Annotated in this window: 41 protein-coding genes, 1 other RNA gene and 2 pseudogenes; 32 read left to right on the forward strand and 12 right to left on the reverse strand. The window is 63.2% G+C overall.

Features of this window, described 5'->3' with window-relative positions; all coding sequences use genetic code 11:
• The coding region (locus tag C795_RS15445; protein WP_017793055.1) for a DUF2568 domain-containing protein at positions 1–252 on the reverse strand (252 nt) is incomplete at its 3' end.
• 131 nt (positions 253–383) lie between these two features.
• Here C795_RS15445 and C795_RS0107070 point away from each other — a divergent pair.
• The 7 genes from C795_RS0107070 to C795_RS15455 all read left to right on the forward strand — a co-directional run bounded on the left by C795_RS0107070 (position 384) and on the right by C795_RS15455 (position 9,755).
• The gene (locus tag C795_RS0107070) at positions 384–1,625 is read left to right on the forward strand and encodes an amidohydrolase family protein (protein WP_017793056.1); all 1,242 of its coding nucleotides are present in this window, start codon (positions 384–386) and stop codon (positions 1,623–1,625) included.
• The gene (locus C795_RS0107075) at positions 1,622–3,187 is read left to right on the forward strand and encodes an ABC transporter substrate-binding protein (protein WP_017793057.1); all 1,566 of its coding nucleotides are present in this window, start codon (positions 1,622–1,624) and stop codon (positions 3,185–3,187) included. Before C795_RS0107070 ends, C795_RS0107075 begins: the two co-directional genes overlap by 4 nt.
• A gap of 114 nt (positions 3,188–3,301) precedes the next feature.
• Entirely contained in the window at positions 3,302–4,321 is a 1,020-nt protein-coding gene (locus C795_RS0107080; RefSeq protein ID WP_017793058.1) for an ABC transporter permease, read from the forward strand.
• The gene (locus C795_RS0107085; RefSeq protein ID WP_083879158.1) at positions 4,318–6,810 is read left to right on the forward strand and encodes an ABC transporter ATP-binding protein/permease; all 2,493 of its coding nucleotides are present in this window, start codon (positions 4,318–4,320) and stop codon (positions 6,808–6,810) included. The genes C795_RS0107080 and C795_RS0107085 overlap by 4 nt, the downstream gene beginning before the upstream one ends.
• A gap of 111 nt (positions 6,811–6,921) precedes the next feature.
• On the forward strand, positions 6,922–7,536 hold the full coding sequence (locus tag C795_RS15450; protein ID WP_017793060.1) for a hypothetical protein: 615 nt from the start codon (positions 6,922–6,924) through the stop codon (positions 7,534–7,536).
• A gap of 75 nt (positions 7,537–7,611) precedes the next feature.
• Complete coding sequence (locus C795_RS0107095; RefSeq protein ID WP_017793061.1) at positions 7,612–9,174, forward strand: SPFH domain-containing protein; 1,563 nt, start codon at positions 7,612–7,614, stop codon at positions 9,172–9,174.
• A gap of 5 nt (positions 9,175–9,179) precedes the next feature.
• On the forward strand, positions 9,180–9,755 hold the full coding sequence (locus C795_RS15455) for a PH domain-containing protein (RefSeq protein ID WP_051053773.1): 576 nt from the start codon (positions 9,180–9,182) through the stop codon (positions 9,753–9,755).
• A 154-nt stretch (positions 9,756–9,909) separates the two neighbouring features.
• Here C795_RS15455 and C795_RS0107110 read toward each other — a convergent pair whose 3' ends face one another.
• Positions 9,910–10,431, reverse strand: a complete 522-nt coding sequence (locus tag C795_RS0107110; protein WP_083879164.1) for a YqaJ viral recombinase family protein — start codon at positions 10,429–10,431, stop codon at positions 9,910–9,912.
• 185 nt (positions 10,432–10,616) lie between these two features.
• On the opposite strand from C795_RS0107110, the gene C795_RS0107115 reads away from it, so the two are divergent.
• The 7 genes from C795_RS0107115 to ffs all read left to right on the forward strand — a co-directional run bounded on the left by C795_RS0107115 (position 10,617) and on the right by ffs (position 17,546).
• A complete protein-coding gene (locus C795_RS0107115) occupies positions 10,617–11,339 on the forward strand; it encodes a response regulator transcription factor (protein WP_026139512.1) in 723 nt (240 codons plus the stop codon).
• Positions 11,340–11,612: 273 nt separating this feature from the next.
• Positions 11,613–12,122: a 50S ribosomal protein L10 gene (gene rplJ, locus C795_RS0107120; RefSeq protein WP_017793066.1), complete on the forward strand. Its 510-nt coding sequence runs from the start codon at positions 11,613–11,615 to the stop codon at positions 12,120–12,122.
• Positions 12,123–12,202: 80 nt separating this feature from the next.
• Positions 12,203–12,580, forward strand: coding sequence for a 50S ribosomal protein L7/L12 (rplL, locus tag C795_RS0107125; protein WP_017793067.1), 378 nt, complete (start codon positions 12,203–12,205; stop codon positions 12,578–12,580).
• A 164-nt stretch (positions 12,581–12,744) separates the two neighbouring features.
• A complete protein-coding gene (locus C795_RS0107130; RefSeq protein WP_017793068.1) occupies positions 12,745–14,481 on the forward strand; it encodes an ABC transporter ATP-binding protein in 1,737 nt (578 codons plus the stop codon).
• Positions 14,481–16,463, forward strand: a complete 1,983-nt coding sequence (locus C795_RS0107135) for an ABC transporter ATP-binding protein (RefSeq protein ID WP_017793069.1) — start codon at positions 14,481–14,483, stop codon at positions 16,461–16,463. Before C795_RS0107130 ends, C795_RS0107135 begins: the two co-directional genes overlap by 1 nt.
• A gap of 68 nt (positions 16,464–16,531) precedes the next feature.
• Positions 16,532–17,428 carry a hypothetical protein gene (locus C795_RS0107140; protein ID WP_017793070.1) on the forward strand — a complete coding sequence of 299 codons (897 nt, stop codon included), beginning with the start codon at positions 16,532–16,534 and terminating at the stop codon, positions 17,426–17,428.
• 21 nt (positions 17,429–17,449) lie between these two features.
• An RNA gene (ffs, locus tag C795_RS16870) (signal recognition particle sRNA small type) lies at positions 17,450–17,546 on the forward strand.
• An 82-nt stretch (positions 17,547–17,628) separates the two neighbouring features.
• Here ffs and C795_RS17540 read toward each other — a convergent pair.
• Positions 17,629–17,970 (reverse strand): annotated as a pseudogene (locus C795_RS17540) (transposase); the annotation flags it as partial.
• Positions 17,971–18,481: 511 nt separating this feature from the next.
• Here C795_RS17540 and C795_RS0107150 point away from each other — a divergent pair.
• From C795_RS0107150 to C795_RS0107170, 5 genes are all read left to right on the forward strand, one after another.
• Complete coding sequence (locus C795_RS0107150) at positions 18,482–19,951, forward strand: phytoene desaturase family protein (RefSeq protein WP_017793072.1); 1,470 nt, start codon at positions 18,482–18,484, stop codon at positions 19,949–19,951.
• 190 nt (positions 19,952–20,141) lie between these two features.
• Positions 20,142–23,243, forward strand: coding sequence for a DNA polymerase III subunit gamma and tau (locus C795_RS0107155; protein WP_026139513.1), 3,102 nt, complete (start codon positions 20,142–20,144; stop codon positions 23,241–23,243).
• Between the two features lie 39 nt (positions 23,244–23,282).
• Entirely contained in the window at positions 23,283–23,879 is a 597-nt protein-coding gene (recR, locus tag C795_RS0107160; RefSeq protein WP_026139514.1) for a recombination mediator RecR, read from the forward strand.
• Between the two features lie 111 nt (positions 23,880–23,990).
• Positions 23,991–25,268, forward strand: coding sequence for an aspartate kinase (locus tag C795_RS0107165; RefSeq protein WP_017793075.1), 1,278 nt, complete (start codon positions 23,991–23,993; stop codon positions 25,266–25,268).
• A 93-nt stretch (positions 25,269–25,361) separates the two neighbouring features.
• Positions 25,362–26,423 (forward strand): aspartate-semialdehyde dehydrogenase, encoded by a 1,062-nt coding sequence (locus C795_RS0107170; protein ID WP_017793076.1) that lies wholly within the window; start codon positions 25,362–25,364, stop codon positions 26,421–26,423.
• Positions 26,424–26,509: 86 nt separating this feature from the next.
• On the opposite strand, the gene C795_RS0107175 is transcribed toward C795_RS0107170, so the two are convergent.
• Together C795_RS0107175 and C795_RS0107180 are read right to left on the reverse strand one after the other, a co-directional pair.
• Complete coding sequence (locus C795_RS0107175; RefSeq protein WP_017793077.1) at positions 26,510–27,436, reverse strand: metallophosphoesterase; 927 nt, start codon at positions 27,434–27,436, stop codon at positions 26,510–26,512.
• A 3-nt stretch (positions 27,437–27,439) separates the two neighbouring features.
• Complete coding sequence (locus C795_RS0107180; RefSeq protein WP_083879159.1) at positions 27,440–30,070, reverse strand: transglycosylase domain-containing protein; 2,631 nt, start codon at positions 30,068–30,070, stop codon at positions 27,440–27,442.
• Positions 30,071–30,183: 113 nt separating this feature from the next.
• On the opposite strand from C795_RS0107180, the gene C795_RS17200 reads away from it, so the two are divergent.
• On the forward strand, positions 30,184–30,351 hold the full coding sequence (locus C795_RS17200) for a DUF4177 domain-containing protein (protein ID WP_017793079.1): 168 nt from the start codon (positions 30,184–30,186) through the stop codon (positions 30,349–30,351).
• 1 nt (position 30,352) lies between these two features.
• Positions 30,353–30,829, forward strand: a complete 477-nt coding sequence (locus C795_RS0107190; RefSeq protein WP_017793080.1) for a RidA family protein — start codon at positions 30,353–30,355, stop codon at positions 30,827–30,829.
• Between the two features lie 71 nt (positions 30,830–30,900).
• Here C795_RS0107190 and acs read toward each other — a convergent pair whose 3' ends face one another.
• Complete coding sequence (acs, locus tag C795_RS0107195; RefSeq protein ID WP_083879160.1) at positions 30,901–32,883, reverse strand: acetate--CoA ligase; 1,983 nt, start codon at positions 32,881–32,883, stop codon at positions 30,901–30,903.
• A 200-nt stretch (positions 32,884–33,083) separates the two neighbouring features.
• Here acs and C795_RS15465 point away from each other — a divergent pair, with 200 nt between their 5' ends.
• The 3 genes from C795_RS15465 (at position 33,084) to C795_RS0107210 (ending at position 35,564) form a co-directional block, all read left to right on the forward strand.
• The gene (locus C795_RS15465; RefSeq protein WP_017793082.1) at positions 33,084–34,115 is read left to right on the forward strand and encodes a CpaF family protein; all 1,032 of its coding nucleotides are present in this window, start codon (positions 33,084–33,086) and stop codon (positions 34,113–34,115) included.
• Entirely contained in the window at positions 34,115–35,077 is a 963-nt protein-coding gene (locus C795_RS0107205) for a type II secretion system F family protein (protein WP_017793083.1), read from the forward strand. The genes C795_RS15465 and C795_RS0107205 overlap by 1 nt, the downstream gene beginning before the upstream one ends.
• 157 nt (positions 35,078–35,234) lie before the next feature.
• Positions 35,235–35,564, forward strand: a complete 330-nt coding sequence (locus C795_RS0107210) for a hypothetical protein (protein WP_017793084.1) — start codon at positions 35,235–35,237, stop codon at positions 35,562–35,564.
• 434 nt (positions 35,565–35,998) lie between these two features.
• Here C795_RS0107210 and C795_RS16875 read toward each other — a convergent pair whose 3' ends face one another.
• The 5 genes from C795_RS16875 to C795_RS0107240 all read right to left on the reverse strand — a co-directional run bounded on the left by C795_RS16875 (position 35,999) and on the right by C795_RS0107240 (position 41,707).
• Positions 35,999–37,855 (reverse strand): recombinase family protein, encoded by a 1,857-nt coding sequence (locus C795_RS16875; protein ID WP_083879161.1) that lies wholly within the window; start codon positions 37,853–37,855, stop codon positions 35,999–36,001.
• Positions 37,852–38,034, reverse strand: a complete 183-nt coding sequence (locus C795_RS0107220; RefSeq protein ID WP_017793086.1) for a hypothetical protein — start codon at positions 38,032–38,034, stop codon at positions 37,852–37,854. Before C795_RS0107220 ends, C795_RS16875 begins: the two co-directional genes overlap by 4 nt.
• A 409-nt stretch (positions 38,035–38,443) precedes the next feature.
• Complete coding sequence (locus C795_RS0107225) at positions 38,444–39,829, reverse strand: DNA primase family protein (protein ID WP_017793087.1); 1,386 nt, start codon at positions 39,827–39,829, stop codon at positions 38,444–38,446.
• Positions 39,820–40,632: a bifunctional DNA primase/polymerase gene (locus C795_RS17840; RefSeq protein WP_083879163.1), complete on the reverse strand. Its 813-nt coding sequence runs from the start codon at positions 40,630–40,632 to the stop codon at positions 39,820–39,822. Before C795_RS17840 ends, C795_RS0107225 begins: the two co-directional genes overlap by 10 nt.
• A 514-nt stretch (positions 40,633–41,146) precedes the next feature.
• A complete protein-coding gene (locus C795_RS0107240; RefSeq protein ID WP_017793090.1) occupies positions 41,147–41,707 on the reverse strand; it encodes a hypothetical protein in 561 nt (186 codons plus the stop codon).
• A gap of 135 nt (positions 41,708–41,842) precedes the next feature.
• On the opposite strand from C795_RS0107240, the gene C795_RS17845 reads away from it, so the two are divergent.
• Positions 41,843–42,022, forward strand: coding sequence for a helix-turn-helix transcriptional regulator (locus tag C795_RS17845; protein WP_051053775.1), 180 nt, complete (start codon positions 41,843–41,845; stop codon positions 42,020–42,022).
• 741 nt (positions 42,023–42,763) lie between these two features.
• Here C795_RS17845 and C795_RS0107250 read toward each other — a convergent pair.
• Positions 42,764–44,146 (reverse strand): ATP-binding protein, encoded by a 1,383-nt coding sequence (locus tag C795_RS0107250; protein WP_017793092.1) that lies wholly within the window; start codon positions 44,144–44,146, stop codon positions 42,764–42,766.
• 657 nt (positions 44,147–44,803) lie between these two features.
• Between C795_RS0107250 and C795_RS16885 the strand changes: the two genes are divergently transcribed.
• The 7 genes and pseudogenes from C795_RS16885 to C795_RS16890 all read left to right on the forward strand — a co-directional run.
• Positions 44,804–44,911 (forward strand): DUF4244 domain-containing protein, encoded by a 108-nt coding sequence (locus tag C795_RS16885; protein WP_017793094.1) that lies wholly within the window; start codon positions 44,804–44,806, stop codon positions 44,909–44,911.
• Positions 44,912–44,939: 28 nt separating this feature from the next.
• Positions 44,940–45,320: a TadE/TadG family type IV pilus assembly protein gene (locus C795_RS0107265; RefSeq protein WP_017793095.1), complete on the forward strand. Its 381-nt coding sequence runs from the start codon at positions 44,940–44,942 to the stop codon at positions 45,318–45,320.
• A 14-nt stretch (positions 45,321–45,334) separates the two neighbouring features.
• Complete coding sequence (locus tag C795_RS0107270; protein ID WP_017793096.1) at positions 45,335–46,111, forward strand: Rv3654c family TadE-like protein; 777 nt, start codon at positions 45,335–45,337, stop codon at positions 46,109–46,111.
• A 184-nt stretch (positions 46,112–46,295) separates the two neighbouring features.
• On the forward strand, positions 46,296–49,091 hold the full coding sequence (gene topA / locus C795_RS0107275) for a type I DNA topoisomerase (RefSeq protein WP_017793097.1): 2,796 nt from the start codon (positions 46,296–46,298) through the stop codon (positions 49,089–49,091).
• A 20-nt stretch (positions 49,092–49,111) separates the two neighbouring features.
• Positions 49,112–49,747, forward strand: a complete 636-nt coding sequence (tmk, locus tag C795_RS0107280; protein WP_017793098.1) for a dTMP kinase — start codon at positions 49,112–49,114, stop codon at positions 49,745–49,747.
• A gap of 69 nt (positions 49,748–49,816) precedes the next feature.
• Positions 49,817–50,878, forward strand: a complete 1,062-nt coding sequence (locus C795_RS0107285) for an AI-2E family transporter (protein WP_017793099.1) — start codon at positions 49,817–49,819, stop codon at positions 50,876–50,878.
• Between the two features lie 188 nt (positions 50,879–51,066).
• Positions 51,067–51,816, forward strand: a pseudogene (locus C795_RS16890) (IS3 family transposase); the annotation flags it as partial.

A 51,816-nucleotide genomic window follows, 5' to 3' on the forward strand; every position in this document is an offset into this window, starting at 1 on the left:
CAGCAGCAGCTCCACGAGCGCCTGACCGAATCGGTCGGTACGCAGCATCGGCTTGGGGGACAGGAAGAGCGCCCAGATCACGACAGTGAGTACGAGGAAGCCGATGCCGCTAATGATGCCGGGGAAGGGCAGCGGCCACGAAACGAAGCCCCACACGGTGATGATGGCGACGGTTGCGAGATGAAACAGTGCGCGCACGACCTGCAAGATGGCGGTCGAACGGGGGGCCTGGGGCTCTGTGGTGCTTGTCACAGAGGTCAAGTGTACCCGGCTCCTCTTGGTGAACCCTGGCTCACGTGGTTCACTGCACCAGCAGCAGCGTGGTCCATGTGCCTTGCCCGAGATATTGTGAAGTTATGAACCATGAGGGGCCAGTTTCTGGCGTGCGCAACGTTCGTGTCTGGGAGGACGCGACGGTGACTGATGCGCCGGGATTCTCGGCCCCCACCCGCGTCGGCTGGGATGGTGGTCGCTTTCGAGATCCGTTGGCTTCCCCGGGTGCGCATGCGCCTGATCGCGCACTCGCGCAGCACGGCGGCAACGACGAAGCAGAGCTCGACGGATCCGGGCTGTGGCTCATCCCCGGCCTCGTGGACGCTCACCTGCACGCCGGGTGGCAGGCCTTTAATGAGCACGACCGCGATCGACTGACGCCAACGCGTACCCGCGAACTCGTCGCCCAGGGGCTGCACCGCACGCTCGCATCGGGCTTCACGAGCGCCCGCGACGCTGGCGGACTCACGTTGGAGGCTATGGCCCGGATCGCAGAAGTCGAGCGGCCACGGCTCCAGGCCTCCGTCGCGCTCATCGACCGGGCCACGGTCGAGCGTGTGGGCGGACTCGAGCGAGCCGTCACCGCGGTGCTAGATCGCGGCGCGAAGTGGGTCAAGCTGGTTGCGACAGCGGGGGTCGCATCGCCGGCGGGATCGGGGCTCGAGCCCCTCTTCACGGCCGCCGAGGTGCGTCTCGCCGCCGAACTCGCGGCCGGCGCTGGCGCCGGACTGATGGTGCACGCGTGGGGTGGCACGGCCATCGACCACGCCATCGAGGTTGCAGACGCATTTGTGTCGGGTGGCGAGGCCGCTCCCATCAGCTTCGAGCACGGCATCCTTCTCACCGCCGATCAGGCGGCTCGTGCGGCCAAGGCCGGGCTCACCTATGTGCCGACGCTGCGGATCTACACTCTCGTCCAGGCGATGATTGCGGGCGGCGAACTGCCCGCGAGCTTCGAGCCCCGCGTGCGAGAAGCCGTGCACGCGCACCCGAACGCGGTGCGCATCGCCCGCGACGCCGGGCTCGCCATCGCGCTCGGCACCGACTATGGCACCCCCTCCCAACACGGCACGGGGCGGCTTGAGTTCGACGCAATCGTCGAGTCGGGCCTGACGCCGACCGAAGCTCTGGTGGCAGCCACCCGCGGCGGTGCCGCACTCATGGCGAGTGTCGATCCGGATCAAAACCCGGCCCTCGCGGGCCGCATCGCCCCAGGGGCCCCGGCCGACGCCGTGCTACTCAACCGGGATCCGCGCGAACCCGGGGCGCTCTCTGCCCCCGGTGCCGTGGCGGCCGTCATTCTTGCCGGGCGCGTGGTTGCGCCGGCATTCTTCGAAAGGAACCCATCATGAAGATCTCAGCACGCGCGCCGCGGCTCGCGGTTGTGGCGCTGGCCGCGGCCCTCGCGTTCACCGGTTGCGCACAGGCCCCGGCCGCTGAAACGGGCGGCGGGAGCGGCGAGCCGGTCGCGGGTGGCACGCTCACCTTCGGGCGCGCGGCCTCAGTGACGGACCTCGACCTGCACCAGCAGATCACGGCCAACAACGCATTCGCGATCGACAAGATCTTCGAGCCGCTCGTGAGCTTTGACGAGGCGGGCAAGATCATCCCATGGCTTGCCGAGTACGAGGTCTCTGACGACGGGCTGAGCTACGTGTTCACGCTGCACGAGGGACTGAAGTTCTCTGACGGCACCGATGTGACGCCCGCCGACGTCGTCTTCTCACTGGAGCGACACCTCAACATGGAGGGTTCGCCGCTACCGATCGAGGCGCCGGTCTCTGCGATCGAGGCGACAGGCGACCGAGAGGTCACGATCACACTGGACTCGCCCTACACGCCGTTCCTGGCCGAGCTGGCGGGATTCTCGAACGGTGTGCTGCCCGCTGATTTCGGCGGCGCGACCGAAGAGGAGTTCTTCAAGAACCCGGTCGCCACGGGACCGTGGGTGGTAGACGCGTGGGACCCGAACGGTGACCTGTCGTTCGTGAAGAACGAGCACTACTGGCAGGACGGAAAGCCGTACCTCGACGAGCTCGTCTACAAGTTCGTGGCCGACCCCACCCAGCTGCAGCAGCAGCTCGTCGCCGGGCAGGTTGACGCGGTCGAGCAGGTGCCCGCGGCAAACTCGGCCGAGGTATCGAGCAATGCCGCACTGCAGCTGATCGAGGCGCCTGGCTGGTCGGCTGACCAGGTGTTCTTCAACACCCTGAACGAGCACTTCGCCGATGAGCACGTGCGCCGGGCCATTGCGCACGCCATCGACCGGGACGGCATCGCGCAGGCCACGAGCTTCGGCACAGCCGAGGCCGCGAACGCGCTCGTTCCGCCAGCGATCGAGTACTCGGCCCAGGACGAAGGGTTCGCGCTGGACTACGACGTCGACGCGGCCAAGGCCGAGATCGCGAAGTCGGGGTTTGCCGACGGCTTCAAGGCGACGCTCGCGATTCGCAACGACCGGCCCGAGTTCGGGCAGATCGCGCAGATCGTGCAGGAGCAGCTCGGTGAGATCGGCATCACCGTCGGGATCGAATCGCTCGACTACGCGGTTTTCAAGGAGCGTGTCTACGGCAACCTCGACTACGACTTCATGATCAACAACGGCCAGGCCGACGCCCCCGATCCGAACGGCATCATCTCGTTCCAGACGGATGTCACCGGGTTCTCGAAGTCGTACTGGACGAGCTTCTCGGACGCCGAGGTGAACAAACTCGTCGAGCAGGGGCGCGTCACCCCCGACGGACCCGAGCGTGAGCAGGTGTACTTCGACATTCAGCAGTTGCTGGCCGAGAAGGCGCCGTTCATTCCGCTGCAGTTCCCCGCGAACCTGCAGGGCACGTCGGCCGCAGTCCAGGGCTACAGTCTGCTGCCCAACGGCTCGGTGCGTTTCCAGGACGCTTGGATCCAGCAGTAGCGGTAGCGGTGGATAAGGCAGAGCCGACGCGGCGGGGGTTCACGTGAAAACTCTCGGGGCTGTGCCCCGCCGCACCCCTCACTAGGAAGCTTGATAAGTAGTAGTTTGTACGGGATGAGTGAGCAGCGGGATTTGAGGCACGTTGGGGGCGGCAACTCTGACTCCCGCACAGTGCGCGCCCTCACAACGGTCGGCCGTGCCGCCGGGCGCACTCTCGCGAACATCGTCCCGGTCATGGCTGGTGTTGTCGTCGCAGTATTCTTCCTTCTGCGGCTCGTGCCGGGCGATCCGGCATCGATGATTCTTGGCGACCGTGCGACGCCAGCACAGCTCGAGAAGCTGCGCGCGGAGATGGGGCTCGACCTGCCGCTCATTGAGCAGTTCGGCAACTTCGTCATCGGCATCGTGACGCGCTTTGACACCGGCAACTCCCTGATCACCGGGGTTTCGACCCGCGAGGTGATCCTCGACAAGGCACCCATCAGCCTCGGAATCGTCGGGCTCGCCGTGCTGTTTGCCGTGGCGATGACGGTACCGCTCGCCCTTGCCGCGGCCCGCAACAAGGGCGGCGTCGCCGACCAACTCGTGCGCATCATTCCCACAGTCGGCATGGGCATGCCGATGTTCTGGATAGGGCTGCTGCTGATCATCGTGTTCGCGGTGCAGCTGGGCTGGTTTCCGGTCGGGGGAGTGGCGACCGGGCCGATCGGTACCCTGTGGAGCCTCGTGCTCCCCGCCCTTGCGGTCGCGATATCGCTGGTGCCGCCGCTCGTGCGGTCGCTGCGGGCTCAGCTGCTCGAGGTGGTAGACGCAGACTTCGTCACGACGCTGCGGGCCGCGGGCGTCCCTGAACGCAAGATTCTCACCCGACACATTCTGCGGGGTGCGGCATTGCCGACGCTTGCCCTGTTTGGGGTCAACGTCGCCTACCTGATCGGCGGCACCCTGGTGGTCGAGAAGGTATTCGGGATCGGTGGGGTGGGAACCTTGCTGTTTCAGTCGATTGGGAGCCGTGATTTTCCTGTCGTGCAGGGCATCGCGCTGTACTGCGCCATCGCCGTGGTGCTCATCACGCTGCTGGTCGATGCGCTCGCGGTCTGGATTGACCCGAGACTGCGCAGGGGACGGCCATGACCGAACAACCTACTCGTAACGTTCGCGCCCAAACTTTCTGGGGTCGGGCGAGGCGATCCGGCACCCTAGTTTCTGGTGTGTTGCTACTTGCGATCATAGTGGCCGCGGCGATTGCTGCCCCCTGGATCGCGCCGCACTCTCCGACCGCGCAGAATCTCACCGGTGGCCTCCTGCCGCCCTCACCCGAGCACTGGTTCGGCACCGACCAGCTTGGCCGCGATGTGTTCTCCCGGGTTCTCTTTGCGGCGCGCACTGACCTCTCGCTGGCGTTTGCCGCAGCCATTATCCCGTTCGTGATCGGCGTTACTGCGGGCCTGGTGTCGGGCTACTTCGGGCGCCAAACCGATTGGGTAATCTCGCGCGTGGTCGATACGGTCATCGCATTTCCGTTCTACGTCATCGTGATCGCGATTGCGTTCGCATTGGGGGCCGGGCCAGCGGGCATTGTCGTCGCCTTCGCGCTCGTTGGCTGGGTGGGCTACGCCCGTGTGATCCGGGTGCTCACGGCATCTATGCGCGAAGAGGAATGGGTTCGCGCTGCGCGCGGCGCGGGTCTCTCCCATGCGCACGTGCTGGCCCGCCACGTACTACCCAACGTGCTGCCGCAGGCCGTGGTGCTGTTCATGAATGAAGTGCTGCTCATCATGGTCGCGATAGTGACCCTCGGCTACCTGGGCCTCGGCATCCAGCCGCCCACGCCGGACTGGGGAACGATGATCGCCGAAGCCCAGCCGTTTGTCACGACGAAGTGGTGGCTTGCGGCGCTGCCGGGGCTTGCCGTGGTGGTGACCGGAATTGGGCTGTCGCTTACGGCCGACGGTCTCGGTGATGCGCTGCGCGTCCGGGATGCGGCTGGTGGACGCGGTTCCCGCGTCGTCAATAGATCTCCTGCCCCGGCGATACCGGGGGTCGCGCTCGCGCGGGGAGCGCTGCGAGTGGCGGACCTCACGATCCGCCCGAGCGATAACAGCTCATCGATCGGTCTCGTACGCGGCATCTCGTTCGCGGCCGTGCCGGGCGAGGCGCTCGGCATCGTGGGCGAGTCGGGATCTGGCAAAAGCCTCACACTACGCGCCCTGCTCGGGTCAATGCCCGCAGGCGTATACGTTTCGCACGGCTCCGCCGAGACCGGCGGACGCGTCGGCATGGTGTTCCAGGATCCGCTGACCGCGCTCGACCCACTGACCCGAGTGGGCACGCAACTCGGCGAAGCGGTCGCCGCTGCCGCAGGCTCCGAGGGATCGGCTACTGGTCGCGATCGGAAGCACGAACGCACAGCCAGAGTGCGCGAACTTCTTGCACTCGTGCAGCTGCCGGGTGACCGGATCGCCCGGGCCTATCCACACGAGCTCTCGGGTGGGCAACGGCAGCGCGTGGTGATCGCGATGGCCCTCGCATCGAACCCCGACGTGCTGCTGTGTGACGAGCCCACGACCGCGCTCGATGTGACCGTGCAACGCGAGGTTCTCGAACTCCTGCGAGACCTGCGTCGCACCCGCGGGCTCACGCTCGTGTTCGTTAGCCACGACCTAGCGGTGGTCTCCACAATGTGCGAGCGCATCCTCGTCATGCGTGGCGGGATGCTCGTGGAACAGGGCAGCACTGACGATGTGCTGCACATTCCCAAAGATGCATATACTCGCATGTTGCTCGACGCGGTGCCGCAACTGCCTCCGCTCGCGTCCGACACCTCAGCTGTGCCCAGCAGCTACGCCAGTGTCGTTCCAGTTCCGGTTCCTGCGCTCGAGGCACGCAGGTTGGACCTGTCCTACGGCACGGGTGCGCTCACCGTCGAAGGTGTCGAGTTTGCGATCGCGCCCGGCGGCTCGCTCGGGATAGTGGGGGAGTCCGGTTCGGGCAAGACCACCCTGGCCAGAGCGCTCGTCGGCCAGCTCCCGCTCACGGGCGGTGATCTGTTGTTGGACGGGGTTCGGCTCCCGGTCCAGCGCCCGCGCGAGTTATTGCGCGACATCCAGCTGGTCCCACAGGACCCGGCTTCAGCATTGAACCCGCGGATGCGCATCGGAGATGCCCTCGGTGAGGTGTTGCGCCTTGCTGAGTACTCCCAGCGCGATGCCCGTGAGACGGTAGCCACCAGCGTCCGCGCGTCGCTCGCGCGCGTGCGGCTCGATCCGGATCTCGCCTCCCGCTATCCCCACGAACTCTCGGGTGGCCAGCGGCAGCGGGTCGCCATCGCCCGGGCGCTTGCGACGAACCCGCGCGTGCTCGTCGCCGACGAGCCGACGAGCGCACTCGACGTGTCCGTGCAGACCGATATCGTGGCGCTGCTGCAGGAACTGCGCGCCGAGCTCAGGCTCACCCTCATCTTCGTGTCTCACGATCTCGCGGTCGTGCACGAGCTGTGCGACACCGTGCTGGTCATGCGCGGAGGCCGAGTCGAAGAACAGGCGGGCCCCGAGTTCTTCAGCCACCCGCGATCGGCGTACGGTCGCGCGCTTCTGGACGCGGTGCCGCGGCTCGAACGCTAACCGTGCTCGCTCGCACCATCTCACCCGCTCCCGGGTAGGTGCGGCAGCAATTGGCCTGCGCTGCGTGGCCACGCATTGATACGCTGTAGCGACACCTCGCTAGGAGATTCCATGGACGGCATAATGAATTGGATCGAGCGTCTCACCGACGGCTCGATGTTTGCTGGTGGCATTTTCTTGATCATCGGCGTCGTCGGCGCGGTGCTGCTGCTGATTTCCCTACTGCTCGATGGCGTGTTCGATGCCCTCGACTTCGGTGACGGCCCACTCAGCCTGACCTCGATTGCCGCCTTCACCGCGATCTTCGGCTTCACCGCCTTCGCGAGCGTCGGTGCGGGCGTTGCCACGCCGATTGCTGCGCTCCTTGGTGCACTGGCCGGTGTCGTGGGCGGCGCCGCTGCCTGGTGGCTTTCGCGGCTCATTCGGGGTGCTGAGTCGACCACCGCCGTGAGCGGCGATGAGCTGGTCGGGGCTATCGCCGCAGTGGTGCTGGCGATCCCGGCGACAGGACTTGGCGAGGTTGCGCTCACCCGTCACGGTGAACGTGTCTCGCTCGCGGCGTCGGCTGACTTTGCCATTGCACGAGGCGCCTCCGTGCGCATTGTGCAGGTCATTACGTCGACGTCGGTGCGGGTCGAGCCCGAACATGCCGACCGGGGCGGGCTCGGAACGGCAGGCGATCCGAAGCCTTCCTCCGGTGAACCCGGCACCCCAGACGGCGTGTGACCTCGCGCATCACTTGTAGGACCCCCGAACCCCCAATCTTTTTCCACGACAGCACACATTGAAACGGAGCATCTATTGTTTCTCGCAAGCCCGGCGATAGTCGGTATTTTTGGCGCGGTGATCGCGCTCGTGCTCGTTGCACTGGTCATCATCAAGCGCTACCGCATCGCGAAGCCTGATGAGGCGATCATCGTTACCGGTGGCAAGGGCAAGGAAGTTGTCGACGCCGCAGGTAACCGCAGCCGCGACCTCTCGGGCCAAAAGGTCGTGACCGGCGGCGGCGTCTTCGTGGTGCCGTTTGTGCAGAAGTCGTTCTCGATCTCGCTGCGTTCGCGCCGGCTCTCGATTACCACCGAGGCGCAGACCACCGACGGCATCACGATGCAGGCGCAGGCCGTTGCGGTCGTGAAGGTCGGAGGGTCTCAGGAGATGATCCGGGCCGCGGCCCAGCGATTCCTCTCGAACTCAGACGAGATTGACGAGTCGACGCAAGAGGTGCTCTCGGGCTCGCTGCGTTCGATCATCGGTGGTCTGACGGTTCTCCAGATCATTCGCGACCGCGCCGTCGTTGCGCAGAGCGTGCTTGAGGCGGCAGAAGAGGCGCTCACCAAGCAGGGCCTCGTCGTTGACACGCTGCAGATCCAGGAGATCCGCGATGGCGCCGACTACATCACCAACATCGGTCGTCCCGAGGCTGCGAAGGTGCGTCAGCAGGCAGACATCGCCGAGACAAACGCCTACCAGGCGTCACAGGAAGCGAAGATCGCCGCCGAGCGCGTGCTGCTCGACCGCAACCGCGAGCTCAAGCTGCGCCAGGCCGAGATTCAGGTCGAGACCGACAAGGCTAACGCGCAGGCGTTGGCCGCCGAGCCGCTCGAGCAGGCCATCCAACAGCAGGCCATTGTTGAGCAGCAGCAGATGACCGCCCAGAAAGAGGTCGCGCTCAAGACACAGCAGCTGAACGCTGACGTGCGCGCGGTCGCCGAGGCCGAGGCTTACAAGGTAGAGGCGCTCGCCAAGGCAGACGCAGCCGCAGCAGTTTCGACCGCCGACGGTCGCGCGCAGGCCATCGAGCGCGAGGGTCTCGCCAACCGCGCCGCCCGTATCGCCGCTTCTGAGGCGCTCGAGGCCGAGGGCCGGGCTGAGGCCGCGGCGCTCGAGGCACGCGGTACTGCCGAGGCCGCCGCCATTGACGCCCGCGCCCGCGCACTCGAGACCCAGTCGCAGGCTGTGCTCGCGCAGGAGCTCATCCACCTGCTGCCCTCGATCGCATCCGAGTACGCACGTGCGATCGGCTCGATCGACAACATGACCGTCGTGTCGGCCGACGGCGCCTCAAAGGTCGCCGGCGATGCGATGGGCAACATCAAGGGCCTGCTCGAGATGGCCAAGGACACGGTCGGCATCGACCTCGTCGGCATGCTCAACGGCGTGGCGGGCGGCGCTGCGGCTGGTGCCGCAGCCGGTCGTGCATCACGTGGCGATGCGGTCATCGTCGCGACGCCCGCTGCTGGGGCGCACGCCGAAGCTGCTGATGAGCCTGCTGGCTTCGGTGCCGGATCGGTGGCTTCGCCCGCTGCTTCGCCCGCTGCTGAGTCGCGTGCTGCGGAGACACCCAGCGCCGATCAAGCAGAATAAGGGGTATGGCACAGCGCAGACACCTTTCGGTGACGGCGGAGGTCGAGTCGGTACTCGGCCCTCCGCCGGCGCAGCTGTCTGAACCCGAGGTGATTGTGCTGCGCATTCGCCCTCACGCGCGCCGGTTGCTACTGCCCATCTTCGCGTCTTGCGCGGTTGCCGCCGCGGCCGGGTTCTGGGTGGGTGCGCTCCCTGCTGACTGGATGAACGTGCTTGCTGGGGTAGGCGCGCTCGTCTTGGCGGCGGTCGTCGGGCTGCTGCCGCTGCTCTCGTGGCTGACGCAGCGCACCGTCATCACCTCTCGTCGCGTAATTGTGCGTCGAGGGCTGTTTGTGCGGCACCGATCAGAAGTGCAGCTGAGCCGGGTGCGCGAAGTGCGCATGCGACGCAAACTGTTGCAGCGGCTCTGGGGTGCGAGCGACATAGCACTTATGTTCGGTGCAGAGGACGTGACCCTGCACGACGTGCCAGGAGCCGAAGTTGTCGCCGAAGCACTGCACGATCTCATGGAGCGCAACTATGCGCATGCAACCCGGTCACAGGGCTTTTTCTCACCTACGCCACAGGATTTGGGATCATAAACCAAGCATTGAAGGATATCGAGGCGACGGACACGCTTGCGAATGGTGAAGGCGTCAATAAGGACCTGACGTGTGTCTTCCTCAATGGTCTCGTGTTGATGCTCGCTATGTGACTACGTAACGACAGACATCTGTTCGGCCACGGTCGCCACGTCTATGTGGTGCGCTGGATGAGCACGTCGATGAGCTGCCCGGCCATCTTGACGAGCCGCTCAATTTCGTGTTCGTCGCGATCCACCCAGCGGCACTCGGGGTCGCCTACTGGCACGAAATTTTCGTGGCGTTCCCACACCATGAGGGTGCGCTCGGCACCCAGCACATACTGTTGCCACCACACCTGGCGCAGGTAATTGCGCGGGATCGTGCGCCACTCCTTGTTGGTGGTCTTGATCTCCGCGAGCTCAATGGTGCCGTCCTCGCGCTGCACCACTCCGTCGGGCGTCGCGAGATGTCTCAGATCGAGCTCCGCATGAAACAGTGCCTGGCTCGGTTGAATGCCGTAGCCCTGTCGCACCCAGGCCGCAATTTCGGGCTCCCTCGCCCGGCCATGATCGGTGAAGGCGTTGCCCGAAAAATTGGTGCCAAAGAGCTTCGCCTGGGCTGCTGTCTCAATCGACCGGGGGGTCGAGAGCTTGGCTACGTCGGTCGCAGTGATTCCGCGAGAGCGAGCATGCATCCACGCATTGTGATCGGTGCCGTCGGTGACAATTCGATGGCTGAGTGCTGGGGCATTGTGAAACACCCCTCAAGTCTCGCACGAGCTGGCTTGGAGGCGGGCAACCCGAAAACATGGCCAGTGACACTTTTGGAGAATGTATAGGAGTTCAGCTCATCCACAGTCGATAGGAGGATTCTGTAAGGATGAATTCCAATACACTGACACGCATCGATGGAGGGAAAGTTCGCGCCCTGGTGGTTGATGACGAAGAATCGATCACCCAACTGGTTTCCATGGCCCTCCGCTATGAAGGGTGGGAGGTACAGACAGCCTCCACCGGGCAAGAAGCGCTCGAAAAGATGCGCTCGTTTGAACCCGACGTCGCCGTACTGGACATCATGCTCCCAGATTTCGACGGGATGCAGCTGCTGTCCCGGATTCGCTCCGACGGTGACATGTGCCCGGTGCTGTTTCTGACCGCACTCGACTCGGTCGAAGACCGCGTCAACGGCCTCACCGCGGGCGGCGACGATTACGTCGTTAAGCCATTCAGCCTTGAAGAGCTCATTGCGCGTCTGCGTGGGCTCGTGCGCCGTTCACAGATTGTGCTCGCCGAACGCCCTGATCCGGTGCTGCGTGTAGGCGATCTCACCTTGAACGAAGACAGCTATGACGTGAGCCGCGCTGGCGAGCCCATCGTTGTGACGAACACCGAGTTTGAGCTGCTGCGCTATTTGATGCGCAACCCTGGCCGCGTACTCTCCAAGGCTCAGATCTTGGATCGCGTGTGGGCGTACGACTTTACGGGCAAGTCGACCGTTGTCGAGCTGTACATTTCGTACCTGCGCAAGAAGATTGATGCCGGTCGTGAGCCGATGCTGCATACCGTGCGCGGTGCCGGGTACATGCTGAAGCCCGCCGCGTAACATCCATTGTCAACACGGTGAAAGTCGTGCTATAGTTGTCTCTGGCCATAGACCGCCGGTAAGAATCGCAAGGTTCTCAGAACGTTCACGCAAGTGAAGACCAGCGCAGGTGCGAGACTCCTTGAGTCAGGGATCGAAAGGTTCCGAGCAGAATGAAGCTCCGTGCGTGCGCGCCGGAGCTTTTTTGTTTTTGGGTAACCGCGACAAAATTGCTTCGTGCGGCACGGCCCCCGATGGCATCCGCCGATCGGGTACGACAAGCTAGGGAGCGCCATGGCTACAAAGGACGCTACGGTTTCCGATCTTCAGCGCAAGTTTGAAGAGTCGAACGCCGTTCTGCTGACTGAGTACCGCGGTCTCACGGTTGCACAGATGCGGGAACTCCGCACCAACATCCGTGAGCACGCGACGTACGCCGTGGCGAAGAACACGCTAACCAAGATTGCGGCTAACAACGCCGGAGTCACCGCATTTGATGACGAGCTCGCCGGTCCTTCGGCTCTCGCCTTCGTGCATGGTGACACCGTTGCGGTTGCAAAGGCAATGCGTGACTTCGCCAAGGCAAACCCTCTTCTGGTGGTGAAGGCGGGCTACTTCGATGGCAACGCCCTGACCGCTGCTGAGGTAGGCAAGCTTGCCGATCTTGAGAGCCGCGAGGTGCTGTTGGCTAAGGCCGCTGGCGTCATGCAGGCTGCTCTTGTCGGAGCTGCACAGCTCTTCGCTGCACTGCCCGCAAAGGCCGCTCGCGGCTTCGGCGCGCTGCAGGAGAAGCAGGACGCGTAAAGACTCGGCTCTTGCCGATCGGTACACAAAAACCCGCTCGTGGTGCGTAAGCGCCCGAGCAAACATCAAGGAGAAACACAATGGCTAAGCTTTCGACTGAAGAGTTGCTCGCACAGTTCAAGGAGCTCACCCTCATCGAGCTCTCCGAGTTCGTTAAGGCCTTCGAGGAGACCTTCGACGTTTCGGCTGCTGCTCCCGTTGCTGTTGCAGCTGCTGCTGCTCCGGCTGCTGAGGCTGCTGAAGAGAAGACCGAGTTCGACGTTGTCCTCGACACCGTTGGCGACAAGAAGATCCAGGTCATCAAGGTTGTTCGCGAGATCACCGGCCTGGGCCTCGGCGAGGCAAAGGCTCTCGTTGAGGAAGCACCCAAGAACGTCCTCGAGGGCGCTTCGAAGGATGCAGCCGAAGAGGCAAAGAAGAAGCTCGAAGAGGCAGGCGCAGGCGTCAAGCTCGCGTAAGTTTTTTCGCTTCTGCGAATTGGGGCGGGTCACCTTCGGGTGGCCCGCCCTTTCGCGTTTTTGCGGGGGATAGCGCAACAGGCCGCAAGCTGGTATTGTTTTTCGGCTGCGCCGATCCCGCGCTCACGAGGCGCAGGGGGCTCGCAGCCTACGAAAGGATCCTCGTGGCACTCATCACCCTCGTGTTACGACACGCAAAACGCTATTGGGTGTTCATCGCGCTCGTGGTTCTGCTGCAGCTTGCGGCCACCATCGCCGCGCTGTGGCTCCCCAGCCTCAACGCCCAGATTATTGACAAGGGCATCGCCAAGGGCGACACCGCGTTCATTTGGAACACCGGCGGTGTCATGCTCGCGATCTCCCTTGCACAGGTCATTGCGGCCGTGGCTGCAGTCTATTTCGGCGCTCGAGCCGCGATGGGCATCGGCCGCGATCTGCGCCGCGAGGTGTACCGAAAAGTCGATTCGCTCTCAACGCTCGAAGCCACCAAGTTTGGGGCTGGCACGCTCATCACCCGCGGCACCAATGACGTGCAGCAGGTGCAGATGCTCGTGATGATGACCCTGAACTTTATGGTCACCGCGCCGATCATGGCCATCGGCGGCATCATCATGGCGCTGCGCGAAGACGCCGGAATGTCGTGGCTTGTATGGGTATCGGTCGCGGTGCTCGCTGTGATCGTGAGCTTTCTGGTCTGGCTGCTACTGCCGCTGTTTCGCAAAATGCAGGATCGTGTTGACAACATCAACGGGGTGCTTCGCGAACAGATCATGGGCATTCGCGTCGTGCGTGCCTTTGTGCGCGAGCGATTCGAAGAGGGTCGCTATGAGGTGGCCAACCGCGACATCACCGATGTTTCGGTGAAGGTCGGCAATATTTTCGTGCTCATGTTCCCAGTGATCATGATGGTGCTCCATATGGCCACCGCTGCGGTGCTGTGGTTTGGTGGGCATCGCGTGGACGCGGGTCAGGTAGAGATCGGTGCACTGACCGCCTTCCTGCAATACCTGCTGCAAATTCTGATGGCGGTCATGATGGGTGTGTTCATGACCATGATGATTCCCCGCGCTGTCGTGTGTTCCGAGCGCATTCGCGAGCTCCTCGAAACGAAGTCGAGCCTGGATTTCCCGCGCAAGGCTACGCAATCGACGCCCAGCGAGGGACGCGTGGAGTTCTCGGGGGTGACCTTCGGGTTCCCTGGCGCTGAAGAGCCCGTCGTGCGCAACGTGAATTTCGTCGCGGAGCCCGGCCAGACGACCGCGATCATTGGCTCGACGGGCGCTGGGAAGACGGTGTTGCTGAATCTCCTGCTGCGCCTCTATGACCCCCAGTTTGGTGCGATCACCGTCGATGGGGCCCCGATACACGAGCTCACGCGCGCCCAGCTCGCGAGCTCGGTCAGTCTCGTGCCGCAGCGCCCCTATCTGTTCTCGGGCACTATTGCCTCCAACCTGCGCTTTGGCCGCAAGGATGCCACTGACGCTGAGCTGTGGGAAGCCCTTCGTGTTGCGCAGGGCGACGACTTCGTGCGCGACAAGGAACTGCAACTCGATGAGCCGGTGTCCCAGGGCGGTACTAGCGTCTCGGGGGGTCAGCGTCAGCGACTCTCGATCGCCCGCGCACTGGTCGCTAAGCCGAGGGTCTACCTGTTTGACGACTCCTTTTCTGCGCTTGACGTTGCGACTGACGCGCGGTTGCGCCGGGCACTCCCCGAGGTGACCGCTGGGGCGACGGTGATCGTCGTCGCACAGCGCGTGTCAACGATCGTCGATGCCGACCAGATCCTTGTGGTTGAGGCCGGTCAGATTGTCGGCCGCGGCACCCACCAAGAACTGCTTGAATCCAACGAGGTGTATCGCGAGATCGTGAGCTCTCAGCTGACCGAGGCGGAGGCCGCATAATGGCAAAGCACGAGACCACAGACACCGCTGAGTTCGAGCTCCCCGACGACTACCAGCCCGACAATGAAGACTGGGGTGGGCAGCCGGCTAAGAAGGCGAAGCACTTCTGGCCCGCGGCGAAGCGTCTGATGGGGCTGATCGCCCCCGAGAAGTGGCTGTTCTCCTTTGTTGTGCTGCTCGTCGTGGGATCCGTGGTGCTCACGGTCATCGCGCCTCGGGTGCTCGGCGAGGCCATGGACGTCATCTTTAACGGTATCCTCGGTAAGGGATTGCCGAAGGGCGTGCCGCTCGAGACGTTGATAGATAAGGCCCGGGCCGACGGCAACTCGCAGTACGCCGACATGCTTGCGGGTGCCAACGTTGTGCCCGGAGATGGCATCGACTTTGGCTCACTGTCGCGTCTGATCCTTGCGGTCCTTGCGATGTATCTCGTGGCATCGATGCTGATGTGGTGGCAGGGGTATCTGCTCAACAAGCTCGTCATGCGCATCGTGTACAAGCTGCGACGCGACATTGAAGAGAAGATCAACAGGTTGCCGCTTGGCTACTTCGATAGCCGCCAGCGCGGCGACGTGCTCTCGCGCGTGACGAATGACGTCGACAATATTCAGCAGGCACTGCAGCAAGCGTTTTCGCAGCTCGTGCAATCGGCGCTCACGGTCATTGGTATCGCGGCGATGATGTTCATCGTGTCTTGGCAGCTCGCGCTGCTCGCACTCATCGCTCTGCCGCTGTCGGCGATCATCGCCGGCGTGGTGGGTGTGCGTGCCCAAAAGTTGTTCGTCGCACAGTGGAAGCACACGGGTGACCTGAACGGCCACATCGAGGAGTCGTTCACCGGTCACGAGCTCGTTCGCATCTTCAACCGCGACGTCGAGATGACCGAGGAGTTCGACCGCCGTAACGAGGGCCTGTTCCAGTCGGCGTACAAAGCACAGGCGCTGTCGGGCACCATCATGCCGGCCATGCAGTTCGTGCAGTACCTCAGCTACGTGCTGATCGCAGTCGCGGGAGCATTGCGGGTGACCGCGGGCCAGCTCACCCTGGGCGATGTGACCGCGTTCATCCAGTACTCGCGTGAGTTCTCGCAGCCCATCGGCGAAATGGCGGGCATGGCAAACATGCTGCAGTCGGGTGTCGCCTCGGCCGAGCGTACGTTTGAACTGCTCGACGCCGACGAACAGGATCCAGACGAGGTGAGCGAACACCTGCCCGAGCGCACCGATGGCCACGTTGAGTTTGAAAACGTCACGTTTAGTTACGATCCCGCGCAGCCCCTCATCGCCGATCTGTCGCTCGAAGCGAGCCCCGGCCACACCGTGGCGATCGTTGGCCCGACCGGTGCGGGCAAGACGACCCTTGTCAACCTGGTGATGCGGTTCTATGAGCTCGATGGCGGTCGCATTCTGCTCGACAACGTCGACATCACCAAACTGAGCCGGGCCGAGCTGCGCGGGCACGTGGGTATGGTGCTGCAGGATGCCTGGCTGTTTGAGGGGACGATCCGCGAGAATATTCGGTACGGCCGCCTCGACGCGAGCGACGACGAGGTGGTCGCGGCCGCGCAGGCCACGATGGTCGACCGATTCGTGCGCCAGCTACCCGAGGGCTACGACACCGTGATCTCCGAAAACGGTTCGTCGTTGTCTGCCGGAGAGCGTCAGCTGCTCACGATCGCGCGCGCGTTCATCGCGAACCCCTCGCTACTGATTCTCGATGAGGCCACCTCGTCAGTGGACACCCGCACCGAGGTGCTCGTGCAGCAGGCGATGCGAGCGCTGCGCGCAGACCGCACCTCGTTTGTGATCGCGCACCGGCTCTCGACGATTCGTGATGCCGACACCATTCTCATGATGGAGTCGGGCAACATCGTCGAGCAGGGCACTCATGACGAGCTGATTGCGCTGCACGGGCCCTACTACGAGCTGTATCAAGCCCAGTTCGCGGCCACTGAAGAGGACGAGGAAGGGCCCGCCGAGTAATGGACAGGTGATGGGGGGAACGGCAGTCGAGACGCGCGCTCGAGGCGAGTGACCTGGAGAGCTTTCCGGTGGGTATCGCCGAGGGCGAGACTCGCGGAAGCCGCATCAAGTGGCTGGTAGTGGGGGTCGGCTGCCTCATCGCCGCCGGGTGGGTGGCAGGCAACGGTCTTGCGAGGGTCGAGACAACCTCAGCGCTCGAGACAAATTCCGTGGTCGGCCCCCTAATGGGCGCGGGCTTCTTTGCGGTGCTCGCGCTGTTTAGCTTTGGGTTCGTGGTGCGGCCTCGGTCGACGACTTCGTTTCGGCTCATCAACGCGACGGTGTTGACGCGCGCCGAGCGGCCAACTGCGGACTCCTGGGTGCACCTGGCGCAAACCAGCACGCAGGGGCTTCCCACGATTCTGGGGTTCTCGCTCGCGGGCCTGGTGTGCACGGGTATCGCGGTGTATGCGGGGCTGCAAGCGTTCGGTGTCATCCCGCAGGTAAACACCGATGTCAGCGCGGCCGGACCGGTACTCGCCACGCTGTTCATGAGCGTCCTGGCAGCATTGCTCCTCTGGATCGCGTCCCTGGCGATCCGGCGCCAGATTCGCAATGGCACCGTCGGGGCCCGCCCGAGCGGTGTCGCGCTCGGTGAAACTGCAGTGGCGGTGAACGTGCCGGGTCGTGACGTCGAAATCCCGTGGACCCAGATCAGTAGCATCGATATCGCCGCTACTCTGCCCGCCGCCAACGACCGCCCGGTTCCCCCGATGATCCGGATCACGCTCACTCTCGGCCCGGTGCCCGAGCGCGTGCAGATGCTCGCGGGCTCGGGGTATCGGGTGCCGGTGAGCGCACTGTATACCGCGCTGCGCTGGTATCTCGCACGGCCAGACGCGCGATGGGAGCTGGGCCGGATCGAGGGGGAGCGGCGGTTGGCCGCCTGGTGTGCGGCGGGTCGCGGCGTCTCGAATTCGCGGTAGGCCGTAGTTCCGGTACACTAATTGAGCCCCCCATGTGGCGGTATCTTGGTGAACTCCCCTAGGACGGAAACGTAGCAAGGGTAGCCAGGCTCTACCGGGTACATGGGGGGTCTTTTGCTATAGGACAAAAGGGGCTTAGAAGCGACTTCTGGACGGTATTGCTTCTAGCCCTTCACGATACTCGGCGGCGACGAACGTGAACGGGCCCGCATCGCCGCGAGGTACCAGACCGCGATCACGGTGATCATTGCTGTCTCCGCGCGTTTGTGGTGCTCCATCAGCCATTTGGGAAGGTAAGTGCCCTGGCGCAGCTTTGGGGCCGAAACATCGATCGTTCCGACCCGGGTATCGAGATCGCAGTGCAGCTAGCCAATGGGCTGCGCCGTGCGGTCGGGGCAGGACGTGCCCCATTTCGCACCAACCACGGCCTCGGCGTCCGAGGACAGAACCGCATTGATCATGCTCGGTAGCAAGCTGCGCATCAAATCCGGCAATGCGTCAGAGAGGGCTTCGCTAAGAGTTTCGTCAGGGTCGACAAGCATTTGTAGCGGACATCGAGATAGTTCCAATCGAGTGAGAAGTAGTGAGATTTCTCGAAGGATCACACGATGACCGCGCTCGCGTCGATAGAGACGAGCTCGATCACAGCGTGTTACACGACTATGCGGAACTCTGCCTGCCTCGCCCCTTCGCTGTGCGTGGCCCCGTGCAGCGATCTGCGTATTTTGCGTCGACAATGCGGGTAGTTGGGGGTTCCGCTGCGTGATTGCGCGCGTGAAGAGCTCAACCCTGTCAGTGGAAGTGCGACAACTACGGAGACCGTTGCCACGCTGCAGGGAACTTCGGTTTACTGGCATATGTCCGAAAGCAACTCGCTCGAACGACAACGCGGGGCAACGTGAATGCGCAGCCCGGCCCTCAAGCCCACAGTGTTTTGATGCTGTGATCCCCAAGAACGCCTGCCGGTCCCCACCCCACCATACCCGGCGGGCGTTCTCCTTTTCCGGGGGGCGAGGGACGCTCCAATCAGGGCCCGACGCTACGATCGAAGGCATGACAGGTAATCGCGGCACCGCCATCGTCGGGTCTGGCCCCAACGGACTCGCAGCCGCGGTCACCCTGGCCCGGGCGGGTGTTCCAGTCACGGTCTATGAAGCCGCAGAGACGATCGGCGGCGGCACCCGTACCGCCGAAGTGGTGGAGCCGGGAGTGTTGCACGACGTGTGCTCGGCCATTCACCCCACCGCGCTCGCCACCGGATTCTTCAGAGCGTTCGAGCTCGAGAAGCGCGTCGGCTTCTCGATCCCCGCAGCCTCCTACGCCAACCCGCTCGACAAAGACGGCGGCAGCCCCGATGGCCGCGCCGCGATCGCCTACCGCGATCTCGCCCGCACCGCCGAGGAATTGGGCCGCGATGGCAAGGCCTACGCCCGCCTGTACGCCCCGATCCTGCACCGTATGGAGGGCGCGATCGACTTCGCGTTTGGCGGCAGCATGCTGCGCTTTCCGAGAGACCCGATCGCAGCTCTGGTGACCGGCCTCGCGACTCTGGAACAAGGCACACCGCTCTGGAACCTGCGCTTCACAGAGGAGGCCGCTCCGGCGCTGGTCTCGGGCGTCGCCGCCCACAGCATCGGCCGGATGCCTAACCTCGCGACCTCAGCCGTCGGCGTGATGCTCGGCGCGCTCGGGCACGACCGCGGCTGGCCGGTTCCTATCGGCGGCTCGCGTTCCATTGCCGAGGCAATGGAACGCGACCTCATCGCGCACGGGGGCCGCATCGAGACGGGCCACGCCATCGACGACGTGCGCGAACTCGACGGGTACACGAGCGTGCTGTTTGACACCTCGGCTCGCGGTCTCGCGAACATCGCGGGGGAGCGGCTGCCGGCACGGTATGTGCGCGCGCTGCGCCGGTTTCGCTACGGCGACGGTGCAACGAAGGTTGACTTTGTGCTCGACGGGCCGATTCCGTGGTCTGATCCACGCGTTGCCGAGAGCCCAACGGTGCACCTCGGGGGCTCCCGGGCCGAAGCCGCCCGCGCCGAGGCCGCAGTGGCACGCGGCGCGCACCCAGAGCGGCCCTATGTGCTGCTCGCTCAGCCGACGCGATTTGATCCGGATCGCAATGCCCCGAGCAAGAACGCCGTATGGAGCTATACCCACGTCCCAGCGGGGTCGACGGTCGATGTCACCGAGCGGGTGATCGCCCAGATTGAGCGCTTCGCCCCGGGATTTCGGGATCGGATCACGGCCGTCAAGACCACGACTGCCGCGGAGCTCGCGAGCTACAACCGCAATTATCACGGCGGCGACTTCAGCGCGGGTGCCGTGACGCTGCCGCAACTGGTGGCGCGACCCACCCTGTCGGCCACGCCCTGGCGCACTCCCACCAAAGGGCTCTATCTGTGCTCATCATCGACGCCCCCGGGCCCTGGCGTGCACGGGCTCTCGGGGTGGTACGCGGCGCTTGCGTCGCTGCGCACTGACTACGGGCTGCCCGCCCCGGATCTCGGCCTGTAAGCGTTCTGCGCGTGGGACGGGTCGCCTGAGAAAATGTGCGGGAAAGAATCCGTTATAGACGCATCGTAAAGCGGATTCTTTCCCGCATATTTTCACGGTCAGGCGCGTCACGGGGGTCGCGTGTGACCCCAGACGGAGTGGCCTGTGAATAAGTCACGCGGGTGTCGGTGGCCGCAGGTACGATAGATCCGTGGTTGCCGCACTGTATCGCCGTTATCGGCCAGAGTCCTTTTCCGAGATGATCGGCCAGTCTCAGGTGACTGAACCGCTTATGACGGCGCTTCGGAATGGCCGAGTCGGGCACGCGTACCTGTTTAGCGGCCCGCGTGGCTGCGGCAAGACGACCTCGGCCCGTATCCTTGCGCGCTGCCTCAACTGTGTTGAGGGGCCCACCGACACCCCGTGCAACGTGTGCCCGAGCTGCATTGAGCTCAGCCGCGATGGCGGCGGATCGCTCGACGTCGTCGAGATTGACGCGGCGAGCCACGGTGGCGTTGACGACGCCCGCGATCTGCGCGAGCGCGCCGTGTTCGCGCCCGCCCGTGACCGCTTCAAGATCTTCATCATTGACGAGGCCCACATGGTGACCTCGGCAGGCTTCAACGCTCTGCTCAAGATCGTGGAGGAGCCGCCGCCGCACGTGAAGTTTGTGTTCGCGACTACCGAGCCCGAGAAGGTCATCGGCACGATTCGCTCGCGTACCCACCACTACCCGTTCCGGTTGATCGCACCGGGCACCCTGATCGACTACGTGCAGGAGCTCTGTAACTCCGAGGGCGTGCAGGTCGAACCCGGCGTGCTGCCACTCGTGGTGCGCGCGGGCGGCGGGTCCGTGCGCGACACCCTCTCGATTCTTGATCAGCTGATCGCGGGCTCCGAGGGCACCCTGGTCACAGCCGACCGTGCCGCCGGGCTCCTAGGTTTCACGGGCAGCGAGCTGCTCGACGAGGTAGTTGCGGCGTTTGGCGCTCACGACGCGGCCGCGGCCTTCCGTGCCACCGACCGCGTGGTGCAGACCGGGCAAGATCCGCGCCGGTTCGTCGAGGACCTGCTAGAGCGGCTGCGCGACCTTATTGTCGTGAGCGCCACCACCGTTGAGGGCGCGGCCGCCGTGTTCCGCGGGGTGCCGCAGGATCAGCTCACGCGCATGTTTGATCAGGCGCAGCACTTCGGCTCGGGTGAACTGTCGCGCATTGCCGACGTCACAAGCGAGACGCTGGACCGCATGGTGGGGGCGACCGCCCCGAAGCTGCAACTGGAGCTCATGATCGCTCGTGCGCTCGTCGCGCTCGACGAATTGCGCGCTGGTGCTGGTGCCGGGTTCGGAGCCGGTGCAAACCCGATGGCCGGGCAGATGGCGAACTCTGCGCAGGCCGGTGCGCAACGTCAGCAGCAGATGCAGCCGGCGCAGCAGCAGTCGCAGCCCGGGTTCCAGAACCCGCAGCGTCCGCTTGCACAGGCTCCGTCAGCAGCGCCCGTTCAGGCACAAACCCCTGTTCAGCCGCAGGCCGCCGCTGTGGATCCGATCTCAGCACTGGCCGCCGCACGTAGTGCGGTGACGCAGGCTCCTGCTGTACAGCCTCCGGTTGCACAAGCTCCGGTAGCGCCGTCGGGTGCTGCCGCGCCTACCTCGGGCCAGCCCACATCGACGCCGAACGCGGCCCAGACCGCCGCTTCGGTGCGCGACTTCTTGCGTGGGGATGTGGCGGGTGCTCAGCCGGTACAACAGCAGCCTGCCCAACCACGGGCGGATCAGGCACAGCCGGTCCAGGCTCCTCAGCCACAGCCTGCACAGCCTGCAGCCGCAAGGCCGGCGGTAGACGGTTCGGCACCCCACCCCAACGAGGGCGCAGCCGGGTTCGGCCGACCCATCTCTGACATTTTGAGCGCCGCACAGATTGCGAGCATCGGCACGGAGCCGACGAAGCCGGCTCCCGCAGCGGCGGCGCCCGCCCCCGCGCAGCAGACGGCAGCTCCCGGCCAGCCCGCACCGAGCCAGCCTGCGCCGAGCCAGCCTGCTGGCACGCAGCCAGGCGCCCCCGTGTCCAGCCCTGAGGTCGGCGCCGCAGACGTAGACGCTGAGCAGGAAGACGAGTTGGCCGGCGGCTTCAGCGACCTGCTCGAGGTGTGGCCCGACCTGCTCGAGGAGATTCTCGAGCAGAATCGCGACGCTTGGAACGCCGTGAAGTCGGTGCAGCCGCTCTCGCTCGAGGGTGATGTGCTCACCGTGGGCATGACGTCTCGCTCAGACCTCGAGTCGTTCAAGGCGGCTGGCGCAGGCCCCCTGCGTGAGGCAATCCTCTCCGCCGTTGGTATTACGGTGAGGTACGTACCGCGCCCGATCCAGCCGGGTACCGCGCCAGCAGGCGCGGCACAGCCCAGCGAGTCGGCGGATCCCGCCGCAGAGGAGCCCCACCGAGCCCCGTTAGCGTCACCCGCAACACAGAACCCTGAACCGGGGGGCAACGCGTCGACGAGCAGTAGCGATCCCGTCGAACGCGCCGCCGCCCGGCTGAGTGCGCTCGGCCCGGCACTGGCCGCCCCTGCGTGGGCGGATCCCGTGCGTGAACCGGCTTCCGCGCCGGCACCCACATCGTCCGCGCCTCCGACGGTGCCTGCGCCCGCCGCTGCCCCGGTGACCTCGGGGACACCTGCGCCGGCCGCTCCCGCTCCCGTGTCTGTTGCCCCTGCTCCTCCGGCGCGACAGGTCGCGGAACCCGAGGGAGCAGCCGCTGCTCAGGACAGCCCTGCAGCACACGTTTCAGGATCAACGGCTGACGCTGACCCGGCGCCCGAGGCGCAGCAGACTCCAACGGAGACTCACGCGTCGTCCCAGCCTGCTCCGGCTGAACCCACACCTGAAGTGCAGCCGGCACCGCCCGTGCCCGCAGAACCGACACCGCCGGTAGCCCCGCAGCGCCCGGCGCCCCACGCGCCTGCAGCGTTTGACGACCCGTATGCGAACGATCCGTACGCGGGCGAACCGAGCGATGACGCAGACGGTGACCCGTATGCGACGGCAGCGCCACGCGATTTCGCACCCGCCGCCCCGGCAGCGCCCGCATCACCGGAAGTACCGGCTGCCCCGGCACCCGCGCCGACTCCGGCCCAGGTGACCGCCGATCCGGCGCCGCAGCAAGCAGCACCGCAGCCAGAAACTCCGCAAGCACCAGCCGCGGCCAACACGGCATCGCCGCGGTTCACGCGCTACGGTGAAGCCGTCGTGCGCGAGACGCTGGGCGCGCGCTTCGTCGAGGAGCTGCCGATCGCTCCGGCGAACCCGCAAGACTAGCCCGACGAAGCAGCAACACTCACCACCGAAGGGATGCCCGTGTACGACGGCATTGTGCAAGACCTGATCGACGAGTTCGGTCGGCTCCCCGGCATCGGGCCGAAGTCGGCCCAGCGTATCGCGTTTCACATTCTGCAGACGCAGAGCTTCGACGTGACACGTCTCGCCGAACTCCTCTCCGAGGTGCGCGAACGCGCGCGCTTTTGCGAGGTGTGCGGCAACATCACCGAGAGCGAGCGCTGCTCGATCTGCAGCGACCCGCGCCGCGACCAGACTCTGATCTGCGTGGTCGAGGAGTCCAAGGACGTCGTCGCGATCGAGCGCACACGGCAGTTTCGCGGGCTCTACCACGTGCTCGGCGGCGCGATCAGCCCGATCGACGGCATCGGGCCTGACGATCTGTCGATCCCTGCGCTCATGCGCCGGATCGGCGACGCCGAGATCCAAGAGGTCATCATCGCAACCGACCCGAACCTTGAGGGCGAAGCGACGGCGGCCTACCTGTCCCGTTTGCTCACGGCCATCGAAGTGCCCGTGTCACGCCTCGCGTCGGGCCTGCCAGTGGGCGGAGACCTCGAATTTGCCGACGAGGTCACCCTCGGTCGCGCCTTTGAGGGCCGCCGCAAGGTGGAGTAGCGCCGGCTGATTGTTGCCCTGCATGAAGGCAACTCGAAGGTCATATGTGCATAGACCCTAATGCGGTTCGCTAGACTGGACGCTGGCGTAGAAATTTGAGGAGGAACCCGCGTGGCTTTGATCGTGCAGAAGTTCGGGGGTTCGTCAGTATCTGACGCCGAAAGTATTAAGCGCGTCGCGAAGCGCATCGTTGAGACCCGCAGGGCGGGCAACGAGGTCGTTGTCGCGGTGAGCGCCATGGGCGACACTACCGATGAACTGATGGATCTGGCGGCCGAGTGCACGCCAATCCCTGCCCCGCGAGAACTCGACATGCTGCTTACCGCGGGTGAGCGCATCTCAATGGCCCTGCTTGCCATGACCATTAAAGGCATGGGCATCGAGGCGCTGTCCTTCACCGGCAGCCAGGCGGGCATGATTACGACCGCCGAGCACGGTGCCGCAAAGATCGTTGACGTGACGCCGGGCCGCGTGCGCGAGGCGCTCGACCAGGGCGCTGTCGCCATCGTTGCGGGCTTCCAGGGCTTCAACCGTGACTCGCGTGACATCACCACGCTCGGCCGCGGCGGTTCAGACACCACCGCTGTCGCGCTCGCGGCCGCGCTCAACGCCGACGTGTGCGAGATTTACACCGACGTTGACGGCATCTTCACCACCGATCCGCGCGTGGTTGCCAAGGCTCGTAAGATTGACGCGATTACGGCCGAGGAAATGCTCGAGCTCGCGGCTTCGGGTGCGAAGGTGCTGCACCTGCGCGCGGTTGAGTACGCCCGCAGGCACGGTGTCGTGCTGCACGTCCGCTCGTCGTTCTCCGGCGAAGAGGGCACTATCGTTTACGACCCCGCCAAGGGGCACCCGAAGGGAGATCAAGTGGAAGACTCGATCATCACTGGTATCGCCGCTGAAAAGAGCGAGGCGAAGATTACTGTCGGCGGCGTCCCAGATGTCCCAGGTAAGGCCGCGCAGATCTTCGACATCGTCGCGAAGACGAAGGCGAACATCGACATGATCGTGCAGAACGTGTCGGCTGCCGACACGAACCGCACCGACATCTCGTTCACGCTGCCCCTCGGCGACGGTAAGCGCGTCATTGACGCCCTCGAAGCTGAGCGCGAGGCGCTCGAGTTTGAGGCGCTGCAGTACGACGACCAGATCGCCAAGGTTGCGGTCGTGGGCGCAGGTATGCGCACCAACTCCGGCGTCTCGGCGAAGCTGTTCCGCACCCTCTTCGAGGCTGGCATCAACATCGAAATGATCTCGACCTCCGAGATTCGTATTTCGGTCGTGACCCGCGCCGACCTGATGGACAAGGCTGTGCAGGTGCTGCACACCGCGTTCGGGCTCGACGCAGACCATGACGCCACCGTCTACGCGGGCACCGGCCGCTAGCCCATACTTCTCACACACGTTGTCAGTGGGCGCGCGGTACGTTTCTTCGTACCGCGCGCTCGCGCGTATCTACACAGAACAGGAACACATTAGATGACTGCACAGCAGGGTCTTTCGATCGCTATCGCCGGCGCCACCGGCCAGGTCGGCGCGGTGATGCGCCGCCTCCTTCTCGAGCGCGAATTTCCAATTGCAAGCATTCGTTTCTTCGCGAGCGCACGCTCGGCCGGCACCACGCTCGAGTTTGGTGACCAGCAGATCACGGTTGAAGACATCGCGACGGCCGACAAGTCGGGCCTCGACATCGTGCTGTTCTCGGCTGGCGGTGCCGCATCGCTGCAGTACGCCGAGGCCTTCGCAAACGCGGGCGCGATCGTCGTCGACAACTCGAGCGCCTGGCGCCTCGACCCGGCCGTACCGCTCGTGGTGAGCGAAGTGAACCCGCACGCGATCGACGAGGCCCAGAAGGGCATCATCGCCAACCCGAACTGCACCACGATGGCCGCAATGCCCGTGATGAAGGCGCTCGACTCCGAGGCTGGCCTTGAGCGTCTCATTGTCACGACGTTCCAGGCTGTTTCAGGCTCGGGCCTGGCGGGCGCGCGCGAGCTCGCGGGCCAGGCCATCGCCGCGGTTGAGGCGGGTGGCATCGAAGCCCTCGTGCACGACGGCTCGGCCGTCAACTTCCCGGCGCCCGAGGTCTACACGAAGACCATCGCGTTCGATGTGTTGCCGCTCGCCGGATCAATCGTCGAAGACGGTCAGGGTGAGACGGACGAAGAAAAGAAGCTGCGCAACGAGAGCCGTAAGATTCTCGAACTGCCCGAGCTGCTGGTCTCGGGCACCTGCGTGCGCGTGCCCGTCTTCACCGGTCACTCGCTGTCGATCAACGCGGAGTTCGCCAACGCGATCTCGGCCGATCGCGCGCGCGAGGTGCTTGCGAATGCTCCCGGCGTCGAGCTGAGCGACGTACCCACGCCCCTCGAGGCCGCTGGCAAGGATCCCTCGTTTGTGGGCCGGATCCGTGAGGATCAGTCGGCTCCCGCAGGCCGCGGCCTGACGTTCTTCATCTCGAACGATAACCTGCGCAAGGGCGCAGCGCTCAACACGGTGCAGATCGCCGAGCTGATCGCTGCGAAGAAGCTCGCGGCGTAAGGACTCCTCACGCAAAAATCTCGGGCCGGATCAACTTGATCCGGCCCGAGATTTTTGTTTGCTAGAAGCAGTGAGCGCCCCTGGCGCTAGTTCGTGGCCTCGAGCGTGAGCAGGCTCGCCTCAGGCCGGCACGCGAAGCGTATGGGCGCATAGATCGAGTTGCCGAGGCCGGCACTCACATTCAGGAACGCCGCGCGGTGGGCGTCGTACCAGACGCTCAAGCCGCGCGCCTGCGCGTTCGGGAGGTCGCAGTTCGCGGTGAGCGCGCCCACTCCGGGCAGTCGCACCTGGCCGCCGTGGGTGTGGCCCGCGAGAATCACGTCTGCGCCATCATCAAGCAGTTCGCCGAGCGGAGCCTGGTAGGGCGCATGAAGCACGCCCAGGCGCAGTGGACGGGGCGCTGAGGGGAGCGTCTCGAGGCCTGCGAGGCTCTCGCGCATGCGATTCACGTCGTCATAGCGAATGTGGGGGTCGTTGAGCCCCAGCAACTGCACGTCGGTGCCGCGCAGCGTGAGCGCCGTGGCCGCGTTATTGATGTTGATTGCCCCCAGGCCCTCGAGGCCATCCGTAAGCGCCCGGTTGTCGACGTCGGGCGTGCGCGTCGCCATCCGGCTCGGCTCCAGCAGATACTTCACCGGATCCTTGAAGATCGGGCCGTAGTAGTCGTTGGACCCGTGCACGAACACGGTCGGCGCGGCCTCAATGAGCGGCTGGAGCGCGTAGAGCAGCGCGCCACGCGCCTGGATGTGCCCCATCAGGTCACCAGTCAGCACGACGAGATCCGGCGCAAGAGCTGCGAGCGAGCGCACCCAGTCGATCTTGCGCGCCTGCCAGGGCGCGAGATGCAGGTCTGACAGCTGCAGCACCCGCAGCGGGGCTGCCCCCGGGGCGAGCACCGGCAGGGTATGCCGGCGTACGGTAAACAGTTGCCGTTCGATGAGAGTCGACCAAACGGCGACGCCCGCCGCGGCAGCTCCCAGAGCTACCGCGGCGGGCTTCATGCCTGACGCCATGTGTTAGTCGTCCTTCTTTGCGTCGCAAGCGAGCGTCAGCGTGATCTTGGCGCTCTTGCGGGTCTCAGTGCCGCTGCCCGGGTCGACGGCCACGACCTTGTCCTTGTCGGGGTTCGCCTTGCCGTCAGCCTCACACTTGAAGCCGATGCTGTCGAATCCGGCGTCCCGCAGCTTGGACTTGGCGTCGTCACCGGTCGCACCGATGAGGCCCTCGGGAATCTTGGCACCCTGGCCGTTGCTGCGGTAAACCGAGATGCCGGCACCCATTCCAATCTGTTCACCGGCCCCGGGGCTAGTGCTCGCGACCATACCCTTCGAGACTGACGAGTCAACCTCGCCGCCGTCAGACACGTTAAAGCCGACATCGGTGAGCATCGAGACAGCCTCCTCGAACGACTTGCCCTTCACATCGGGCACAGTCACCAGGGTCTGCTTCACCGCGGCTGCCGAGGGCTCGGGGAACGCTTCGCCGCCGTACTTCTGGTCGGCCACGTTCATGACTGCGGGCCAGAGCGCCTGATCCGCGTACATGAGATTACCGAAGTACTGAGTTGATACGCGAGCGTAAGTACCGTCGGCTAGCTGCACGGGATCGGCATTGCCGACCCAGGTGGCGGTCGCCACGCGCGTGGACGCGCCCACGGTCCAGTTGTCGATGACATCGTCACTCGTGCCGGTTTTCGCGAGGTGCGGCACACCGTAGGCGGATCCCGCGTGATCGGCGAGGCCGTTTGTGACCGCATACTGCAGGGCATACGCTACGCCGGCAGCCACCTCGGGGGAGACGCCCTCGGAGCACTTGCTCTTGGTGAACTTGACGGCCTTGCCGTCGGAATCGACGATGCTATCGATCGGCACGGGGGTGCACACGGTGCCGTCGCCCGCGAACGCGCCGTAGGCCGACGCCATGGTGATGGGGGCGATTTCGTCGATACCACCGTACACGTTCGACGGCACCATGGAGAGGTCGGTCGTGCCGTAGTTTGGCAGATCCGCGTTGGTCTGCTTTGAGGCGCGGTGAATGCCGAGCTTCTTGGCCGTGTCGAACGTCTCGCAGAGGTCCATCTGCTGCTGCATCGACACGAGGCCGCCGTTCACCGACCGCGCGATCGCGGTGAGCACGGGCTGGTTGCCCTTCGTGCCGTTGTTATCGTTCGTGAAGTCGAAGCTGCCCCAGCCATACACGCCGTCGGGCATGCATGATGCGCGGAACGAGTTCTCGGCGACGTTGCGGCCGTTCACGTTCACGATGTCGCGCACCGAATGCCCAGTGCGAATCCACTCGGCCAGCGTGATCGCCTTGAACGTCGAGGCGACCTGGAAGCCATTTGAGCCGCCGTACTCGAAGTCGGTGTTGTAATTGATGCCGGTGTAGGCCGGGTTTGAATCCAGGAAGGTCTGCGCGTTGCTGTACGGCCGGTTCTGCAGCATGGCGAGCACGCGCCCGGTGCCGACCTCGACGCTCGTGGTCGCAGCACCGACGTTGATGCCGTCCATCAAGGCGGGCACGTTTGCGTGCATGGATTCGAGCCCGGCACGCTGCATGTCGAGATCGATCGTCGTCATGATCTTGTAGCCACCGCGGCTGAAGTTGAACTCGCGATCCTCGGGGGTATCGCCAAAGCTCGCATCCTGCTTGATGTAGCGCTGAACGTAGTCGCAGAAGTGGCCGACGCCGTAGTTCTTCTCGGCGAGGAAGCAGCCGGCCTCGCGCGGCGTGATCTGCGGCGTGACGGGGGTCGCGACGGCCTCATCGTACTGGGCCTGCGTTACCTTGCCGTGGTTCAGCATGCTGGCAAGGATTTTGTTGCGGCGCTCAGTGTTCGCCGGGATGTTTTCCTCGACGTCGATCTGCAGCTTGCCCGGGTTGTTCACGATCGCCACGAGGCTGGCCGACTCTGCGAGCGTCAGATCCTTGGCGTCCTTGTTGAAGTAGTAGTGCGCGGCCGACTGGATGCCGTAGATCTGGCGACCGAACAGCGCGATGTTGAGGTACCCGAGCAGAATGTCGTCCTTGGCATACTGCTTCTCGATGCTGATCGCGTACCGCATCTCCTTGAGCTTGCGGTCGGTCGTCTGCTCCATGGCCTGCTTGTAGGCGGCCTTCTGCGCTTCCTTGTCGGGAATCGCGATCGCCTCTTGAATGAGCACGTTACGCACGTACTGCATCGTGATCGTCGAGGCACCCGACAGGTTCTGGCCGGCCGCGTTCTGCAGCACAGCACGGGCGGTCGCCAGCACGTCGACACCACCGTGGGTGTAGAAGCGCGGATCCTCCTCGGCTACGGCTGCGTCCTTCACGTACTGGGAGATCTCATCCCAGCCGACCGTCTCGCGGTCCTGATCGTAGAAGTCGGCGAGCTTTACCTCTGAGCCATCGGAGGCCTTCGCGTAGAGCGTCGAGGGCTCGGCGAGACGACCGGGGTTGAGGTGGTTCGGAAGCTTCTCGAAAATATCGATCGCAGTGTTGGCGGTAACGCCGCTAATAGCGACGACCGGGGTGACCGCTGCAGTGACAAGAACGCCAGCAATGAGGCTCATTGCGAGGGCTCCGAGAATGCCACCGAGGGCTCCACCAGCGGTGCGCGGCTTCACTGAACGCACACGTGAAGACGGGGGTGTCTGACGGGTCATAGAATCAACACTAGGTGACGTTGCTGGCAAAACAGCACTCAGGCCCTGTGCAAAGGGTCAAAATTGCGTCGCCTATCCATACCGGTACCGAGACAAATCAGGGAGATCTGCACGTGAGCGATACCAGCGAAACGCCCAAGTGGGAGTACTTTGTGACCCCGCTTCTGCTGCATAACGAGGCCCAAATCCTCAATAATTGGGGCGCCCAAGGATGGGAACTCGTGCAGATCATCGAAGGACCTGCCGGTGGCAATGTTGCATATCTGAAGAGGAAGGCCTGAAATGTCGTCTGTGATTGATGAGCGGATCGCTGAACTGGGGTACGTCGTACCCGAAGTTGCGGCACCTGTCGCTGCCTACGTGCCCGCAGTGCGCGAGGGCAACTACGTATACACGAGCGGACAGCTCCCATTTGTTGACGGCAAGCTGCCCCTCACGGGCAAGGTCGGCGACAGCGAAGGCCTCGTGTCACTCGAGGACGCTGAAGAGATGGCTCGCCTGTGCGCGTTGAACGGACTTGCAGCCGCTCGCGGCCTACTCGGCTCGCTCGAGAAGATCTCGCAGGTCGTCAAGGTGACGGCATTCGTCGCCTCTGACCCCTCGTTCACGGGCCAGCCCGCGGTAGCCAACGGCGCCTCGGTATTTCTCGGTCGCGTGTTTGGCGACATGGGCATCCACGTGCGTTCGGCCGTCGGCGTCGCGGTCCTGCCGCTCGACGCCCCCGTCGAGATTGAATTCATGTTCAAGGTCACCGACTAGTCGGTCGCCCCGAACACACGAAACGGCCGGCAGCGGAGCAATCCACTGCCGGCCGTTTTGCTCTGCATGCGCTACTGGCGTGCTGCGATCTTGTCTTGAATAGTGGACATCACCATCGTGTCGGCGAGCGTTGTCACATCGCCAATCTCGCGGCCCTCTGCGAGGTCCTTGAGAATGCGGCGAACGATCTTGCCGGATCGGGTCTTGGGCAGCTCCGCCACCACATAGATGTTGCGGGGGCGAGCGATCGCGCCAATCTGCGCGGCCACATGCTTCTTCAGCTCGGCCTCGGCGTTGTCGTCGGTCAGCAGTTCCTGCTGCGCCTTCAGCACGCAGTAGGCCACGACCGCCTGGCCGGTGGTCGGGTCGCTCGCACCCACGACGGCGGCCTCGGCGATCGAGGAGTGCTCCACGAGCGCCGACTCGATCTCGGCGGTCGACAGCCGGTGACCCGAAACGTTCATCACATCGTCGACGCGACCGAGCAGCCAGACATCGCCGTCTTCGTCGAGGCGCGCGCCGTCGCCGGCGAAGTACTGGTCGCCAAACTTTTCCCAGTAGGTGTCGATGAAGCGCTGATCGTCGCCCCAGATGGTGCGCACCATCGAAGGCCACGGCCGCTGAATGACCAGCAGTCCGCCCCGGCCATTGCCGACGGGGTTCCCCTCGTCGTCGACGACGGTTGCGGAGATGCCGGGCAGCGGCACCTGCGCGCTGCCGGGCTTGAGGTTCGTGAGCCCGGGGAGCGGCGCGATCATGATCGCGCCCGTTTCGGTCTGCCACCACGTGTCGACAATGGGAGCCGATCCGGCACCGATCACGTCGCGGTACCACCGCCACGCCTCGGGGTTGATGGGCTCGCCGACCGAACCGAGCACGCGAATGCTCGACAGGTCGTACTGATCGGGGATCTCGCTCCCGAGCTTCATGAATGACCGGATCGCGGTGGGGGCGGTGTAGAAGATCGAGACGCCGTACTTCTGAATGATCTCCCACCAGCGACCCCAGGTGGGAGTTTCGGGGGTGCCCTCGTAAATGACCTGGGTGGCGCCGTTCGCGAGCGGGCCGTAGACCACGTAGCTGTGGCCGGTCACCCAGCCGATATCGGCGGTGCACCAGTACACGTCGGTCTCGGGCTTGAGATCGAACACGTTCTTGTGGGTGGTCGATACCTGGGTGAGGTAGCCGCCCGACGTGTGCAGGATGCCCTTGGGCTTGCCGGTCGTGCCCGAGGTGTAGAGGATGAAGAGCGGGTTTTCGGCGGGGAAGCCCTGGGCCTCGTGGTCGCCGTCAAACGCGGTGATCTCTTCGTGCCACCACAGGTCGCGGCCGGGCACCATTGTGACGTCGTTCTTGGTGCGCTCGACGACGAGCACCTTCTGCACGGTGCTGCCGCCGCCGTGCAGCGCGAGTGCGTCGTCGACCGTGGGCTTCAGTGATGACACGCGGTTCTTGCGGTATCCGCCGTCGGAGGTGATGACCAGCTCGGCCTCGGCGTCGTCGATGCGGGCGCGCAGGCTTTCTGCGCTGAAGCCGCCGAAGACGACCGAGTGGGCCGCGCCCAGGCGTGCGACCGCGAGCATCGAGATGATGGTCTCGGGGATCATCGGCATGTAGATGGCGACGCGGTCGCCGGCCTCGACACCGAGACTCGTGAGCATGTTGGCCGCACGCTTGACCTCGTGGGTGAGCTCGGCATAGGTGATCGAGCGTGAGTCGCCCGGTTCGCCCTCGAAGTGGATGGCGACGCGCTCGCCGAGGCCGGCGGCCACGTGGCGGTCGAGGCAGTTGGACGCGACGTTCAGCTCGCCGTCGGCGAACCACTTTGCAAACGGAGGGTTGCTCCAGTCGAGAATCTCGGTGAACGGTTTCGTCCATTGCAGATTCTGTGCCTGCTCGGCCCAGTAGTTCTCGGGGTCTTCGGCTGCGCGCCAGTAGACCGAGGGATCATTGATCCGGGCCTGTTCCCTGAACGCTGCCGAGGGTGCGTAGGTTTCTGGTGCACCAGCGTGGTGCACGGGATGACTTTCAATGGTTCCGAAATGCTCAGTCATGGACGCCCTTATCCGATCATGGTGTGTTGGTGTGGTGTTTCGGTGGTGGTGAGGTGGTTAGCAGCACAAGAGTGCGCACCCAGGTTATACCGTCGACGCTACTCCGCTCACAGAGCGCTTCATTTGCCGGTGAGATGCGAACTTATCCACAATCTCACTTTTGAGGCCAGATGTCGCTGCCCGCGTGATTTGCTGAGGCCATGACGGTGCTCAGGGAGTCGCCCCAGCCGGCGATCGTGGGCCCGGCACCGACGCGGAGCTCGGGGCTAGGGCTCGCGGCCAGGCGCGCCTTCGGCGGGCTGCTCCCGCTGCTGGATGATCATGATCTGCGCGACATGCTCGTGCACGTGCGCGGGGGAGTTGGTGAACTGTGGCTCGACCGCGGCATCCAGCTCGAACGCGTGATCGGGTGGGAGGCAACGCCCGCCGCCGTGCGCGAGCTCGCCACTGCACTGATTGCCGCGGGCGGGCGCCACCTCGACGAGCTCCAGCCCTGCGCCGACGTGCGCCTGGGCGACGGGATTCGGGTGCACGCGGTGCTCCCGCCGGTGAGCGTCGCGGGTGCCGCGGTCTCGATCCGGGTCCCCAGCCCAGCCATGCCCGACTTCGCCCGCATGGTGCGGCGCGGGCTGTGCAACGCCGAAACGGCGTGGCAGCTGGTGCGGCTCGTCGAGCGACGCCGCAACTTCCTTATCACGGGCGGCACCGCGAGCGGCAAGACCACCCTGCTCACCGCGCTGCTGAACCGGTGCGGGCCTGGCGAGCGCATCATCACCATTGAGGACGTGGCCGAGATTCGTCTGCGCCACGAGCATGTGGTCGCTCTCGAGGCGCGGCCCGCAAGTGCGGAGGGCGTTGGGGAGGTCACCGTCGAGCGGTTGCTGCGCGAGGCACTGCGCATGCGGCCCGATCGGATCGTGTTGGGGGAGTGTCGGGGCGCCGAGATCGTGACGTTGCTCACCGCGCTCAACACGGGGCACGACGGTGGCGCGGGCACGCTGCACGCGTCTCACCTTGCTGACGTTCCCGCGCGGCTCGAGGCGCTCGGGTCGCTCGCCGGGCTCGCCCCCGCGGCCCTGGGGCGGCAGGCTGCTTCTGCGTTGCACGCCGTCGTGCACGTCGAGCGAGGGCCCCGCGGGCACCGTGTGGCAGCGATCGGGGCGCTTTGCTTGGGGCGCGGTGGCGTGCTCGAAGTGGGCGAGCTCGCCGGCCTGAGCGAGGCAGCCGACTAATGGCGCGCCTGCTTGCTGGGGTCGTGGCCCGCTGGCGCTCCCTGTTTGGAGCGGCTCCGGATCACGGTGAGGCCGGGGGAATGGGCGCGGGTGGCGCTCGGGCTGCGCGCCAGATGAGCACCCTGTTGGGCGGTGGGATTGCCCCCGAGCGCATGTTTGAGCTGCTGGGGCAGGACGCCGCGAACGGAGACGAGGCCGTGCAGGTGGCGCACCGGGTCGCCGCCGGCGCATCGCCCGTGGACGCGCTGGCGCGTGCGGAGGGCGCGGAATGGCGAGTGCTGGCGGCCGCGTGGCAGCTGGCAGTGGTTGGCGGGGCGCCGCTGGGCCCCGCGCTGGCGCGCATTAGTGAGGCCCTGGCCGCGCTCGACCGGCTGCATGAGCGCCGCGGCGTCATTCTGGCGGGTCCGAAGGCGACCGTCGCGATCGTTGCGGCACTGCCTCCCCTCGCGCTCCTATTGGGGGCCTCCCTCGGGTTTGACCCGGGGCCGGTGCTGGGAAGCCCGATGGGCGCGGTGCTTCTGGTAGCGGGGGCACTGCTGCTGGCGTGCGGAGTGGGGTGGGCACGCGTACTGCAGCGCCGAGTCGAGACGGGCGACCACGTCGCGGGGCTCGAATATGAGCTGGCCTGGATCGTGGTGCGGGGTGGAGCTGACCCGGGGGCGGCTCCGCGGCTCGTGGCTGACGCCGTGGATGCGGTGGGGGCCGAATGGGTGCCGTTCACCCGGTTCTTGGCAGGGGAGCCCCTCAGAGGCACGATCGCGGCTGCGCGGCAGGCGGGGGTGCCACTCGCCGCGCAGCTCCTGGAAGAGGCACAGGTAGCGCGTAGTGCCGCCCACGCTCGGCTCGAGCGCGAGGCCGAGCAACTGGGCATTCGCGTATTGATCCCGTTGGCCGTGTGTGTGCTGCCGTCGTTCATTTTGGTGGGGGTCGTGCCCGTCGTACTGTCGATGCTGCGCGTGTAGGCGGTCGACCCGCGACAGTCCGTCCACAGGCCGCACATTGTTGGGCAATCGCGCGACCTATCCACAGATACCTGTTTCTGCCCCCGTGTACCCCGGATCCAATGCACCATGGAGGTACCGGCGAACGCCGGGCCGTGCAGGGCATCTGGAGATACCGATGGACACCAAACTGCAACTCGTCCCTGACCCGCACGACGGGCCTCATCTCGACACCACCGATGGCGACCATGCGGGAGCGATCCCATTCGTGGTGCCGTCGCGGCGGGCACACTGGCGCGCTGCTCGAAGGCGGCGCGTGTGGCCGGAGCCGACAGGCCAGGGAACACGGAAGGACCGGCGCTCGGACGAAGCCCCGGGAAGACTGGCGCAGCTCACCCAAGACGAACGGGGCGCCGTCACCGCGGAATACGCGATCGTCATTATGGGACGACACCTAGCTGTGATTGAGACGCCGTCGCTGGCGGAAAGCACCCTTACGCCTATCTAAACCTAGGGTAAGTGAATGGTTTAGATGAGCAGGGTTCACGCTGCTAGCTGATGCCGTTGGACGCCCGCTGACTTTGAAACCATCACGATCGCTCCAGCCTCTCTTAATGTATGACTGGAATTGTCACATACCTATGCATCAGGCTCCTCCGAGAAGTGTCCGTGTTTGAGGAAGCTAAACGATATAGTCATAGGAAACAGCAAACTGCCGAGAAAGTGGTTAGTAAAAATGGCCAAGCAAAGAACTTACGGCGTTGGAAAATTCCTTCTGGATGCACTTCTGGCAATTTTTACTGGCGGGCTATGGTTGATTTGGGTTATTGTTCGTGAAATTCGACGAGATAAAGTTTAGCTCGTTGATCTGACGGGGACTCATGCGTTCGTCTTACTGCACCATACGGATCAGTGATGAGAGGACAAGGTAGGCAGCCTTGACTATCCACCAATCGTCCATGCAAACGGCGGCAAGGACGTGGTCCCCTTCGAAATTGGTAGGAGGTCTTTGGGTGGAGCGAAACTAAGTAGCGTACTGGAACCCCCCAGTTGCTTCTGAATGTCAGCCCGTAGGCCGACAGCTGACTTTGTCTGCGCGGCCGTTTTCTCCCCTCGATGGTCAACCGAAGGGCCAGCCTCTTCCGCAGATTGGGCTAAGCTTTCCACCGGGCTCGAGCGCTCCCGGGTTTGGTCCAGACCAGGCTCATTGGCCCAAAGCTGAGGGTCCACAATGCCGCTAATGGCTACTGTCTCGGGCATTCCGGCCACCACAGGAGCAGAGGTTACGACCGACAGCTGGAGGATTGTAACCACCTCAGCGCGCTCCTCTTCGTTCATCTTGTGGAGTCTGCCGCGTGCACGCTCCGCGAGTGCTGCCACGTCCTCCGAAGCTCTGCTGCGTGCCTCTTCCGATGAAGCAAGAGCCTCGTACCCAGAAAGCCGGTGGTGTGCGGCGGTGAGTTCGGTTCTGAGGTCGGCTCTCAGTGCATGCTGACGTTTCTCATCTGCATGTGTCTCAGCCATGAGCACGCCACGCTCGGCCCGACCCAGGGCACGCTCCAGCTTAGCGATATGCAATCTAACTCCTTCGAGCGCACTGCGATCGACTTCCCGGTCGGAATCGTCGTCCGGAAGCGACAGATAGGCGCGTGCTGCGGCTTGGAGCCTCACTGGGTTGGAGAGTAGGTACATAACCTCATCCCAGACCAGCTGTTCGAGTGGCGATGCTCGGAGTTGCGGGCACTTACACCGGTCAGCGCCAGCTGATTGCCTTCGTTTCGTGCACCGATAGTATCCAAGCCATTCCTCGCGGGGAGTGTTTACGGAGTACATATGATGTCCCTCTGCGGTGAATACGCGTCCGCTTAGCATCCGCGTCTTAGGGGCATTAGGGGCTTTGCCTGTTGGGCGTCTGCTGAGCGCCCTGAGCAGAGCACTGTGTTCAGCTTGCGTGAACACAGGGTTGCCGAGGTCAATTTCCACCGGGTCACCCCACACAGGGTTGCCCTGTAGATCGAGCCTGGTCTTGCTGTGTCGCTGACGACTCCCACCCTGTCCCTTTGGAGCACCCCAAATTAGCTTGCCTGTGGCGAGCGTTGGATTCCGCCAAATGTTGCGGATGCTCTCAGCGTTCCATTGCTTTGCCCACCGAGGTCGTATGCCCGCATCATTGAAGTGGTTGACTACTTGGTAGCAGGACATGCGACGTCCGACTAACAGCTCATACCCGAGTCGCAGCGTCCCCCGCTCCTCCTCATTCGGTATTACTGAGCCATCACCTTCCCCTTTTGACTTGCGCAATCTCTTCCACCCATAAGGAGGTTCTCCGCCCGGGAGTTTTCCTTCCCGAGCAAGCGCCCGCTGACCGGATACAGTGTTTTCCACAATGCTGTCGCGGTCAAGATTTGCGAATACTGCTGACATGCCAAACATTGCGCGCCCTGCTGGGGTCGAAAGATCAAAACTTTCCTGGAGAGAAATGAGAGATACTCCCAGTTCCATTAGCTTTTCCATCTCACGGATGGCATGCCAGGATTTGCGCGCGAATCGCTTGGTATTGAGCACGATCAGAACGTCGAACTTACCCGAGCGAGCATCCGACAACATTTCTCGCCATCCCGGACGGGTGTCATCCATACCAGACACCCCCTCATCAGCGTATTCGGCAACAATTTCCCATCCACGATGCTCCGCCTCACCGCGAGTTTTTTGCTGCTGGTCGGCCAGAGAAGTATTATCTTTTTGGCTTTCAGTCGACACTCGTCGGTAAGTTGCAGCTCGCATCCTGCTCTTGTTCATTGGTTGGGATTTCCGATGGCCGCATTGACTTTCGCGGCGAGGGAAACAAACTTGTCGACGTACTCTGGCATGTAGCCGTCCTCGATGACGAATTCCCGTTGGTTGTGCACTGCTTCAAGTAGCAAAGTTCGCTCTTCATCGTTGAGGTTCAGTACGAGCTGTCCTTGTGAAGTGTTCACAGCGTGCCTTTCGTTGGTTGCGGCCAGTGTCGAGACTTAAGTGTTCGGCCAGCTTTGGTAACAATGCCGGTGACGCGTCAATTGATAAACGCGCGTAGGTGAGCGGCTATCCGCTGGACAGCCCTTGACTTCCAGTCAAATATTTCAGGGGTATCCGGCACAATCCACCACGTCGAGGTGGCCGTCGGAACCGTCGGAAGGGGACAGTGCTGCGCTGGATGAGAACCCGAGAGAGTTTCCATTGTGGATTGCAAAGTCTCACTGAAGAGGTGGCCCTTGGCGGCGGGTGGGAGCGGACACACAGACACACTCAGCTTTGGAGGCCTCCAGAAGCTTCCCGAGCCGGGAGACCAAGTGGAAGCCCCCTAAAGTGGTGTGTCTGTGTGTTCGTCAGACTGAGTCCTTGTAACTAGAACAGCCCCCGAGAGGCTTCTTCTGTGTTGTCACTCTCTGATTTGAGTCGAAGACCGAGGATCGCTCGGTCCCGTCTATCTCTTGTGCCCCTCGTTGGTTGCTCTCGTACAGTTGCAGGGATCATGCCGCTGAGCACGGTGTTCCGGAGCTCGTCGAGCATGGTTGGGGTGCTCACCGGACCATGACCATGTCTGCTACGAAATGAGTTGTACTCGGACAGTAGCTCGGTGTTGGTGATGTAGCCGCTCTCATCGGTTTCTAGACGCAGACTGACAAACTCAGCCGCGATGTTTTGCGACGAACTCCAGTCTTCAGTCGCGGTGCGCACGGACGGCGGTAGGTGAGCACTGTCGAGTAATTCAGGTTGTGCATGGGCCCGGGCGGCTCCTTCGATCAGCCAAGCCAGTATTTCCTCGCGGGGTGTATCGAACCATTCCTTCACAGCAGTATCAAGCGCCCGTTCATTGGTGCTCACGGGGTCCGCTGCGAAGGTATAAGGAAATGGAACTTCCACGAAGCGACGAGTTGTTCCAAGATTGTGGCTCCTGATTCGGAGTGAAGCGTTCGTGCTGATGTATAGATCATGTGTGAGTACAAAATCAAAGGGGCGACCTCCTGGATTGCGGCCCTTTGCGCTGCCAGAGTCAGTGATTCTCTTGATTACGGCTTCATTGAGCATCTTGTCTTCGAGTTCTTCGGCCACGAGATAGCGAATACCCTTCAACATTGCGAGGTGATACTCGGGATTGGTGCGACCGCCGCCACTAATCGCTTCGGGATCAAGCCTTCCCGCATAGGTACCCAGCGCAGCATATACAGCATTCATCAGTGTGGTCTTTCCATTTCGACCTGCCCCTTTGAAGATCACCACCCGTGGAGTGGGAGATTGCTTTCCAAACAGTGCGACGCCGAGTTGAATTTGTAACCATTCCCGAGCGTCAGCGGGTACTGCTTCGAGCATCTTGCACAGGCGTTCTCTGGAAGCACCGGGGAAGTAGCGGACGCCAGCTTGGCGCATGAACCGGTCCGTGGGCTTGGGAGGTCGTTCTTGCCCGGTGCGAAGATCTACGACAGCATCCGTCGTCTTGAAAAGGAACGGGTCCGCGTCGAAGCTACTGAGACTCGCCTGAAGTCGCCCGGCGAGTTGCAGTAGGACTGCCTGTGCTTTCTTAGTTGAACGCAGTTGATGGACTTCTCGGGGGTCAAAGGATTGAACATTCTCCTGGATCCAGTCGGAGACGTGTGCGAGCATCACTTCTCGAGGGACGGGCTTCCAGAGCCCTTTGTCGTGGCTGACCCATCCATCTTCGATGCAGAGGAAAGAGTTTGCCCATGCAAGCGCTAGGTCGCGCCCGATATCAGCGTCGGTGGTCATCGCCATGACTGCGTACCCCCATGCTTTGAGATTGCCCCTTGGAGTGCTAGATACCATTCCAAGGCAGGGTCTTCGTCTCCGGTATGAGGAGTATTCACCCAAATCGTTGCGAGGCGGTCAAGAGCCTCGGGGACGCCGCCGTGTCCATCAGCAGCGAGGAGTACCAGATGTGTCTGTACGCGTAGCATCGATTCGTGGCCGATAAATGACTCTGACCCTTCGCCCTCAAATCGCCTCAAGACTTGTTGGACCCCTTGAGAGGGAGTCAGTCCAAGATAGCCGTGGAACCAGTCCGCTGTTTCCCCAAGGTATGGCACACTCGTGGTCATAATCTTCGTCTTCCCGCCTTGTAGAGCTGCGGGCAAGCGGGTTTGGACCTGGGTGACCATCGGCAAAGCGTAGGGAGTCACAACGTAACCCCCACGGCTTTTCCGATCAACCCCAGGCAGTAGGCCATTCACTGATGACGAGAGATCTCTGAACCACAAATGCAAGCCGACGCCCGAAAGGGAGCTCCCGCGGAATGTGACTGGGGAAATCCGGACTCGTCGATCAATGAGTGATTCCCAGCCGTCTGGCTTTCCTGGCTTCCTGTCAACATCAATGCAAGTCTTGTTGACCCTGCCAGGGGTGACTGCGGGGAGTGCATGCGGATTCTGAGTCCACCATTCGCGAATGACGACGGTCGACGTCGTAGCCTTTTCCTCCCACTTGGTCCAGCCTCGGAGTGGGCGCTTGTCTGGTTGAACAGGGAAGACGGGCCAGCCATGAGTAGCGTTGTGGAGGGCTACTTCCAGATAGGACATCATGCGCGCTCACCATCCGTCTGAGTGAAGGCGAAGAGCAGTTGTAGGAGCCGTTCAAGGTCGTCCGTAGGGACCTGGTCTGGTTGCCAGCTAACGATAGGAAGGTGATGCACCGTGTCCTCCTTGGTCACGGGCGTTGAACAACAAAAAACGCCCATGGGTGAGCACCAATCGCATTTGATCTGGTGTGCGAAAGGCATTCCCGGTCCACGGGCGTGGGTCTTGACCGCCAGAGGGTTACTCCGGCTCCCCAAACATAGACACCTTCTTGCCAGCCGGGGGACAGAGCGTGTAGCTCTGTCGTCACGATATTCACTTGTTGTTCCGACAATTGTAGGCACATTTTGCATTGACTCGCTGGCAAAGCGACGGCAGGTGGGTGCCGGTCGAAGTTCCGTGGGCCGTAGATCTGGCTGTCCTGAAGCCCTAGCGTGTGAGTTTCTCACGGAGCGCTGCACCGGGAAATGAACTTATCGCGAAAAGGATTCCGCGCGTGTTCTGCCCTGCGTAGTACGAGCTAACTGTCGGCCAGAGCACCTGCTGCGTCTAGAACTTTTATCGTCGCGAGCACGGGGCTGTCTCGATACTGTTTATTGCGGGCGACCTCACGTACTGTGGCAACAACCTCAGATGCCCCGAACACCTGCAGAGCGCGCCCGCCAATCTGCTGGTCTGCCGCCCACTTCCGGACGCGGGCCTCATGTCCTCCTCCGGCGAATTTGCCGACATAGAGGCGCATCTCGACCTGGTCCGGTCGATATCCAAAGCGCCCACATGCACCTTGGAGAACCCCGTCGCGGATATCCGACTGATTCAGCAGGGCATACCAGCTCGTATAGCCAGACTCTCCTATGACGTGCTCGGAGACTACGCCGCGTGACCCGAAGAAAGACTTCACGGTAGCGAGGATGAGTTTGTCTGAGTTTGCACCGATCAGGTCAACTTCGTAGCCATGGGTCTGCCACTCGTCGTAGTTCTGCTTTCGCGTTAGGCGACGAACCGGGAACTTGAGTGCGCCAGACACAACCAGACCCTCGGTTTCCATCGCTAACGCGACGAATTGCTCGAACGATTCCACAGAACCCCTACTCTCGGTGGTGATTTCACCACGATAGTGGTGGTTTCACCACTGCGTTAGGGTGCCCCGCCGAGATGAACTAGTTTGGTGACTTACCCGACCCGCGATCCCGACTTTGCGGCGTTGAGGTTGCAGATGGCGAGGGTGCGGAACGAACGGGGCTGGACGTTCGACAAGTTGGAGGCGGAATCTGGAGTTCACCGCCGCACACTCATTGCTATGGAGCACGGCACCACAAATGGCCGTCTAGATTCATGGTTTCGAGTGGCGGAATCCTTCGGGATTCCTGCAGGGGAGTTCTTTTCCGTGCTTTGAGATATTGAACTCGTGCACCGAGCAATACTCGAAATTTCATCCCAAGACTCAGTCGATTGTCTGTAGCATTTTCATGTGGATCACTACTTCTGCGATGCCGCTAGAGATTGGTGCGACCCACGAGTCCCTTCCTGCCCGGACTGTGGCTTACATCCGATGACATCAGCAGGATGGTGTTGGGAGTGTCCGGGCTGTGGGAATTTGTTATTGCCGTCTCCACGCGACCCACTGCAGCCCACGTAGGTCTCCGTGTTTGTGCGTCATATCTTCGTGGTCCTCGAACCAATGAACTGGGATTCATATCCAGGGAGCATTCGGGAGAGCCAGGAGAGCGGTCGGGGGTGGTGCAGCTGTTCCCGTTCGAAAACTAATCGCTAAGTAGCTCCGTATCGGATCCTGGTAAGACTGAGTAGGCGCTGATACGGGTTTGGGTGCCACCGCCTTCCTTCGAAGCGCTCGACGATGCTGTAGGCACAGTTGGTAGGGCGGATGAATGCTAAGCGAGTGCCGTTGCACTCGCCGCCGACCAAACCCAGGCCGAGATGACCCCCGTGGGCGACTGCGAGCCAGGACGGGAGCGCTAAGCGCCATAAGTTCATGGTCATGCTCGAGAGCCGCTACGGCTTCCGCGTCAAGAGTACGTTCGGTTTCGTCAAAGACCTTAGGGCTTAACGGACTGATATTGGTGCCCTGGAAGACTGTGCAGGGTCGGAATACTATCTAGTTCGACACTCAACCCGTCTACTGCGTAGTGATCAGGATTTGAACTTTTCTGTACGCGTATCCACGCTTGGCGGTACCTGGGACGTGCTCAATTTCGCCTGCGTCTACGAGGCTCTTCAGAATCTTCTGCATACGGCTCTCTGACTGAATCCCCGTGAGTTCTCGCGCTTGCTCATTCCGAATCGACGTCTGTGAGTCTAGATACTCGAGGATCTGCTGTTCCGGCGAGGCCAGGCTCTCATGGCGGATTATGACGAGGACCGAGTTCTCACGCTCAAGAATTTCTGGCTCTCGCAGGTTCAGCTTGCGCATCGATGCGAATGCGGTGTCGAGTCCTTCACCGACATCCTGGTTTGGCGGGTCAGGGAAGCGATTGAGGTGCCGCACTAGCTTCGGATTTCGGCTGAGCCGTTCATCGAGGATGTTTTTCGCAGTGATATGTCCGGGGAGCTTTCCCGGACTCTGCACTTCGATCCGGTTCTCAAAGATCCGGATGTGCACGTCGTCGAGCACGCTGTAGTCGCGATGTAGGACGGCATTAGTTATGACTTCGTGGAGAGTTTCCTTCGGGTACTTGACCTCGCGCAACCCGTCCTCGGCTAGAAATCTAGCTTCCTCGATCATTGAGATGGTTTCGCTGACCGCAGCATATACCTGCGCGTACATATGCCCTTCCACCGTTAGCGGGGTCCCTATCAGTTGCGAACGATCAGCGTCGTTGCTGGTGTATCGATAGACCTTAATTCCGCAACGTTTTGGCAAGGCAGCCTGCGGCTGATCAGCGAAAAGCAGAGTCGCTGCAACCGTCGGTTTTCCTTCGTGAGTCAAATATTGACCACGCAAATAAATCTCTGGCTCCGCCGTCGGAACAGCAGTGATGAGGTACTCGATGATTGGCTCAGAATTGGTTACGTCCTTGAGAGGTATGTTGAGTGTCTCGTCCTCGAAGGATTCCACGCCTTTCGAACGTCTTAGCGCTGTCAGTGCCTCTTCTTCGAGAACGGGCAACGACTGCGCTCCTAGCCGTTTATATGCTTTTCTATCGGATGAAGTCCGAACGACGCGCGATTTGGTGGCGTTGATATGAAGAACGAGACCGGGAAAACTACTACACCTCAGGAACTCGCCTTGAATATCAACGCCGAAAGGAGAAACCTTTTCGAACGCCTGGATATGGCCATTGGCGTCCTCATCATCTGCGAATCCATCCCAGACGTTGCCACTGGCTAGTTCTTCAACTCCGACAAACAGATCGCCCCCGTCCGCATTACAGAAGGCCGATAGATGCCGCGTCAGCTTTGCGGGCTCTATGCGAATGGACTTGAAGTCCATGAAGTGGCCCTCGGTACGCGAGAGAAGCTTCGCTGCCTCATCGTCAGTAATCGTTACTGTGTTCAACATAACGCCACCATAGCGTCCTCGGACGACAACGACGGCATAATCATTGGCAACGGAATGATCGTCTTCTTCCCTTCAGGCCCGTGGATCACCATCCTGACGATTCGAGTGCGTCCGGGGCCCGTGCCGTCAGTGTTCAGCAAAAAGGTTTGTCGACGACAGTGTTGGGTAGGTTTACCTGCGGGTGGTCCCTCGAGACCTCGCAAGTTCACTATCGAATTTACTTCTCATGCCATCTGAGATGAATTCATCTTTAATCAGGTCCGGGTTTGCGCCCTCGATAACCTGCATCACAAGGTAAGAGATGTGCTTCTGGTCGTGCCCGGGCAAATAGTAATTCGATTCAATTTTTGGCGCACCTTCACACCCGCAGAGACATAGCGAGCGTCCGGATATAGTCATGTTCTAAATACTAGCCATATCTCGAGGCAGACCTATCGACTCTACTTGGAGTCTCCCGTGCCCTCACGAGCGGTATGGATACGTTGCCCGCTCTTCCATTCCCAGTGCGCCAGAGAAGCAGGGGTACGTCTGCCGCGAGGCTACTCCGCAAAGGAACCCGCCAGTCTGTTCGGGAAACACACTCGTGCCTCACGTGAACTTTGAAGGAGAAGGGCGGGACCCGTGGTGGTGGCTTCAATAGCTGCGAGGTGTCGTTGGATGGCTGCCGTCGCCTTCGCCGGCCTTCTCGTCGCGATTCTGCGTTCCGCGGAGATCCGGGCCATGCTCGTACAGCTCGTGGAAGATGCGCTGGGCGCGGCGGGGTAGATCTGTGGCGAGCGGGGTAGGCGGGGCTATGACGGGGCTGTATCGTCCACGAGATCTGCGGCGCGACGAACGCGGAACGGTGACGGCAGAGTTTGCTGTGGTGGTTCCTGCGGTGCTCGTGATCCTCGGACTGGTGGTCGGTGGCATCGTGATCGCGACTAACCGACTCACGCTCGCCTCAGCCGCCGCCGACATCGCCCGGCTCGAAGCCCGCGGCGACATCGGCCTATCAACAGAGCGCCTCGCGGGTGCGGGGGCTGGCGTCACCGTGGAACGGAATCGTAACGGCGGGCTGCTGTGCATCACGCTGCGGGCGGGCCCACAGCGGGGCATCCTTGCCGCGCTCGCCGTCGAAGGCGAAGCGTGCGCGGCGGTGACCGACCCGCCAGAAGACACACGCAAGACGTAGAAAGGGGAACCCCCATGAGTGCACCGGTACTGCTCGGCTGTGCGGCCGCAGCCCTCTGCCTCGGCATCCCCGTGCTGGCCGCCGGCAGCCATCTCGTTGCCGCGCAACGGATCACCGGGGCAGCTGACGCGGCTGCGCTCGCCGCCGCTGACAGCCTCACCGGGTGGCTCGCGGACGAACCCTGCGAGGCGGCGACCGAGGTTGCCCGCAGCGTGGGGGCGAACCTGCAACGCTGCGACACGAACCCGGCGTTAGGTGAGGTGCGGGTGATACTGACCGTGGGCACGCCGATCGGAACGGTGACGGCGCGCGCTCGCGCGGGTGGCGTTCCCCCAGAGAAGTACGGATCGGGGGTGTGGACTTGGCCCGCAGCCGTGGGCGGCGTGGCACAGGGGTTTCATGACGGGCTCGCGGTTGACCTGGCTGCGCCGCTGGGAAGTACGTTGTATGCCCCGTACGATGCGGTCATCATTGCTGCTGGCCCCGATGGTGGGGGCGTCCCAGCGGTATGCCGCACCACCCCGGGTTGGTGGCGCGGAGAAAATGAGACCGTCATCATGAGGCACGACTACGGTGGCCGTACGATCTATAGCTCTCACAACCACGTCAAACCGGGCTCTACGAGCACGCTCGGACTCAAAGTCGGCTCGCGAGTGCGGGCGGGGCAGCCCGTCGCCACCGCTGGAATGAGCGGGTGTACCTCGGGCCCGCACTCGCACTTCACACTTTCGACGCGCCCCGAAAACTCGTTTCCCAACCTCAATCCGTTTTCGTTTCTCAGTCAGCCGTAACCTGATTTCTGGGATGGGGTCATAATGGAGTGGCCCGGGCCGTGCTGGATTCCCGGGCGCTTATGTGTATCGTGGCGTGCAGGCACAGTCGCAGACATGGTTGTAACAGCAGTTGCGGACGCACGTGCAGATGCGCGGGCTAGCCCCGCCAGCGCCACGAACTAAATACGTACGAAGGAGACCCGTGAAGGGCACGAAGAAGCTCGTAATCGTCGAGTCGCCGACCAAGGCGAAGAAGATCGGCGAATTCCTGGGCCCCGACTATGAAGTCATTGCATCTGTCGGGCACATTCGTGATCTCGCTGAACCTTCACAGCTCCCCGCGGACCTCAAGAAGGGCCCGTTTGGCAAGTTCGCCGTCGACGTCGATAACGGATTCGCCCCCTACTACGCGGTCAACGACAACAAGAAGAAGACAGTCGCCGAGCTCAAGCGAGCTCTGAAAGATGCGAACGAAGTATTGCTCGCAACTGATGAGGACCGCGAGGGCGAGGCCATCGCGTGGCACCTGCTAGAGGTGCTGAAGCCCAAGGTTCCCGTCAAGCGCATGGTGTTCCACGAGATCACCAAGGAAGCGATTGACGAGGCAAGTCGCAATACGCGAGACCTCGATATCGCTCTCGTCGACGCGCAAGAGACGCGACGAATTCTCGATCGCCTCTACGGCTACGACATTTCACCCGTACTGTGGCGCAAGGTGGCTCCGAAGCTCTCGGCCGGCCGAGTACAGTCGGCGGCAACGCGCCTGGTCGTGGACCGCGAGCGCGAGCGCCAGGCGTTCAACGCGGCAGAGTACTGGTCGCTCTCGGCGACCTTCACCCCCGCAGGCGATACCGCTTTCGCGGCGCGCTTGGTGCGACTTGATGCCCAGCGCATTGCTACCGGTGCCGACTTCGGTGACGACGGCGCGCTCAAGGCAAAGTCGGCTGCGGCGGGCGTGATCCTGCTCGAGAAGCAGCGCGCTGAGACCCTGGCGCAGCTGTGCACCCCGGGCACCGAGGCAGACGTGGTGTCGGTCGAAACGAAGCCGCACACGCGACGCCCCGCAGCCCCGTTCACGACGTCGACGCTCCAGCAGGAGGCGTCACGAAAGCTTCGCTTCAGCTCGCGGCAGACGATGTCGTACGCGCAGTCGCTGTACGAAAACGGTTACATCACTTATATGCGTACCGACTCGCCCACGCTGTCGAAGCAGGCGATCACGGCAGCTCGGTCGCAGGCCGCACAGCTGTACGGTACCGAGACGATTCCCGAGAAGCCGCGCGTCTACATGGGCAAGTCGAAGGGCGCCCAGGAGGCGCACGAGGCTATTCGCCCCGCCGGTGACGTGTTCGAGCGCCCCACCGCGCTCAAGGGCAAGCTGACGCAGGGCGAGCACGCACTGTACGAACTGATCTGGAAGCGCACGGTCGCCAGCCAGATGTCAGACGCCAAGGGCTCGACCGACACGGTCACCGTGGGTATCAGCGTTACCGAGTCCGGCCGCGAAGCAGCAACGCGCGCCGAGTTTACGGCCAGCGGCACCGTCATCACCTTCCCCGGCTTCCTGCTCGCATACGAGGAGGGCCGCGATGAAAAGCGCGGTGACTCCGAGCAGAACGTCACACTGCCTCAGCTCGCCACCGGCCAGAAGCTCGGTGTCTCCGACACCGAGGCCAAGGGCCACGAGACGAGCCCGCCGCCGCGTTACACCGAGGCAAGCCTGACCAAGCGTCTGGAAGAGCTCGGCATCGGCCGACCCTCGACCTATGCCGCCATCATCAGTACGATCATGGACCGCGGGTACGTCTCGAAGAAGGGCCAGGCCCTCGTTCCCAGCTGGATCGCATTCTCTGTCGTGCGCCTGCTCGAGACCCACTTCTCGGCTCTGGTCGACTACGACTTCACCGCTTCAATGGAGGATGACCTCGACCGCATCGCATCGGGAGACGCCGACCGCACGACGTGGCTCGGCGAGTTCTACTTCGGCAGCGACAATCACCCCGGCCTGCGCGGCGTCGTCGACAACCTGGGCGAGATCGACGCCCGTGCGATCAACACGATCAAGATCGACGACCAGATCTCGCTGCGCAACGGCAAGTATGGCCCGTACCTCGAGGTCACCGATGACAAGTGTGAGCCCGACGAGACCGGTGAGATCAAGCCCCGCAGCGTCAACATCCCCGACGGGCTCGCACCTGACGAGCTGACCCCCGCGCGCGCTCACGAGCTCGCTGACGCAGAGCCGCTCGAGGACCGCATCGTCGGTGTCCACCCCGAAACCGGCAAGCGCATCGCGGCAAAGAACGGGCGCTTTGGTCCGTACGTCACGGAGCTGCTGGACGAGGGCGAGGAGCTTCCTAAGGGAGTGAAGGCGCGTACGTCGTCACTGTTCAAGAGCATGGACCCGGCAACGGTCGATCTTGACACGGCGGTCGCGCTGCTGGATCTGCCCCGCACCGTGGGCGTCGACCCCGAGTCGGGCAATGAGATCACCGCGCAAAACGGCCGCTACGGTGCCTACATCAAGAAGGGCACGGACTCCCGGTCACTGGCGAGCGAGGACGCGATTTTCACGATCGACCTCCCAGGAGCGCTCGAGCTGTTCGCACAGCCCAAGTATGGCGGCCGCAAGGCTGCAAGCTCGCTCAAGGAATTTGACGCTGACCCGGTGAGCGGCAAGCCAGTCAAGGTGAAGGACGGCCGCTTCGGCCCCTACGTCACCGACGGCGAGACCAACGCGACGATTCCGCGCGGCGACAGCGTCGAGGATCTCACGTTTGCGCGCGCGACTGAACTGCTCGCAATTAAGCGTGCCAAGGGGCCTGCCAAGAAGAAGGCCCCGGCCAAGAAGGCCGCCGCAAAGAAGCCTGCCGCGAAGGCTGCTGGCGCGAAGGCTGTTGATCCGGCGCGCTCTGCGGCCGCGAAGAAGGCCGCCGAGACGCGCAAGGCAAATGCTGCAAAGAAGGCCGCAGAGGCGGCCGCAGCGGCAGCCGAGTAGGCGGCGTGAGCGCAGCAGGTATGCCCGGCGTCTTCATCACCTTCGAGGGGGGCGACGGCGCGGGCAAAACCACGCAGTCTGAGCTACTCTCGGGCTGGCTCGAAGCGCGCGGCCACGAGGTCGTGCGCACCCGTGAACCCGGCGGCACGCCGCTGGGAGTGCGGGTGCGAGAGCTGCTGCTGCACGGCGGCGGCGAGATCGGCGAGTTCAACGCCCGCGCTGAGGCGCTGCTGTATGCCGCAGATCGCGCGCAGCATGTTGCGCATGTCGTGCGTCCGGCGATCGCGCGGGGCGCGATCGTGGTGCAGGATCGCTACATCGACTCCTCACTGGCCTACCAGGGGGCGGGCCGAGTCCTCGACGTCTCCGACGTGCGCCGCATCAGCGAATGGGCGACGGGCGGGCTGTGGCCGCACCTGACGGTACTGCTCGACGCGAGCACAGAGCTCGCGGCCGAGCGCCGGGCCGCCCGCGGCGGCGGCGCCGACCGGCTCGAAGCGGAAGCCGCTGAGTTCCACGCCGCAGTGCGGGCGGGCTTCCTGGCGCTCGCGGAGTTGGACTCAGATCGCTATCTCGTGTTGGATGCCGCGCTCCCGGCCGATGAGCTGCACACCCGAGTGATCGCGCGGGTCGCGCCGCTCATCGCGGGGACGTAACCCGCAGGTCTCGCGGAGCACTGCTCTTCACCGCCCCAAGCGGTAATGATCACAAGCTAGGACATGTCAATGGATGATAAGTCGGTAGGCCGTTCGGAGTACTCTCGGCTGCGCAAAATTGGTATCGCGAGCTGGTCTGCCGTGGGGGTCGCCGTTGTCGCGATACTCGTGGCGGGCGGAATCAGTGCGCTGAGCGGCATCGTGGTGCCGCTCATCATCGCGGTGATTCTCGGTACGGTGCTCGAACCGGTTGTGGGCTGGCTCACCAACCGCAACATGCCCCGTGCACTGGCCGCGGCCGTTGTGTTGTTGGTGGTCATCGCGTTGACCGCAGGCATCGCCGTCATCGTCGTTCGCGGATTCATTCACCAGATTCCTGAAATTTCGGCACAGCTCTTGAAGGGCTGGGCTCACCTCCTGAACTGGCTGCGATCCTTCGACGTCAACCCGATGTGGCTCGAGCAGCTGCGTGCGGCAGGCAGCGAAGCACTGTCGGGCGCGGGAGCCGGAGCCATGGGCATGGTGACCGGCGCCGTGTACGGCGTTATCTCGTTTTCCCTTGGAACCTTTTTCGCCGTCTACTTCCTGTACTTCGTGCTGCGAGACAGTCGGGCATTTCCCGCCTGGTTGGCCAGGGTCACGGGCCGAGATGAAGCCCTCGTCACCGCGATCGATGCAAACGTGCGCCAGTCGATGCGCGGGTACTTCAGTGGGACTGCACTCACCGCCGTGATTACCGCACCCATTTTCATCATTCCGCTGCTGCTGCTCAAGATTCCCCTCGTGATCCCGACTCTGATCCTGTACTTTGTGCTGTCGTTCGTCCCGTTTGTGGGCGCATGGCTGACCGGAGCGTTTGCCATTCTGATCGCGTTTGGCTTTGGCGGGCCGAACGCCGCTCTAATCGTGGCGATTAGTCTGCTGGTATCGAACGGGCCAATTCAGAACGTGGTGCTGTCGTGGGCGTTGGGGTCTTCGCTTCAGCTGCATCCGGTGACAGTTCTGATCTCTACCATCGGCGGCGGAGTGGTTGCCGGCGCGCTCGGAATGGTGCTGGGTCCGCCCGTGGTATCGGCGCTCCAGAAGGGGTTTGCGACGGTTCGCCAGTTCCGTGAGCGGGAGCGGGTGTGATCCCGCGGGTGACTTTTTCTGATTAGTACGGCTCATTGAACTGGTCTTACGCACAATGAAACTGATGCCTGGAACCCTGCACCGGAAAGCGACACGATCATGAACATCGAAGGACTCGGGTCTGCTGTCGGTTTGCTTGAGTCCAAGTCTGCTTCGATCGTGAGGTCGAAGCTGGAAGGATGGCAGTCATGCCGATCAAGTACAGCGAAGAGTTCAAGCGTGACGCTGTGGGGCTCGTGGAGTCTGGAATTTCACAGAAGCAAGTGTGCCGAGATCTGGGTGTCTCGAAGTCCGCGCTCAGCGCATGGATCCAAGACGCGAGATTTCAATCACACGGGATGACCCCATCGAAAGATCCCGACGAGCAGCGCGAGATGCGGCAAGCATTGAAACGCATTCGTGAGCTCGAGATGGAAAACGAAGTGCTCCGCCGTGCGGCAGCCTATTTGTCACAGGTGCATATCACGCCCCCAAAATGATCTACCCGCTCGTCCAAGAGTTAGCTGCGATGGGTGCCCGCATCAGGGTGCCCGTCGCGGTGACGTGTCGGGTTCTGGGGTTCAGTGAGCAGGCCTACTATCAATGGTTGAATAACTCTCGCTCGGCTCGCGAGATCGAGGAGCAACACCTGATCGGGGTGCTCCGCGAACTGCATGAGGATGATCCCGAGTTCGGATACCGGTTCCTCGCTGACGAACTGCACGCGCTCGGCTACCGAGTCTCGGAGCGGCGCGTGTGGCGGCTCTGCCATATCGCCGGTATCCGGTCAGTGATCTCGAAACGACGTGGCAGGTATCGCAAGGCGCTGCCTCCGGTGCATGATGACCTCGTCCAGCGTGATTTCACCGCCAGTGTGCCAAACGAGTGCTGGCTGACCGATATCACTGAACATCAGACTGCGCGTGAGGGCAAGCTGTATCTCTGCGCGGTGAAAGACT

The sequence above is a fragment of the Leucobacter salsicius M1-8 genome, from assembly GCF_000350525.1.
GTDB classification, from domain to species: Bacteria; Actinomycetota; Actinomycetes; order Actinomycetales; family Microbacteriaceae; genus Leucobacter; species Leucobacter salsicius.

What these genes read in the sequence shown, in the direction of transcription:
- C795_RS17845 (WP_051053775.1), top strand. Translation starts at nt 41,843, where the DNA reads ATGGCGAGGGTGCGGAACGAACGGGGCTGGACGTTCGACAAGTTGGAG.
- C795_RS15455 (WP_051053773.1), top strand. Translation starts at nt 9,180, where the DNA reads ATGGCACAGCGCAGACACCTTTCGGTGACGGCGGAGGTCGAGTCGGTA.
- C795_RS0107190 (WP_017793080.1), top strand. Translation starts at nt 30,353, where the DNA reads ATGTCGTCTGTGATTGATGAGCGGATCGCTGAACTGGGGTACGTCGTA.
- C795_RS15465 (WP_017793082.1), top strand. Translation starts at nt 33,084, where the DNA reads ATGACGGTGCTCAGGGAGTCGCCCCAGCCGGCGATCGTGGGCCCGGCA.
- C795_RS16875 (WP_083879161.1), bottom strand. Translation starts at nt 37,855, where the DNA reads ATGAACAAGAGCAGGATGCGAGCTGCAACTTACCGACGAGTGTCGACT.
- C795_RS0107205 (WP_017793083.1), top strand. Translation starts at nt 34,115, where the DNA reads ATGGCGCGCCTGCTTGCTGGGGTCGTGGCCCGCTGGCGCTCCCTGTTT.
- rplL (WP_017793067.1), top strand. Translation starts at nt 12,203, where the DNA reads ATGGCTAAGCTTTCGACTGAAGAGTTGCTCGCACAGTTCAAGGAGCTC.
- C795_RS0107085 (WP_083879158.1), top strand. Translation starts at nt 4,318, where the DNA reads ATGACCGAACAACCTACTCGTAACGTTCGCGCCCAAACTTTCTGGGGT.
- acs (WP_083879160.1), bottom strand. Translation starts at nt 32,883, where the DNA reads ATGACTGAGCATTTCGGAACCATTGAAAGTCATCCCGTGCACCACGCT.
- rplJ (WP_017793066.1), top strand. Translation starts at nt 11,613, where the DNA reads ATGGCTACAAAGGACGCTACGGTTTCCGATCTTCAGCGCAAGTTTGAA.
- C795_RS15450 (WP_017793060.1), top strand. Translation starts at nt 6,922, where the DNA reads ATGGACGGCATAATGAATTGGATCGAGCGTCTCACCGACGGCTCGATG.
- C795_RS0107115 (WP_026139512.1), top strand. Translation starts at nt 10,617, where the DNA reads ATGAATTCCAATACACTGACACGCATCGATGGAGGGAAAGTTCGCGCC.
- C795_RS0107110 (WP_083879164.1), bottom strand. Translation starts at nt 10,431, where the DNA reads ATGCATGCTCGCTCTCGCGGAATCACTGCGACCGACGTAGCCAAGCTC.
- C795_RS0107270 (WP_017793096.1), top strand. Translation starts at nt 45,335, where the DNA reads ATGAGTGCACCGGTACTGCTCGGCTGTGCGGCCGCAGCCCTCTGCCTC.
- C795_RS0107180 (WP_083879159.1), bottom strand. Translation starts at nt 30,070, where the DNA reads ATGACCCGTCAGACACCCCCGTCTTCACGTGTGCGTTCAGTGAAGCCG.
- C795_RS0107210 (WP_017793084.1), top strand. Translation starts at nt 35,235, where the DNA reads ATGGACACCAAACTGCAACTCGTCCCTGACCCGCACGACGGGCCTCAT.
- C795_RS0107285 (WP_017793099.1), top strand. Translation starts at nt 49,817, where the DNA reads ATGGATGATAAGTCGGTAGGCCGTTCGGAGTACTCTCGGCTGCGCAAA.
- tmk (WP_017793098.1), top strand. Translation starts at nt 49,112, where the DNA reads ATGCCCGGCGTCTTCATCACCTTCGAGGGGGGCGACGGCGCGGGCAAA.
- C795_RS0107250 (WP_017793092.1), bottom strand. Translation starts at nt 44,146, where the DNA reads ATGTTGAACACAGTAACGATTACTGACGATGAGGCAGCGAAGCTTCTC.
- C795_RS0107170 (WP_017793076.1), top strand. Translation starts at nt 25,362, where the DNA reads ATGACTGCACAGCAGGGTCTTTCGATCGCTATCGCCGGCGCCACCGGC.
- C795_RS0107225 (WP_017793087.1), bottom strand. Translation starts at nt 39,829, where the DNA reads ATGGCGATGACCACCGACGCTGATATCGGGCGCGACCTAGCGCTTGCA.
- C795_RS17840 (WP_083879163.1), bottom strand. Translation starts at nt 40,632, where the DNA reads ATGATGTCCTATCTGGAAGTAGCCCTCCACAACGCTACTCATGGCTGG.
- C795_RS0107175 (WP_017793077.1), bottom strand. Translation starts at nt 27,436, where the DNA reads ATGGCGTCAGGCATGAAGCCCGCCGCGGTAGCTCTGGGAGCTGCCGCG.
- C795_RS0107150 (WP_017793072.1), top strand. Translation starts at nt 18,482, where the DNA reads ATGACAGGTAATCGCGGCACCGCCATCGTCGGGTCTGGCCCCAACGGA.
- C795_RS0107075 (WP_017793057.1), top strand. Translation starts at nt 1,622, where the DNA reads ATGAAGATCTCAGCACGCGCGCCGCGGCTCGCGGTTGTGGCGCTGGCC.
- C795_RS0107080 (WP_017793058.1), top strand. Translation starts at nt 3,302, where the DNA reads ATGAGTGAGCAGCGGGATTTGAGGCACGTTGGGGGCGGCAACTCTGAC.
- C795_RS16885 (WP_017793094.1), top strand. Translation starts at nt 44,804, where the DNA reads ATGGCTGCCGTCGCCTTCGCCGGCCTTCTCGTCGCGATTCTGCGTTCC.
- C795_RS0107135 (WP_017793069.1), top strand. Translation starts at nt 14,481, where the DNA reads ATGGCAAAGCACGAGACCACAGACACCGCTGAGTTCGAGCTCCCCGAC.
- C795_RS0107265 (WP_017793095.1), top strand. Translation starts at nt 44,940, where the DNA reads ATGACGGGGCTGTATCGTCCACGAGATCTGCGGCGCGACGAACGCGGA.